Consider the following 57,671-nt stretch of genomic DNA (forward strand, 5'->3'; position numbering starts at 1 on the left):
ACCAGCATTTATGCAAACTTTGTGATCATTACTTGGCTGCCGCAATTCTTGATTGCCGAGCGTGGTTTTGAAGGGGCGAGTGTCGGCTTTATTGCTTCCTTAGTCCCATGGGCATCAATTCCAGGTGCGTTGATTTTTGCTCGATTGAATGATAAAACAGGCGCAACGAAAAAATTAGTCTATTTATTGGTCCCATTGGCGACCCTTTCCGTATTTGCCATTGCCTTTGTAACGGATCGTACCTTATTGATCACTGTTTTGATTTTGTATGGATTGACTGGCAAGCTGGCGCTTGATCCAATCGTCGTGACCTTTGTGACGAAAAACGCACCAAAAGGCGCCTTAGGAACGACTTTGAGTGCCTATAACTTTATCGGGATGTCGGGGTCGATCTTAGCACCTTATGTTACTGGCTTTTTAGCCGATTCTTTAGGATCGATGCAGGTCGGGTTTTACCTGTCTTGTCTATTACTGCTGATCGGATTAGGTGTTTTTGCCGTATTAGCAAAGGAAAATCAGAAGGAGAGCATAAAATGAGTTTGAATGTGATCGCGTTAGGCGGCAATGCTATTTTAGATAAAGACCCTAGTGATGAAGGACAAAAAGCAGTTGTTGCGCAAGCAGCACGTTATATTGCCGATTTTGTCGAAAAAGGGGAAAAAGTCATTGTTTGTCACGGCAATGGACCACAAGTCGGCAACTTACTGTTGCAGCAAAAAGCAGGGGAAAGTGAAAAAAATCCTCAATTGAAATTAGACAGCTGCGTGGCGATGACCCAAGGAAGTATCGGATATTGGCTGCAAAATGCCTTGATCAATGAGTTTGCCACACGACAAGCGCATCCATCGGTGATCTCATTAGTCACCCAAGTTCGTGTCGATCCAGCAGATCCATCCTTTGAGAAACCTTCCAAACCAGTCGGACCTTTTTATAGTGAAGAGGAAGCCAATGCTGCGATGGCAGCCAATGGCGGGGTATATCAAGAAGATGCTGGGCGTGGTTACCGGAAAGTGGTTCCATCCCCGAAACCGCAAGAAATCGTTGAAAAAGAAGCCATCAAAACATTGGTCGATGCTGGTGTGATCACGATTTGCGCCGGTGGTGGTGGCGTACCTGTCGTTCGCAACGACAATGGGTTTACTGGCGTGGAAGCCGTCAACGACAAAGACTTTACCGCTAGTGTCTTAGCAAAAGACGTGCAGGCCGATCGCCTGATCATTTTGACTGGTGTCGACAATATCTATATCAATTACAACCAGCCGAATCAGCAAGCCCTAGGGGAAATCAGTGTGGCACAAGCCAAGGGCTACATCGAGGAAGGCCATTTTGCAGCGGGTAGTATGTTGCCAAAAATAGAAGCTGCGATTGATTTTGTCGAAGAAGATGCAGCCAGAACCGCGATTATTACCTCAATCGAAAAGTTAGCTGAACTGGATCAGCATACAGGAACCATACTTCGAAAATAAAGAGGGGATCAAAGTGAAAGCAAAAAAACTACCGATGGTGACGCAGATCGTTATTGCCGTTCTTCTAGGGATTCTTTGCGGTTTGTTCTTTGGGCAAGCCGCTTCGTTCCTAAAAATTTTGGGCGATCTTTTCTTGCGTCTGATGCAAATGGCGATCCCATTATTGATCGTTGGACAAATCATTCAAGCAGTTGGGGGGATTGCCCCGAAAGAACTCACTCGTTTGGGTGGAAAAACGATCGCTGTCTTTGGGATTTCCTCCTTATTCGCTGCTGCATGGGGCGTGCTGATGGCGCTCTTCTTTGCTCCAGGCAAAGGGATCGACTTTTCACAAGCTGCCGGCGAACCTCTGCAAGCACAAGAAATTTCTATATCAGAGACAGTGATCAACTTTATTCCCACGAATATTTTCGATGCGTTGAGTAAAGGGTCAATTATTCAAATCATCGTTTTTGGGTTATTTTTTGGTGTTGCCCTCAATCGCTTTATGCAAAAGAAACCTGAGTCAGCTCTTTATGGGCTGATCGTGGATCTGAATGAGGTCGTCATTGCCATCATTCGTTACGTGATGATCGTGGGACCAATCGGTATTTTTGCTTTGATCGCTTCAACGATCAGCTCCCTGGGCTTGCAGATCATTTTGCCATTAGGCAGCTATTTGCTTGTCTACGGTCTAGCCACCGTCACGTTCCTTGGGCTGTGGCTAGTCTTGTTGACCGTGTATTGTCGGATCAATCCGTTACGATTGATCAAAAATATGAAAAATATGTCGGTCATGGCATTGGCGACAACCTCCTCTGCCATCACGCTGCCGATCGCTATGGAAGAATCCCAGAATAAATTAGGACTCAGTAGCCGCATCACCAATTTGGTATTGCCGTTAGGGATGTCTTTGAACAGCAATGGGTCAGCGATGCATATGGCGATTACAGTCATGACGATCGCCCAAATGTATCAAATCAACTTTGACGGGATCCAAATGGTGACGGTGGCTGTAACTGCGACTTTCGTTTCTTTAGCCAATGCAGTTGTTCCCGGAGCGGGGTTAGTTTCCTTGGCAATCATTGTTCCCCAGCTCGGTTTACCAATCGAAAGCATTGCGCTATTTGCTGGTGTCGAATGGTTTGTTGGCATGTTGCGGACGATCTTGAACGTGAACTCAGACGTCTATTCAGCGCTTTTGATCGCTAAATCAGCTGATGAACTCGATCATCGCGTGTTTAATCAATAAGAGAAGCCGTTGCCAAGCGTGCTTCTCTTTTTCTAAGGAGGAAAAAAGATGGAAGAAATGAGCAGACGTTCTCTGCTGGAATTAGAAGCATTGATGAAAAAGAAACTCTTGGCTGCTGGTTTGCCAGAAGCCGCGGCCAGTGAAACAGCGGCGCATTTGACCTTTGCGGATGCGTGCGGGATCCATTCTCATGGTGCCGTGCGGATGGACTACTATGCCGAGCGCTTAGTAAAAGGCGGCATCACGCTAGAACCAAACATGTCTTTTGAAAAAACAGGCGCCGCTACCGGAATTTTTCACGGAGATAACGGCATGGGGCATTATGTGTGCAACGAAGCGATTGCGATCGCCATTCATCTGGCGAAAGAAGCAGGGATCGCTGCAGTAGGAATCGAGCAGACCAGCCATAGCGGGACGATGGCGTATTACGTCAAACAGGCTGCTGAAGCCGACTTAGTGGCGATCGCCATGTGTCAATCGGATCCGATGGCGGTGCCTTTTGGTGGGACCGAAAACTATTTTGGTACCAATCCAATTGCGTTTGCAGCACCACGAGCCAACCATCCACCGGTGGTTTTTGATATGGCGACAACGGTTCAAGCGTGGGGCAAAATTTTGGACGCTCGCTCGAAGAAACAGCAGATCCCCGATACTTGGGCAGTAGACGAGCATGGCTTGCCTACCACCGATCCCTATGCAGTCCAAGGATTATTGCCCATCGCTGGTGCTAAAGGATATGGCTTGATGATGATGGTGGATATTTTAGCTGGCTCAATGCTAGGCTTGGCTTTTGGTAAACAGGTCACCTCCATGTATGCGGACTTGACGGAAAAACGCCGCTTAGGACAATTCCTTCTTGTGATCGATCCATCTCGTTTTACGGACACCAAAACCTTCAAGCAAAGCATCGATCAGATGGTGACTGAGCTGCATGCAATCCCGCCAGTAGAAGGGCAATCACAAGTCTACTATCCTGGAGAGATCAGCCAAATACACTTTGAAAAAGCCCAGCAAGAAGGGGTCATGATCCCCAAAGCGATCATCGATTATCTCGAAAGCGAAACCCTCCATTTTGATCGCTATGGGAGTCAAGATTCCTTTGCTAAATAAAGATCTGCAGAAGACGGTTGGTTCATAGGGGATTGAACCAACTTTTTTTTGCTGTGTGGAGCAAAGAGAATTTTTCCGTCAAAAAATCGCAGCTTTTTGACAGGAGCAGACGAATTCTTTGAGTTGGTTCATTTTTTTCAAAGCATTTCTTAAGCCATTCGCCCTTTGATTGCTTGTTTTTTGGAATATGGTAGAATAGGTCGCATAAGTTTAGATCACTCAAGAAATGAGAGAAAAGCGAGGATGCAACGTGGCAATGAATAAAGTGGTTCTTACTGGGAAAATCGCAGCGATGCCTAGTAAAGAAGCGTTTGATGCGGCGGACGATCAGGGCGTACGTTTTGATCTTGTCATTGTGTCTCAATGGCAAAACAGTGAAGAAGTGCACCATGAATGGTTTGCTTGCGTCATTCATGGAAAGCAGGCAGAGACCTTTTTACGGTATACTCAAAAAGGGGCAAGTATTAAAATCAATGGACACTTGCAAGGCTGTCCTTATGAAACACCAGAAGGTCAGAGACTTTGTGCGGCAGAAGTGGTGGTGGATAGCTTCCAAATCTTAGAGTTGGCAGAAGAACCAGCGGCGCCTTTTCCTAAAAAGCGGCCATCGACACTTGATGAAACAACGCAAACAAAGTCGATTCGTAATGAAAAAGATCCCCTAAAAACACAGATGCTGGAGTTTTTAAAAGACAATCGATTATTTTAATGACGAAACATGCGGAAGGCAACGCCTTCTCGCATGTTTTTTTACGTAGAGAAAGCATTGGCAAAATTCAACTATATCTGACTAGCGGTGTTCTTTATTGCGAATCAAAGAGGCGGTTAAATAGAATGGTGATTGTAATAAATGATCGCGAAAGTGAAAATAGTGTTTCACAAAAAGTGCTGATTGGTTTAGAATAGTTGAAACATATCTTGAGGGAAAAAGCGGCGCTTGCCTTGTTCAACTGCTAGATGTCGCTTTTTTCTGAAAAAATCGTTAATCAAGGAGGGATGTCGATGGGCAAACCAATTATAGGGATCGCTGCGAATGAAGTGCAAGATGCTGGCGATGTGCTGCATCATTTGCCGATCGCCTACACACCATTAGGGTATGTGCGAGCGATCCAGCAAGCGGGCGGACTGCCATTGCTCTTGCCAATCAGTGAGCCAGCTGCAGCCAAGGACTATGTTTCACAGATCGATAAACTGGTATTAGCTGGTGGACAAGATGTTTCACCCAAGTTTTATGGGCAGGAGGACCATCAGGCAACTGGAAGCGGCTTTTTGGCACGGGATGAGTTTGAACTAGCGCTGATCGATGAAGCGCTGCTGCAAAAGAAACCAATTTTTGCGGTTTGTCGGGGGATGCAGCTGGTCAACGTGGCCTTTGGGGGCACGCTGCAGCAAGACATCAGTACCTTCAGTGAGATCATTCATATGCAGGCACCGATTCCGAAAGAAGTGCCGACCCATGCCATCGCGACGGCTGAAAAAAGCATGTTGGCTCGTGTATACGGTCAAAAAACAAAGGTCAATTCCTTTCATCATCAAGCGGTGGATCGATTGGCTCGTCCATTGCAAAAGACAGCTTGGAGTCCTGATGGCATCATTGAAGGCATTGAACATGTGGATCAGCGCTTGTTGGCGGTTCAATGGCATCCAGACTTTGCCTATGATGCGCTTTTACAAGAACAAGCGGTTTTCAAGTATGTCGTTGATGTGTTGTAAGAAAGAGGGTCACGCAAGGAGGAGAAAAATGAAAAAGAAAATGATTGGTATCACTGCTTTCACAGTATTGGTTTTAAGTGCCTGCAGTACCACGAGTCCCACGACGGATTCTGGATCGCAAGAGGAGCAAGGCGCTGTTGCGCAAGAGATTCAAGTGTCAACCGCGGGCGCCTTATCAACCCTTGATAGCGGGCAATACACGGATGTCAACAGTTCCGATATGATCGGACAAGTGGCAGAAGGGTTATACCGTCTGGATCAAGAGGGGGATCCTGAGCTTGCGATGGCTGCTGAAGAGCCTACGGTATCAGAAGATGGACTGGTTTATACCTTCACCATTCGTGATGCAACATGGAGCAATGGCGATCCTGTTACAGCGGATGATTTTGTCTACGCCTTTCAATATGTTGCCAATCCAGAGAACGGTTCTAGCAGCAGCAATCAAATGGATGTGTTGAAAAATGGCAGTCAAGTACGTCAAGGAGATGCTGAGGTCAGTGAGTTAGGTGCCAAAGCATTGGACCAGCAGACGTTAGAGCTGACATTGGCAAGTCCGATCTCGTATTTGGATCAGATTCTGGTCGGGACACCTTTTATGCCAAAAAATCAAGCGTTTGCTGAAGAAAAAGGTGCCGATTATGGGTTATCAGCGGAAAATTTTGTTGGCAACGGCCCATTCTTGATCGAAGGGTGGAACGGAACCAATGAATCATGGACGTTAACGAAAAATCCTGATTATTGGGATGCTGAGAATGTCCAATTGACCAAGATCGACGTGCAAGTAGTGAAGGAAACGGCAACTGGTGTCAGCCTTTTTGAAACAGGAGAACTGGACTACACCACCTTAACGGATACGTACGCGCAGCAATACCAAAACTCAGCTCAAGCCAACTATGTGCCGAAGGCGCTGGTGGGGTATTTAAGTGCCAACCAAAAACGAGAAGTCACAGGCAATGTCAAGGTACGTCAGGCGATTTTACAAGCCATCGACAAAGAGGCATTTGCTGAAAATATCTTAGGCGATGGATCTACTGCATTGAACGGCTTTGTGCCAAGCAACTTTGCCAAAGATCCTGAAACAGACCAAGATTTTCGTGAAGAAAATGGCGATTTACTGCCGTATGATCTAACAGCCGCACAAGCGCTTTGGGCACAAGCCAAAGAAGAGTTGGGACAAGACGAGATCACTTTGGAACTGTTGTCAGCAGATACAGCAGCAGCCAAGAAAACCATCGAATTTGTCCAAGGACAGTTAGAAACCAATTTGCCTGGATTAACCATCGATGCCAAGTCGATTCCTTTACAAAACCGCTTGGACTTGCAATCCCAAGGTGAATTTGATCTCGTCTTCGGGACTTGGACACCAGATTACGCGGACCCGATCAACTTCTTAGAATTTTATGATTCGACAGGTGGCTTGAATACCTCTGGGTATGCTAGTGAAAGGTACGACCAAGGGTTACAAGAAGCACGGACGACTTTAGCAAACGACCCAGCTGCCCGTTGGGACTTATTGAAAGAACTCGAGAAACAATTGATCGTTGAAGATACAGCCGTCTTGCCGTTATATCAAGGAGCGGTAGCGTATTTGAAAACAGATCGTTTGCAAGGGGTGCAAGTGTTTCCTTTTGGACGAACAGTATCCTATCGTCTAGCATCTGTCTCAGAATAAACAAGAAGTAAGAAAACAGAGGAACTTTTTTTCAACCAAGTGTGCTGACCAAACAACGCTTGTTGAAGAGAGGGGCATCTGTTTTTTTATTTTGCCAAATTCCTTGCAGCGCTTAGGATAAATCGAGAATTCGTTTTCAAAAAATAGTTGTTAAAAAGCGAGAAATTGAGAAACGCCTTTTTAGAAAAGTCAATCTTTTTGAAAAAAAATTAATAAAAGTTGTTGCATTCTCAGAAACTTATCTGTAAAGTGTTAGGTGTAGTCAGCAAAAATAAAAAGAGAAGGAGGGATTACGATGCAAAAAGTATTTGATAAAAAAACAACCAAATTGAATAAAGTGAATCCCTCATTCGGTAACCATTAGTGTACAGATAATGTCTATAATAACGACGTTTATGCTCTGTCCTTTTTCCGAAGGGACAGAGCTTTTTTGTGTACTTTTTTAGAATGTGAGGGATAAAACATGAAGTATGTATTAAAACAATTAACAACGTATTTTAAAGAACATAAGGTGCGCTATACCTTTGTATTCGTCTTTATGGTGATCGCTAGTGCGATGTATGTCGCACCGATCTATATTCTGCGCTTGTTCATCGATGCGTTGATTCAAGATAATTTTGATTACTCCGTATTGATCCAATATGTGAGCCTCTTCGCGGGAGCTATCTTGTTAGGATATTTGGCGGAATTTGTTTGGACGTTTAATTTATTTATTGGTTCCTACGATTTGCAAAAACAATTACGGGAACAATTGATGAGCCACTTTCTCAAAATGGGGGCGCCGTTTTACCATCGTTTCCGAACAGGTGATTTAATGACTCGTTCCAGTGACGATGTCCAAGTGATGGGGATGACCGTTGGGTATGGTCTGATGGTTTTCTTAAATACTAGTTTGTATCTAAGTTTTATCGTAGCGATGATGGCTGGGACGGTTTCTTGGCTACTGACCTTGATTGCCTTGATTCCAATGCCGCTTTTAGCCTATTACATTTTCAAATGGGGCTCGCAAGTCGATAAGGCGTTTACGGAAGCGCAGAATTCTGTTTCTGAGATGAACAGTGAAGTGCTGGAGATCATTGATGGCATTCGGGTCGTCCGAGCTTATGGACTAGAAGGAGCCACCACGGAACAGTTTCGAAAGAAAACACTGGAAACACGAGCGAAAAACAATATCGTTTCTGAGATCGATTCCCGTTTTGGGCCGCTGATTACCATCATCTTAGCGATCAGTTTCGTGATGAGCTTTGGTGTGGGGGCGTTTCTTGTTGCCAACCAAACGATCACTATCGGTGCGATGGTCTCTTTCCAAGTGTACTTGACTATGGTCGTTTGGCCGATGATCTCAGCAGGAGATCTTGTGAATGTGATGCAGCAAGGTGCCGCATCCTGGCGTCGGATCAATGAAGTGCTGCAGACGGGGGATGAATTAGAAACGCCAGGTGAAGCCGACCTGCAAGCCATCAATACGATCCGTTTTGAAGCATACCATTTCCAATACCCGCAAGCAGCTCGTTATGTGTTAGAAGGACTGGATTTGACGATCACTCGTGGAGAAGTCTTAGGGATCGTTGGGAAGACCGGCAGCGGAAAAACGACGCTGCTAAGACAATTCGGTCACCGCTATCCATACTCTGATCAAGTCCCCTTGATCAACGAGCAGCCGTTGACGGCCTATCAAACAACAGCAGTGCGCAACCACTTTGCAGAAGTACCGCAAGAACATACCTTGTTTTCACGAACGATTCGCGAGAACTTGTTATTCGGACAACCAGACGCTTCCGAAGAAGTATTGTGGGAAGCACTGGAAGCTGCTTGCTTTAGCGAAGACATCAAGCGGATGCCAGAAGGGCTCGAAACGGTCGTCGGTGAGAAAGGCGTTTCCCTTTCTGGTGGACAAAAACAACGCTTGTCCTTAGCACGGGCGTTTTTACGAAACAGTGAAGTCCTCTTACTGGATGATGCCCTTTCGGCAGTTGATGCCAAAACGGAACAAGCCATCATCACGAATTTGAAAACGATGAAGCAGGCACCGACCTCCATCATCGTGACCCATCGATTGTCCGCCATCACCGAAGCGGATCAAATCATCGTCTTAGAAGACGGACGGATCACACAGCGTGGTACCCATCAGGAGTTGATCGAAACGCCAGGCTGGTACCAAGAGCAGTATTATCATCAACAGTTAAAGGAGGACGATACGAGTGTTCTCAACGATTAAACGTTTGCTCACGTATTTGAGCTATTATAAAAAACAATTTACCGTGGGTGCGATCTTGCTGTTGCTGGCTGCAGCGCTCGAACTGACTTCACCACTGATTGCCAAGCAGCTGATCGACCGAGTGATGACACCAGCGGTTAACAGTAGCAATTTAGACACGATGCTTTTGATCCAATTGCTCGCTGGGTATTTGCTGGTCAATTTGATTGGTTCCCTCTTTCGTTATATCAGCTTGTTGCAATTGCGAAAAATGTCCAACAGTATCGTCAAAAAAATGCGGGATCAGCTTTTTGACCATATGCATAAATTACCCGTTTCTTACTTTGACCAGATCCCAGCAGGTAAAGTCGTTGCACGAATCACGAATGACACCGAAGTCTTGCGGTCGAATTTCTACGTGATCGTGATCAGTAATTTGTTAAGCAACATCATCCAAATCATTGGTGCGTTTATTGCATTGTTTCTTTTGAACCGCACCTTAGGAGCAGCGATGCTGATTTTGATCCCGATTTTAGGAATCTGGCAGCATTTTTATACCAAATATGCTTCTCGTTACAATTTAGCAATGCGGGAGTACATCTCACAAATCAGTGGGCAGTTGAATGAATTTGTCCAAGGAATGGCGATCATCCAAGCCTTCCAACGAGAAAATCAGTTGCAGAAAGAATTTAATGAAACAGTAGAGAAATGGTTCAAAACTGGACGTAAATACCTCTTGCTCGATTCAAGTATCGCTTGGGGATTAGGCAACTTGTTGCGAAATTCAACGATCTTGATTTTGATCACGACCTTGGCCGCCTTTTTCCTTGATGGCCGCTTGGCGATCTCAGCAGGCTTGCTGTATGCCTTTATTGATTACATCAACCGCCTGTATGATCCCATCGAAGGGCTTGTCCAAACCATCACCAATGTGCAGCAATCATTAGCTGCTGGACAGCGGGTCTTTGAGTTTGCTGATCAGCCGGTTGAAAAACAACAAAGTGAGCAGCTGACTGTCACGAATGGCGATGTTTCTTTCCAACAAGTGACCTTTGGCTACGACCCTGAGCAAGCGATCTTGCACGATATCAACTTTGACGTTGCAGCAGGAGAGACCATTGCTTTAGTTGGTCATACTGGTTCTGGAAAATCGAGTATTTTGAACCTGTTGTTCCGTTTTTATGATCCGCAGCACGGAAAAATCGTTGTGGATGGACAAGTGATCGCTGATTATGATCGTCATAGTTTAAGAGATTCAATGGCGATCGTCATGCAAGATCCCTATCTATTTACCGGAACGATCGCCAGCAACATCGGGATGAACGATCCAACGATCACCGAAGCGATGATTATCGATGCCTTGAAGCAAGTCGGCGCTGACTACCTTTTGAGCCGCTACGAAAAAGGCATCCATCATCCAGTCGTTGAAAAAGGCAATGAGTTTTCTAGTGGAGAACGCCAGCTGATCAGTTTCGCCCGTGCGCTGGTGTTTGATCCAAAAATCTTGATTCTGGATGAAGCGACGAGCCATGTGGACACTGAAACAGAGTCCATCATTCAAAAGGCGATGACCGTCTTGCAAAAAGGACGGACGACCTTCATGATCGCTCACCGTTTGTCAACGATCAAACAAGCCGATCAAATCTTGGTCCTAGACCAAGGGAAGATCGTGGAACGGGGAACCCATGCGAGTCTTGTCCAAGGGCAAGGAATCTATCAGCAAATGTATCAAATGCAGGCAGAGCAGCTGTAATCAGCGGTGATTGCCGACAACGTTAACCGTAAAAGAAAATCCTTGAGCCTCCTGCATGGGAAGTGGCTCAAGGATTTTTTATATAATGCGAAGGTGCAGCCAATCATCTATGGGGAGTAGGAAGAGGAGGCCTTCGCTTATATATCAGTAGGAAAAGCGTCAAGGTGTTGTCGTAATTTTGTTAAGAAACGCTCGCCGATCACTGATAATGGGCGATCGTTCTTTTTAATGAGGATGATCTCACCCTCGGACGCGTCGATCAAAGGAAGAAAAGCCAAGCCTTGGCGTTCTGGTTGGGCAACGATCCCCGAGCCGGTTCCATAAAGATCCGTCTGCTGTAATAGCTGGACCATTGTGCCTCGATCGCTGACATGCACCACTTGAGGGCTTTGAGCAAAGTCGATCAAATCCTCGGAAAAGAACGAATAGCGTTCATCTTCTTGCAAAAAGCGTACTTGCGGATAAGGCGCAAGATCCTTTAAGGAAAGTCGCTTTTTTTCTGTCAAGGGATGAGTCGCTCGTAAAAAGACATGGGGGCGAAACCGTCCCAACGCCTCGAAGGACAATTGGGCGCCTTGTAACAGTCGTTCCAATCCTGCTTGGTTTTGCTCATTCAAATAAAGAACCCCAAATTCACTTCGATATTGCTGCACGTCCGTGATCACCTTTAAGGTCGTGGTTTCTAATAGGCGAAACTGGCGACAGTCGGGAAATTCCTGCAGCAGCTCACTGAAAATTCCAGCCGTGAAATTATAGTGCTGGCTTGCGATGGCGAAGGTTTGACTCGCTGCTTGCTTGCTGGAAAAACGCGTTTGCAGCTGCGCCACTTGACTCAAGATCGGCTGGGCATGGTCTAGAAATTCCGAGCCTTCGGCAGTCAAGCGGGCACCTTGATTCGTACGCTCGAAAAGCTGGACCTCCAATTCTGTTTCCAACTCTTTCACGGCTTGGGAAAGACTTGGCTGTGAGAGATACAGCCGTTTGGCTGCTTCACGAAAACTTCCATGGTCAGCGATCGCTTGCACGATCCGCATTTGTTGAATATTCAATTTTTGACCTCCTTTACAAAGATTCAGACGGAAAAAGGGTCCACCAATCAATAGTAGTCAGTTCTTTTCCTTCTATAATAGAAGCTTCTTAAAAAATAAGACGACAGTTGCTGCTTATTGCTACTTGTGAAGCGGTTATTGCGATTCTTCAGGAATAAACCAATAGCCCGTTTGATTCTCTTCTGCCAGCAGTTCTTTGAAGGCTTCAGAACGATATGCTGCCACCACTGCCTGTGCCCAATCACTGTCTTGGTTGGCTTCTTTGACCGTTGCCACCAGTTCATACTCTTGCAAAATGTCTTCACTTAATAAGCTTTCCTCTGCAGCAATTCCAGCACTATAAACGATGCTGCCGGGAATCACCGCATAGTCTAAGTCTGCTAAGCTGCGGGGGATTTGCGCAGAATCCATCTCGACGATATCCAGGTTATAAGGATTGTCAGTAATGGTTCTTAACGTCGCGTCAATGGGCGCCACTTCGGGGTCAAGTTCGATCCAGCCAGCTTTTTGCAGCAGCAACAGGGCACGGGCGCTATTTGACGGATCATTGGGAATCCCGATGGTATCGTTTGCTTCAATCGCTGCTAAATTGTCCTTTCTGCCAGGATACAAGCCAGCTGGAACGGTAGGGATCGGTGTGATACCCACCAAATCGGCACCCGTGTTTTCATTAAAGTTCTCTAAATAGGCGGTATGCTGATCGACGTTTAAGTCGATTTCGCCATCGTTCAGTGCAATGTCTGCTTCCAATACCCCAGTAAAGCCAATATCAGTCACGGTATAGCCTGCTTCTTCTAAAATCGGTTTGATTCCCTGAAGAAACAGTTCGCTGTAAGGTCCTGGTGTCGTACCAACTCTGATTTCTGTCTGCTGCTCTTCGGCATTTCCGGTCACTTCTTCTTGGTTGCCGCAGCCAGAAAATAAGACCAAGGACAACAGACCAATGCCCATACCTAATCGAATCCTTCGTTTCATACCTCTTCCTCCTTTTTTTATAAAAAAAACCTTCCCAAAGACAATTCTTTGGGAAGGACGATCATTTCGCGGTACCACCTTCATTTGTTTTTTGTTGAAACAAAAAACCTCAGTCAGTTCATCAAATAAACTGCATTGCGCTATCGGGCTTTCTCCGTCGGGGATTGTTCGTCCACGAATGCTCAAAGGTCATCTTCGGATCGTCTTCCTTACTCGTTTCCACCAGTTCCGAGCTCTCTTGAAAGAAAGGGGGGATCGTACTCTTCTTCTCACTGCATGTGTATGAAATTAGTAGTATCTTAGAACAAGATGAGAAAGTTGTCAATTGCTTTCGTGATAGGTGATTCCAATCACTACGCAGGTAGTAGGGGAACAAATGGGGAAGGGTAAGAATAGATCAATAAGGCAGGAAAAGCAGATGAATGGTCGAAATCGCTTGGTTGGGTTAGAATCGAAGCACAAAACAAAAAAAGAGGCGAGGAAATGAAATTACTTTTGATTGGACATACCGGCACACTTGGGCAGCTTTTAGTTGAAGGCTTTCAGCAGCTACCAGAGGTGGAGCTGATCACGGCTAGCCGTAGCAGCGGCGATCATCAAGTCGAAATTGCGGATGCAGACAGTGTCAGCCAGCTATTTGCAGCTACTGGGAAAGTGGATGCCATTGTTTCCGCTGCGGGAAGCACAGTGTTTAAACCCTTTGAGGAATTGACGCCAGCAGATATTCAACAATCAGTGGCTTCGAAGCTGCAAGGACAAGTCAACCTTGCGTTGATTGGCCAGCATTTTCTCAATGAAGGCGGCAGTATCACACTGACTTCTGGAATTATCAAAGACGAATTTATCCCAATGGGCACGCCTTCAGCACTGGTCAACGGCGGTTTAGAAGCCTTCGTGGCATCGGCAGCTTTTGAGATCGGTCATGGGGTACGAATCAATGCAGTCAGTCCCAATGCACTTGTGGGCTCTTGGGAAACCTTCGCCGATTCTTTCAAAGGCTTTATTCCCGTTGGTGACGCACCCGTTTTTGCAGCGTATCAAAAAGCAGTCTTTGGGATCATGACTGGCAAAACCTTCACCGTTTATTAAGAAAAAGCAGACGTAGGAAAAACCGCCAAATCAAAGCTGACTTGGCGGTTTTTGTTCTGTTGAAAAAGAAGTAGCAAGCAGTTAAGAAGAGAGCAATTGAGTTTTCAGCTTGGGCATTTCTGCTTTGAGTTGTTGGCGAGCAAAAGCCAAGTCATTGATCCAAGAAGCAATCGCTTCTTTTTCTAAGAACAGAGGCATTCGATCATGGACTGGTTCAACAGAATCGTTCGCGGCAGTCGTTAGAATGATTGATTCGGTTTCGATCTGATCCTCTTTTTGAAGGATGCGATAAAAACCAGCGGCATAAATCACGTGATCTTGCGAAAAGAGAAACTTTTCCTTTTCATGATTCCATTCATAGAAACCAGACATCGGAAAGACACAGCGATGCTCTTGGAAAGGTTTGCGAAAAGTCGGTTTTTCTTCAACGGTCTCAGAACGGGCATTGATCATCAAATGCCCTTTTTTAAAGCCGGTAAAGCCCCATCTTGTCACACCAGCTACAACTTGTTGTTGTTGATTTGCACCGATGGTTACGACATGATTGGAAGGGAAAACATCATTGACAGCGACAGTCTGTTGCCGCTTGCGGGCTTTCGCCGCGGCTTCTTGATAATATTCTGACAATTCGCCAGTTTTTGGGTCAAATAAGTATCGGCCGCACATGGACGGGTCACTCCTTTTTTTGGATTGGCTGGTGCCTTTGTTTCAGTATAAAGACTCAAGGCGTCAAAACCAACTAACTTGCTTCACTTCTCGATTCAACAAGAAAAGGAGCTTAAACATATGTAAAAAGTCAGGAGTATCGCTTGATTTGCTGGAAATCAGATAACAAAAAAAGGCAGTCACCTACTGAGGTTGACAGCCTTTTTTATTCTAGTTGGTTAGCCAATTTTTTTAACTCTCCCGCCGATTTTATTTGCGAAACGTTCAGCATCTTCTCTGCAAGTATAGGTCAATGCAATTGTTTTGTCCCGTGTTCTTTTTCCTTCGGCGGTTAGATAACCATGAAAGATTTTAATCGCATACAATAGATAAACACCTCCTTATCCTTGGTAATAATAACAAATTTACCGCTTACATTCAAGGGATATAGTAAAAGTTTATTTTTTGTTAGTTATTTTATTAAGAATTTATTCAAAGGTTTAAAAAACGATTGAAGGAGAAAGTAAGGGGTGATGGAATAGACCAATGATTGCTGTTAAAAGGAAAAAACTCCAAGGAAAAAGAGGCATGTTTCTGAATTTCCATCAAATAAAGAAACTGGTAACCGCTTAAATTATTCTTTTGCTGCGCCAATCGAATAGACCAATCCACGCGAATCAAAATGGCCGAAAGAAAACCTATGATAAAGCATAGCTGCCAAGGAGGGAATCCATCGTAAGGGATAGGGGAAAGTACGAAAAGGGAGAGTGGTCCAAACTAAGCACCTGTTTCTGTATTTTTTGATCAAAGAAAAACACCAGACCTTGTACTTTCACAAGATCTAGTGTTTCATCAGTTACCCCAATAAACAAATCGCCCATCAAATACGGTCGCTTCAACGGTCGTTTGAAGCAATTCTTCGGCAGTCAAAGGCAAGATGTTTTGGGACAAAATACAAAGATCGGCTAAACAGCCAACTTCTAATCGCCCGATATCTTGCCGACTCAAGGCTTTGGCGGCGCCAGCGGTGTGGGCATAGAGGGCATCGGCGATGGAGATTTTTTCTTGTGGCATCAATCCGCCTGCTGGCTGGCCGTTTTTTTCCTGCCGAGCAACCGCATAATACAGCGAGTCTAAAGGAGTCACGTCGATCACGACTGGCGTATCAGTCCCAAAAGCCAAGGTTGCGCCTTGCTCTAGAAAGGACTGAAAAGGAAACATTTGACTGGCACGCTGAGGGCCTACTTCTTCATCGAGGGTCTCATAACCGACTAATAAATGGCTAGGCTGTACGGAGAGTACTAGTTGTTCTTGGCGAACTAGTGGCAGATCAGCGGCATCCATCACTTCCAAGTGTTCCAAAGTATTGGCTTTGCCTTTAGAAAGCGGGTGAGCAGCAGCACTTTCTTGATAAAAGAGGAGTGCTTGTCGAATCGCTTCATCACCGATGGTATGGATGCGCATCGGCCAGTCTTGCTGGTTGGCTTGTAAAATAAAGCGGCGCATCCGTTGAACATCGATCAAGGGCATCCCGACATCACCAGCAAAATACGGTGTTTCATATTCCCTTTTTAAAAAAGCCGTGTGCGTACTCGTCACGCCATCAAAAAATTGTTTGACACCGCCCATTTGTACTTTTTCGGAGCGATAAGTACGGTAAGTTTCTTTCAGTTGCGTGATGTCTTCTCGCATGGCTGGATAAAAGACAGTGCGCAAGGTCGCTTCTGCTTCTGTTTGCCGATAAAGAGTGGGGTAAACCAAATCGTCCCAGCTTTCTCCTGTCAAGGCAACATCACCGATCGTCGTAATGCCGTATTGATTGAGCTGCTTCATATAGGTCAGAAAGGCAGCAGGGCTTTGTGCCTGAAATGACTGTAAGACCTTTGCTAAATAATGAATGGCGATCGCTTCTAAAAAGCAGCCGCTTAATTGTCCGCTGTTTTCGTCAAGCAGTGCCTCCCCGCTGATCCCTGCTGGTAAGTTCTCAGGTGTGATCCCTAAAGCAGCGATCCCTTGGCTATTCAACCAAATACTGTGGGCATCACCTGAAATCAGCATGACAGGCGTGTCGGCACAATAGTTGTCGATTGAATCTTTCGTCGGGTAGACTTGCTGACCGAAATCACTGCTGAACCAGCCGATGCCGATTTTCCATCCATGGGTGATGGGCAAGGCGGGCACTTGCTGGGCAACGGCTTCTTCTGTCACTCCCGTAAGATGGGTCAGTGCACCTTGATGGAGTAATGCGGAAAGATAAAAATGAACATGAGCATCAATAAAGCCTGGAATGATCATTTGTTCTTTGAGATCAATGACCTGGGTGTCTTCAGCAAGTGTTGGCAGCGCTGAAAGAGGACCTACAGCCGTGATTTTCTGGTCTTCTATCAGGAGAAAGCCCGCAAAAGTCGTTTTCGTTTTGGTATCAAAGATGTGTTCAGATTTTAGTAATAGTGACAATTATAATCCCAACTTCCATTCAAGGAAAAGGTCGTTATAAAGCTCAACCGCTTCTTTTCCTAAGTATTCATAATGTTCCATTTGTTCCATCGCACTTGGCTCAGGGTAGAAAGCCTTGTCAGCAGTCAGTTCTACTGGCAGCATAGCTTTGGCCGATTCACTCGGCGTGGCGTAGCCCACGTATTCGGCATTTTGTGCGGCATTTTCTGGTCGCAGCATAAAATTGATGAAGGCGTAGGCTCCCTCAAGATTGCCAACGGTTTTCGGGATCGCAAAATTGTCTGTCCAAATCGCACCGCCGTCATTGGGAACGATATAGGTGACGGCAGGATTTTCCGCCATCACATAAGCGGCATCGCCCGAATATCCGATTCCTAAAGGGGCATCGTTGTTGATCATCAAGGTTTTGATCTCGTCGGTCAAAACTGCTTTGACATTGGGACGGATACTTTCCAGCTTCTTCAAGGCTTTGGCGACCTTGGTCGGGTCTTTTTCATTTTGGGAAAGACCGAGTGTCTGTAACGCGATTCCTAAGGTTTCGCGAGCACCATCCACCATCAATACATCATTTTTAAATGCAGGGTCCCATAAATCACTCCAGCCATGGATCGAAGAAACATCAACTTCTTCAGTATTTGCCATGATTCCGATCGTGCCCCAAAAATAGGGGATCGAGTAGGTATTGTCAGGATCAAAGGCTTGATCCATCAAAAAAGGCGACAGATCTTCCGTTCCCGTCAATTTCTGATGGTCTAAAGGCACTAACAATCCTTCTTCGATCATTTTCGGAATGATCGATTCGCTAGGGAAAACCAAATCATAGCGCGAGCCGCCTTGTTTGATTTTCGTTTCCATCGCTTCGTTGGAGTCAAATGTATTATAAATCACTGAGTAACCAGTCTCAGTTTCGAATGTTTTGATCAGTTCGGGGTCAATATATTCGCCCCAATTGTAAATAATCACTGTATTTTTGTCGGACGACGTTGCTGCCCCCGATTCTTTCGTTAACACCGAAGCACCTAAAAACAGCAACGCGGTGATGCCGATCACACCGCCAAAAAATACCCACAACCTTTTCAATTCATCAATTCCTTCTTTCTCTACAATTTCGTATTTCTTGAGTAGCGTAATTGATTTTTAAAGAAAAGGCAATAAAAAAATGAAGAAAAAATAAACCCGTTTCTTTCAAGGCTTTGAAGGAGGAACGGCCAGGTGGCTGGGGCAGTTTCCAAACATATCATTTGTCAAATTCCCGCCTTTTGCCTAAGCTAGGGAAGTGAGAAATCAAGGGATGGAAAAACAGGAACCTCTCTTTGATGAAGAATGAATGTAAGGAGTGAAGCATCAATGGAAACACGTGCTGTCGTTATTGAAGCCTATGGTGGAAAAGACCAATTAAAAGAAGCAACGGTCCAATTACCAGAATTAAAAGCAAATCAATTATTAGTCAAAGTTGCCGCAACGTCCATCAACCCGATCGATTGGAAATTAAGAGAAGGCTATTTAAAACAAATGTTTCCGTGGGACTTCCCAATTATTTTAGGTTGGGATGTCGCAGGGGATATCGTAGAAATAGGTGATGACGTGACAGAGTTCAAAGTTGGTGATGCAATCTATGCCCGCCCTGAAACGACTCGTTTTGGGACGTATGCTGATTACGCCATCGTGGATGCTGAGTTAGCAGCGATCAAACCAGAAAACCAAAACTACGCAGAAGCAGCTGCAGTGCCATTAGCTGGTTTGACTGCTTACCAAGCGTTGTTTGAACACGGTCGTTTAAAAGAAGGAGAAAAAGTCTTGATCCATGCCGGAGCAGGCGGAGTTGGTACCTATGCGATCCAACTAGCAAAAGCAGCTGGCGCATACGTCATCACGACGGCTAGTCCTCGTAACCATGAGTTATTGCAAAAACTTGGTGCCGATGAGATCATCGATTACCATACGACAGATTTTGAAGAAGTCTTGCAAGACATCGATTTGGTCTTTGATACGATGGGGGGCGACACCCAGAAGAAAAGTTTCACTGTCTTAAAACCTAAGGGCCGTCTGATCTCGATTTTGAGTATTGAAGACGAAGACTTGGCAAAAGAAAAAGACATCTTTGCCAAAGCAATTTGGTTACGAACCAACGGCAAACAATTGGCAGAATTGACAGAGCTGATCGAAGCAGAAAAAGTCAACAGTATCATCGGTGCAACCTTCCCATTGACAGCACAAGGAATTTACGATGCCCACGCATTGAGTGAGACACACCATGCAGTCGGCAAGATCGTTATTGAAAACCAAGACAATTTCATCAGCCAAGACGCAGAATAAAGGAGGCTGAACCGATGCGCTTATGGCATGAAGCGCTGATACCTGCTTTGCCTCGGCAGCAGCTGTTAGGCCAGCATCGTGAAGCAGCAGCCTTGCGGGGGCTAGGCTGGGGCAAGAAGCACGCAACCGTCGATTACGTTTTTACCCATCCGCCCTATAAATTGTTTCAATACCATCAGTTAGTGCTGGATGAAATGACCTATCGAGGCTATCGGCCAGCACCTGAATGGTACGATCCAGCGTATCGTGGCAAAAATCTGCCGCTGGAACCCTCCGTTCAAGCTGTTCCTTTGACTACGCCGATCTATCCAGAACATGATGAAGCATACTTGGAAGAATGCTTAGTGAATCTCCATAGTAAAGGGATCTATCTTTAAAGACCAAACACTTTCCTGAATTTTTGTTCGGGAAAGTGTTTTTTTGCTTTAAAATCGATAACTTACAAAAAGTAAGCATATTGTTCGCAACTTTTTTTGTTCCTTGTTATAGTGAGAACAGAGAATCAGTAATGAGAAATGAGGAAAAGAAAATGACCATCAATCACAGAAATCTTGAATTTGGGTTAGATACGTTTGGCGATCTAGCCTTTGATGATACAACGAAAGAACGGATCAGTTATAGCGAATCGTTGCGCAATATCGTGGCAGAAGGAAAATTAGCCGATGAAGTCGGCATCGATGTCATTGCCTTAGGGGAGCACCATCGGGAAGAATATTCGATCTCAAGTCCTGATACGGTACTAGCGGCTTTAGCGATGGTTACCAAAACCATCAAATTAGGTACCGGTGTAACTGTCTTGAGTTCGGATGATCCCGTGCGGGTCTACGAACGGTTTGCGACCGTTGACGCGTTGTCGAACGGTCGTGCACAAATCATGCTGGGACGAGGATCTTTTACTGAATCATTCCCTCTATTCGGCTATGACTTGCAAGATTATGAAGAACTATTTGAAGAAAAAACAGCGATGTTCAGTGAATTGAGAAAAGGCAAACCATTAACTTGGGAAGGCAAGTTCACGCAATCCTTAAAAAATGCCGACGTTTTTCCAAAAATCGAGGGACACCAATTAGATACCTATGTGGGTGTCGGTGGAACCCCTGAATCGATCATTCGTGCCGTCCGTTATGGGTTTCCCGTTATGTTAGCGATCATCGGTGGCGAACCTGCTCGTTTTGCGCCGTATGTTGATCTGTATAAAAAGGCAGCGCAGCAATTGGGGCAACCGATTTTGCCAATCGGCATGCACTCCCATGGTGTGATCGCCGACACCGACGAAGAAGCCTATGAAATCGGCTGGAACTACATCAAAAAGAGCATGGACAAAATCGGTCTTGATCGCGGCTGGCCAGCCATGAGCAAAGAGCGCTTTGACTTTGAAGTCGAACATGGTTCTTACTATGTAGGCAGTCCAGAAACCGTGGCGCAAAAAATCGCCCGTATGATGCCGCAAGTCGGTGTAGAACGCTTTGATCTGGTTTACGGTACTGGCGGACAGCTGCAAAAAGACCGTTTCAAAACGATTGAATTGTATGGAACCAAAGTGATTCCACGGGTGAAAGAATTGTTGGCAGCAGGTGATAGCAATGCCTAAAACCATCGGTATTTTAGGCGCAGGCAAGTTAGGCTTAGCACTCGCAAATCTTGGTGCCAAGGCGGGCTATCGGGTCTTGATCGCTAGTACGAAGCCAGCAGAAAAAATCGCCTTGTCCGTTTCTGTGTTGGCTCCGGGAGCGATCGCAAAAAATGCCGTTGAGGTGATGACAGAAGCCCAAACGATCCTTTTGGCAATCCCATTGAGTAAGTACCAACAGCTGCCAGCAGAAGCTTTGGCTGGCAAGCTAGTGATCGATGCCATGAATTATTGGTGGGAAGTCGATGGCAAAGAAACAGAATACTCATCCATCGAGCAGACTTCTTCGGAACGTGTGCAACGCTATTTTTCCCAAAGTAAAGTAGTCAAAGGATTCAATCATATGGGGTACCACGATATCCAAGAGGTATCCTTGCTGACGAGAACGGCTGCTCAAGGAACTGCCAAAAAAGCCATCGCCATTGCTGGTGATGACCAAACCGCCCTCGATCAGATAGCAGAAATCGTTGCTGCCTTCGGCTTTGATCCCTTTCCTATCGGTGCTTTAGCTAATGGCATCATGTTAGAACCCGGCAGTCCTTTCTTTGGTGCCAATCAAACCAAAGAGGGATTGACGGCATTGATGAAGGCGTTTTGGAGCAGTGAGAAAGGGCAAGCGTTTCTGGCGCGTCCTTCCGCTGTGAGTAACAAGCAGCAGGCTCCCCAGTAAAAGAGCCGCCTCCACGTACGGCTGGATACGATAAAAACAACCCTCTTCTCAAAAAAAGAAGAGGGTTTTTCCCATCCAGTCAAATCAGCACGTGGTCGCTAAAAAATGCAATGTGATTGTTACGATTGTGATTCGTAAGCAGTGGTTGTTACGTTTACGTCTCTGCCAGACGATCCATAGTGTACATATCAGCCTGTACCTGCTTTGTGCTCGCCTTTGACACCCACCCATGTTTGTTAAAGATCGACTAGCCAGTTGGTTTGTTGGATCTTTCCATCTAATTCTCGCAGCTGTTTGGCGGTCGCATTCAATTGCTTCGTTAGCGTTTTTGTATCGATCGTGCGCACCAGTCGAATTTCGTTGCGACCCATTCGGGGAGCTGCTTTGGTTTCATCCAGTGCTTGCGTAAGCAGTGCATGCTTGCGGCGCAGCTGTTCTCGCTGTTCTAGTGCTTCCATCAACAATAACGCACTATCTGCTAAAGAGGCAGTCGCATTTTTCCGATTGATGGCTACGACTAATTCTGAATACTGTTGATTGATCTCATCGTATTCCTTGAACAATTCTGTGATACTGCGATCCAAGGTATCGCCTTCTTGGACTAACACACTGCTAGAGATTTCGTTGCGCAATTGAAACAGACGATTGTTCAAATCTCGTCTTAAAAGTAACGCTTCTGCTAATTTCATTTTGGCACACTCCTTTTTTACAAATCAGAAGGCTTATCTAGTTCTTATCCTAGAGAAGAACGTGATGAAAGGCAAGCAAGATGCAAAAAAAGGTCTGCCAGAAAAATCATAAAAAACTGAATATTCGCAATTCTTGTTGACTTCCAAAAACACCAATAGTATACTTTATAACAATCATGAAATAGACAAAAAAACGTCATTTACCTGTTTTTTAGATAAAAAGAAAGACGATGAAGAGAAGAGTAGCTTTGGAATCTGTTAGAAGAGAACCCGGATGGTGAGAAAGGGCAGCAGAAAAAAAGTGAAGATGAGCTCTGAGTGATCTGATTTGTTCACGCAAATCAGACGGAAAGCAGCCGTTACCGTGCCAAGTATCTTAGCGTACTGTTGAGGTGCCATTTGTGAGAATGGTGCGAAAAAGGGTGGTAACACGAAAATCTCGTCCCTTTGTTTGTCAAAGTTGATAAGCAAAGGGATGAGGTTTTTTCTTTTTATCGTTGAATGCGTTTTTTGCTGTCATGAAAAACACTTGCGTTGGTTGCGCAATCACATAGGAGGAAGAATGAAAATGATCTGGAAGAAGCGTTTATTGGTTGCAGCAGGAGTGATTGGGTTGACCCTTTCTGGCTGCACGACAACAGGAAATACCGAGGGATCAGAGGCTGAAACTGACGGAGCGCCGAATCAAGCGATCGCGGTGAGTCTACCAGCTGAGCTGACGACTCTCGATACGACCCAAACGACGGATAAAGCAACGTTTACCATCGTACAACATTTATTCGAAGGGCTCTACCGTTTCGATGAAAACAGCGAACCAGTTCCAGGCTTGGCAGAAGGAGTCGAAATCAGTGAAGATGGCAAAACCTATACCTTTACTTTGCGAGACGATGCGAAATGGAGCAATGGCGAAGCGATCACTTCGGCTGACTTTGCTTATGCGTGGAAAAAGTTAGTTGATCCAGCAACGATGGGACCAAATGCCTATTTGTTGGATAATGTAGTCAATAGTAAAGACATTCGTGAAGGCAATGCAGAGGTAGAAACGATTGGTCTGGAAACCCCAGATGACGCGACCTTTATCGTGCAGTTGGAGCAGCCGCAGCCTTCGTTTTTATCCTTGATTTCCATCGGTTGGTTGGCACCGCAAAATCAAGCCTTTGTTGAAGAAAAAGGCGAGACCTATGCCCGGACAAGTGAAGATTTGTTGTATTCTGGTCCCTTTACTTTAACCGATTGGCAACAGACAGGAGACGAGTGGACGCTAGTGAAAAACGACCAATACTACGATGCTGATGTCGTTCAATTGGAGGAGATCAAAGGCTCCACCATCAAAGAAGAAAATACGGGGATCCAATTGTTTGAAAGCGGCGACCTTGATTTGCAAAAAATCAGCGGGATCTACGTCCAACAATACGGGGACAATGAAGAGCTAGTTACGCAAAACGATGTGGCGAACTTTTTCTTAGACTTCAATAAAACCGCCAACGATGCCTTAGCAAATGTTCATGTGCGTAAAGCGATCGCGTTGGCGATCGACAAAGAAAGTCTCGTGGATAATGTGTTGAACGATGGAGCGAAAGTTTTAAATGGATTGATCCCTACCGGCTTAGCTGCGAATCCAAATACTGGCGAAGATTTTCGAGCATATAGCGGTGATTACAACCTGTATGATTTAGAGGCGGCCAAGGAAGAGTGGGAAAAAGCCCAAGCAGAAATTGGCGAAAGTACGACGTTGCGTTTATTAGTGACAGATGATGACAATGGTCAAAAAATCGGGGAGTACTTGCAAAGCCAACTGCAAGAAAACTTGCCAGGCTTGTCGATCTCCATCAACAAACAGCCACGTGCCAGCTTAAATCAATCAAGAGCAAATAGTGATTACGAGCTTTCCGTTTCTGGCTGGATCGCTGGAAGTAGTGACATGGATATGTTCTTTATCTTATACAAAAATGGCGCTTCCTTTAACTACGGCGGCTATGTCAACGAAGAATATACGGCATTGACGGAAGATGCTCGCACCGTTCATGCCAATGACCCCGATCAATATTTTGAAGATTACAAAGCGGCAGAAGAAATTTTGTTGGAACAAGATGCTGCGCAAGTCCCTCTATACCAAAGTGCTTCAAATTATCTGATCAAATCAAATGTAAAAGACATCCAATTCCCAGCCTATGGCGCGCATTTCTTTTTCCGCACCGCCTATGTCAGTGAATAAGGAGAAAAATAGCTGAATGAAGAGCGCATGTTTATTCGATGAACATGCGCTTTTTGCAACAAAAAAAGCAGTTCAGAAAGCTGAACTGCTAAATGCGGAAGATGGGAGTTGAACCCACACGAGATAAACTCACACGCGCCTGAAGCGTGCGCGTCTGCCATTCCGCCACTTCCGCATAAGATAAAGATAATCCTTTCTAGGAAGAAATGCAAGTCCAATCTCACAAAAAGGAGCCCGCCAGTGGGGACTGGCGGGATAGGAGTAAAAATGAAAAAGTGTTAGGGTTGTTTGTTGGTATGCATTTATAATAGCGTGTAAATGTGAAAAAAAATTGACGAATCAAACAGAATTCTGAGAAGAAATCGCCAAGAAAAAGTGAAACCATGTAAAACAGTCAGAAGACAAAAAGGAGCCCGCCAGCGGGGACTGGCGGGAAGGAGTAAAAATGAAAAAGTGTTAGGGTGTTTGTTGGTATATAAGTATCATACCGAGAAAATATGAAGAATTTTCGAGCGAAATTCAGGAATTGCGTGAATCTTTTGACAAATTATGCCTTCTGTTTGAATTTTTTCTTAAAAGAGAATTGACAAAAGGCACAAGCTTTGATAATTTAAATGAAACAAAATGCAAACGCGATGAAAAAGAAAGTAGAATCAAGGAAGTTGTCTAGCAGAGAGTTCCGGTAGGTGGGAAGGAACGACAACGAATGATTTGAAAATGACTTTGGAGCGGATTTTCTGACTAATTAGGAAAATACGGTTGCCCCGTTAACAAGCGACAGTCTCCGAGTGTTTTCGGGTACTGAATGAGGTGAGGCCTGTGAAGGTTTTACAGATTAAGGTGGTACCGCAGGTGATGCCCTTAGCTTTGGCTAAGGGCTTTTTTTGTGTCTGTATGGTCAGCTGTTTCATGCGAAGGTTTTGTTGAAAAGGAGAAAGGTTGTTGGGAGGAGAGAAAATGCACAAATTAGTGGTTCAAACCGATTTTGGTTTGCAAGATGGAGCGGTCAATGCGATGTACGGGGTAGCCTATCAAGTGGCACCAGAGCTGGTCATTGCGGATTTGACTCATGAGATCGAGCCATACAACATTCATGACGCCAGCTATCGCCTGCTGCAAAGCGTCACCTATTGGCCAGCAGGAACAGTCTTTGTTTCAGTGGTCGATCCTGGCGTAGGGTCTGATCGACGAAGTGTGGTTGCCAAGCTGGCGACCGGGCAGTTGGTTTTGACACCAGATAACGGCACCCTGACCTATTTAGCGACTTATATCGGAATCACTGAACTACGGGTGATCAATGAGGCAACTGAGCGGTTGGCAGGATCAGCCGAAAGCCATACATTTCATGGTCGGGATGTTTATATGTATAACGCCGCGCGTCTCGCCAGTGGCGCCATCAGCTTTGATGAGCTAGGAACACCCGAACCTAAAGAAGCGATCCAAGTCTTTGCCATTGAAAAGCCAAGCCAAACAGCAGAAACGATCACTGGCACGATCGATATTCTTGATATTCGTTTTGGTTCGTTGTGGACGAATATTCCCCATACGTTCTTTAAGCAATGGCAGGTACAGTACAATGAGCCGCTGCTCGTCAGTATCTATTTACCAAGATACGCTGCGTCATCAAGAAGAAGTGCGTTTCGGACGCTCCTTTGCGCAAGTGGCAGAACAAGAACCCGTCTTATATGTCAATTCCTTGCTGAATATCGGTTTAGGGCTCAACTTGGCTTCATTTGCTGAAACCTATAAAATCGGCACTGGCACAAATTGGAAAATTACCCTCAAAAAAAGGAGAAATGAAAAATGAATCAATCAAAATTTACAGTAAAACACATTGTTGCAATCGGTATCGGTGCTGCGGTCTTTTTCGTCTTAAAACGTTTCGTCACGATTCCGACGGGTTTCCCAAATACAGATATCGCCACAGCCTATCCTTTCTTGGCGCTATTAGGCGTTGTCTACGGTCCGATCGTGGCTGGTTTAGCAGGCTTTATCGGTCATGCTCTAGGAGATTTAACGACTTATGGTCCATGGTGGTCTTGGATCGCCGCCTCTGGGATCTTAGGGGTGTTCTTTGGACTTTTGACTCGTTGGATTCCAATCCAGCAAGGAACCTTTGGCGCTAAAGAAATTCGGACCTTCTTGATCGGTGAAACGATCGCAAATTTGGTCGTCTGGGTGATCATTGCCCCGATCGGGGATATTTTGATCTATGGCGAACCAGCGAACAAAGTCTTTACGCAAGGAGTCATTGCGGGATTGACCAATGCAGTCGTAACTGGGATAATCGGAGTGATCCTGCTAAAAGCCTATGCCCAAACCAAAACCAAAAAAGGCAGCTTGAGCAAGGAATCCTAACCAAAGAAATGTGTGAAGGCTAAAAATGAAACAAAAAATCATTCAATTTACGAATTTTTCTTTCCAATATGATGCACAAGCGGAACCGACCTTGAAAAACATCGATCTAACAATCTATGAAGGAGAAAAAGTCCTGATCGTCGGTGCCAGCGGTTCTGGCAAAAGTACATTAGGAAAATGTTTGAACGGTTTGATCCCGCAAAACGACAAAGGCAGTAGTACTGGAGAATTGACGATCGGTACCAATGCCTTTGGGCAAGCTTCCATCTACGAGCTGTCTTTGACCGTCGGCACGGTGCTGCAAGACACCGATAGCCAATTTGTAGGCTTGACCGTAGCAGAAGATATCGTGTTTTCATTGGAAAACGATCAGCGCAGTCAAGCAGTGATGCAAGAGGCGCTGCGTTTTTGGGCAGAAAAGACTGACTTAATGGATCATTTGGCGAAAAAACCGCAGGAATTATCGGGTGGCCAAAAGCAACGTGTTTCAATGGCAGGTGTTTTGATCGATGAAACACCGATTCTACTGTTTGATGAGCCGCTAGCCAACTTGGATCCGCAAACAGGTGTGGAAGCCATCAAAATGATCGACCAGCTGTATCAAGAGAAGCGTTTTACCACCATCATCATTGAACATCGCTTAGAAGAAGTGTTAGCCGCAGCTGTCGATCGCATCATCGTGATGGAAGAAGGCCGCATCCTTGCCGACAGTACACCGAATGAACTATTAAAAACGGACATGCTACAGCAAGTCGGCATTCGTGAACCACTGTATTTAGCTGCTTTAAAAAAAGCGGGGGTTCCCGTGACCGACGCTGCTGATTTGGTCGCGGTAGAAGCATTTGCATCACCTGAGATTGCCGAAAAACTGACTCAGTTTCAGGAAAAATTTCCGAAACCGGCACTTCCTAGCCACCAGCCGCCGTTGTTGCAAGCCAAAAATCTATCGTTTTCCTACCAAGTGGGCAAACCCATTTTGCAAGCACTGGATTTTACCATCCATCAAGGAGAAATGATTAGTTTGGTCGGTCATAATGGCGCTGGAAAATCGACCTTGTCCCATTTGATTACCGGCTTTTTAACTCCGACTTCTGGCAAATTACTTTGGCAAGGAGCGGACATGGGCAATGATTCCATCAAAGAACGAGCGCAAAAAATCGGGTATGTGTTGCAAAACAGCAATCAAATGCTGTCAAAAAATTTCCTGTTTGATGAAGTTGCCTTAGGCTTGCGCAACCGAAACGTTCCAGAGGCTGAAATCACAGAAAAAGTTCATCAGACCTTGAAAATTTGTGGTCTTTATCCGTTTCGTTCATGGCCATTGTCGGCACTAAGTCATGGGCAAAAACGCCGAGCCGCCATTGCAGCGATCCTCGTCTTAGATCCTGAACTCATTTTATTGGATGAGCCGACAGCGGGACAAGACTATCGCCATTACACCGAAATGATGCAATTTTTACAGGAGTTGAACCAGCGGGGATTAACGATCGTTATGATCACCCACGATATGCATTTGATGTTGGAGTATACACAGCGGACGATCGTTTTGACAAAAGGAACGATTTTGCTGGACGCGCCGCCAGAAGTTGTCTTAGCAGACAAACAAGTGGTGAGTGCCGCAAACCTCAAAGAAACCAGCTTGTATACACTGGCGACCCTTAACCAGCTGACAGATCCCGCCGCTTTTACTGCCACCTTCATTGCCAGCGAGAAGGGGGGACACGATGGAGAGTAATCTAATCGGCTATCTTGACCGCAAAACGTGGATTCACCAATTAAGCGGTGCCGCAAAACTGATTTGTTTTTTGCTGCTATCCGTCATCGGGATGATCTCTTATGATACGCGCTTTCTCATTGGACTGGCATTATTTTCGGTCTTTCTATTTGCCAGTGCTGGAATTCGCTACCGAGATATCGCTTTTGTATTGAAATTTATCATCTTCTTTTCGCTTTTGAATTTGGTGGCGGTCTATCTTTTCGCGCCAGAATACGGAGTGGAGATCTACGGTACGCGCCACGTGATTTTCGAAGGGATCGGTCGGTATACATTGACCCAAGAGCAAGTGTTTTATGAGCTGAATCTGTTGATCAAATATTTTGTCACAATTCCCCCAGGGTTGATTTTCCTGTTTACCACCAATCCAAGCGAGTTGGCGTCCAGTATCAACCGCATCGGGATTTCCTACAAGATCGCCTATGCAGTCGCACTGGCTTTGCGTTACATTCCCGATATTCAAGATGATTTTCGGACCATTGCCAAAGCGCAGCAAGCACGGGGCGTGGAGCTTTCTAAAAAAGCACCTTTGCGCAAGCGAGTGGCAGGCAATGTCGCGATCGCGATTCCTTTGATTTTTTCCAGCTTGGAACGGATCGACCATATTTCTGCTGCCATGGAGCTAAGAAGGTTTGGCAAGCACAAGCAGCGTACCTGGCTGAAAGCTAAGCCGATCCAAGGCAAAGATCTCTTGGCAATTGCTGTCGTTTGCTTGATCGTGGCGCTTGGATTGTCCTTGATGGTCCTTAATGGCGGACGTTTCTACAATCCATTTCGTTAACAAATCAACCCATGAAAACTTAAAAAACGGACGCATTGTCAATAATGAAAGTGGGACGGATAAATCAGAGTTGATTCATCCGTCCCAGAAATGATCGAGCCAAAAAACGCAGACCTAGCAGCAACTGACTTTAGCAAATGTAGCACGCGCTAAAGTTAATTGACTGACTATCCTGCGTTTTTTTTGCCGCTAAAAAAGGAGCCCGCCAGCGGGGACTGGCGGGATAGGAGTAAAAATGAAAAAGTGTTAGGGTTGTTTGTTGGTATATATTGATAATAGCGGAAAAATGTGAAAAAAATAGGAAGAGAAAGCAATAGAAGTGTGTCAATCTGTTGATAATTTTCGTAAAACATTTCAGCGTAAGCCTTTTAGATCTTTGATTGACGGAAACACGAAATAAGGCTACACTGATGGCATCAAAGCAGTACAAGGAGGGGACAGGATGGATGCCATTACGATCAACGGACTAAGCAAACAATACAACAAGAAGTACGCCATCGAGAACGTATCATTGCAAGTGGCAGAAGGAGAGATTTTTGGCTTTATCGGACCAAATGGTGCGGGAAAATCAACGACCATCAAAGTATTGTTGAATTTTATCAAACCAGATGCAGGACAGGCGGCGATTTTTGGACGAGATTGCCAACAAGCAGCCAAAGAGATCAAAACGTTTACTGGGTATGTTTCCAGTGATGTACGGTTTTATTCAAAAATGACGACAGCAGAACTACTGGCATTTACGGCGGATTTTCATCAAGTCAAGCAGCCAAAAAAAGAGATTCAGGAGTTGATGGAGCTTTTTCAAATTGATCCAAACAAATCGATCGCAGAACTTTCTTTAGGGAACAAGAAAAAAGTCGGGCTTGCGAGCGCCTTGATTGCACAACCGAGAATGTTGATTTTAGATGAGCCGACCAATGGATTAGATCCCTTGATCCAAAAACGGCTGTTTGAAGAGCTTCTCAGAAGAAACAAACAGGGGATGACGATTTTTCTATCCAGTCATGATCTGCATGAAATTCAGACCTATGCCCATCGGACCGCCTTCATTCGTGAAGGACAGATCATCACCGTGAAAGAACTGAGTGAGGAAGAAAATTTTGGCAAAGTTGTAACACTCACGAATGAGGATAGCCTCTCATTAGCTGGTTTGGAAAACGTACAGGTTCTTGCTCAGGACTCACACACCTTACGTTTTTTCTATCAAGGGGACATGAATCAGCTGGCACATTTTCTAACCAATCCCGCCATTAAAGAGTTCACGATCGAACACCCAACCCTTGAACAGCAATTTATGCTCCTGTATGAAGGAGGTTCTCAAAAATGACTTTAATGAAAATCGATCTTAAAAATACCTTCAAAGGCTGGCTAGTCTGGGCGATCCTTTTTGCAGGAATCATTTTTGCATTTACGGCTATCTATCCTCAAATGATTACGCCAGAAATGAAAACGTCGTTAGACCAAATGTTGGGCTCTTTCAGCCCAGAATTACTAGGCATCTTTAACATTCAGCTGACAGGACCCTCAAGCTTGGTTTCCCCGACAGGCTTTTTCGGGTACTACTTTCAATACTTATTTATCGCTGCGTGTATTTATGGGATGCTTTTGGGCTTGAACAGTCTGATCACTGAAGAATCAGAAGGAACGATCGAGTATTTATATGCTCAGCCTATTAGCCGCAGAGAAATCGTTGGGTGGAAGTTCCTCGCTCGATTGTTGTTGCTGACTGGCTTTTGGCTGATTGCTTATGGCAGTAGTCTGGCCTCATTTGCTTTGTTCAAACTACCTGAAGATGACCTGTCCGCTTTTATAGAAGAAATCAGCAAAATCTTCGTTGCCGAGTACGGTGTCTTAGTCTTCTTCCTCTGTCTAGGTTTCTTTTTATCCACGATCTTGCGTTCCAGCAAACAAACCGCCAGCGTCGGCTTAGGCTGCGTGTTCGGTCTGTATTTGCTCGGCATCGTGGGGGAACTCTACGATAAATTGGAATGGCTGGCAGGACTTTCACCCGTCCGTATAGCATTACCCGTCCAACTCATGGATAACGGCGCCACATCAGTCCTATGGGTACTGCTGATCGGTATCATCTGTTTCTTTGGCACCTTTTCCCGTTATGAGCGCAAAGACTTGCAGGTCTGAGTATATCAATCAAAAGACAAAAAAAGAGCCTGTCAGCGGGGACTGACAGGCAAAGGAGTAAAAATGAAAAAGTGTTAGGGTTGTTTGTTGGTATGCTTATATAATAGTCTCGAAATGTGAAAAAAGTATGACGAAGCAGGCACGTTTTTGCGAAAAAATCATTGCGAAAGTTAAGAAAGCGTAAAGCGTCCCTTCACCAAAAGGCTTGAAGGGGCAACAAGAACCTAAAATCACTCCGAAGCAGCAGGCGGTTCATGCTGTTTCGGAGTGATTTTTTAGTTGAACCTACTTGCTCAAGTCAAGGCTATCGACATTAAAGGTGTCGCCATGTGCTAAGTCACCATAACGATAGCCACGGTTAAACCAGTCCATGCGTTGCTGCGATGTGCCGTGCGTAAAACTATCTGGAACAACATAGCCTTGGTATTCTTTTTGCAGCGTATCATCCCCGATGGCATTGGCAGCTGTGATTGCTTCTTGAATGTCGCCAGCTTCTAAGATCGGTTGTCCTTGATAGGTTTCGCCTTGCAAGTATTTCGCAAAAGTACCAGCTAAGTAGTCAGCTTGCAGTTCCAAACGAACGCTGTACTGATTGTATTCCTTTTCTGAAACTTGCTGGCGGATTTTGTCCAATTGTTGGGTGATTCCCAGCTCATTTTGCACATGATGACCGACTTCATGGGCGATGACATAGACCATTGCGAAGTCGCCGCTTGCGCCATATTTATCGGAAAGCTCATTGGCAAAGCTAAGATCAAGGTACACATTCTCATCTGCTGGGCAATAAAACGGACCAACCTGTGACGTGGCATAGCCGCATGCCGACTGCACGCTTCCCGTAAATAATACGAGTGTCGGGTCTTGATAGGTTTCTTGCCGCTCTTGAAAAACGTCTTGCCAATAATCTTCTAAATAGCCGAACACGACTGCGGAAAACTCTTTTTCCTCCGTGTACTCACTGGTGCCCACATTTTCTGTCTGGTAATTGGCTGCTTGACCGCTGCCACCCAAGACATCCGGCAGCGAATTTAAATCACCACCGCTAAACAGGAAAAATAAAACAGCGATGATCACCGTACCGATCCCGCCACCAGCAGCCAGCATCCCGCCTGAGCCAGATGATCGCCCCGTTCGATCATCGACATTTCTGCTTTGTCTACCCCCACGCCATTTCATGTTATCTCCTCCTATATAAATCCTAGCTTAATTATAAGAGAAAGGCGGCAGATTGTGAAAAAAAGCGCCTTGAAATTGTTATAAAATGCCTGCAGGAGCCTTGAAAATCAAAGTGTACACTCCTTTTAATCATTCTTTAATCTAACAATTAGCCTTCTAATTTGGTACAGTAGCAATAAAATAGAGGTAGAGGGTGAGCGTATGAAAATGAATTATTCGGGGACATCGGAACGAAGGATTTTGATTTTTAAACGGTTGATTGCTGGCGAGCACCTCAGCTATCAGCAGTTAGCAGAGGATTATTTCGTTTCCCGTAGCAGTATTGCAAAAGATATTTCTTATTTAAAAGAACTGTTTCAAAAAGAAAGCTTACGTCTGAGATTTGATAATTCAGGTACATTTTTTGAAGGAAGTGAATCCCAGATCCATCGGGTGCTCAAACGCTTTTGCTTAATGATGCTGGATCAACCAGCGGCGTTTTCCTTGTTGGTGGAACCTGCGAAATACCAGGAAGTAAATCAGGCGTTTCGTCGAGCGTTAATGGAAAAACAAGTGGAAATGCCCGACAGCTACATCCAAAGTATCGTCCTTTCCATCGTGCTGCTGATCGAACGGGCGAGTCATGCGGAAAACTTAGTGATTGAAGAAAATCGCCAAGTGGGGAAACTGTTTTTGGAGTTCGACAAATATCCGTTAGTCTATGAGCTACTGAAAGAAATCGAAGAACAGCACATTTATCAATTTTCACCAAAAGAAGTGCAATATCTAACCTACCTGATTGTCGGTAGCGGCTTGAAATTTTTTATGAAAAGTGAAAAAGTTCCTTTCGTCTTTCGGGGAAAAGTGCGCAACTTGATTCAAAAAATCAGCGAAGGCTTAGGCACCGACTTGACCCAAGACAATCGATTGGAAGAAGATGTGACGATCCATCTGTATCAACTGCTGTTGCGGATCGAAGCGCAAACAACAGTCATCAACCCTTTGTTAGAGGAAATCAAACAAAACTATCCTGCCTTGTATGGCGTGGTCTGGTTCTCGCTCCATGATTTTTTGAAAGCGTATCAAGTGGGGATCTCTGATGATGAGATCGGATTTGTCACGATCCATTTTCAAGCAGCGATCGAGCGAATGCGCCGCATGAACAAAATCATTTTTGTCTGTCCCAATGGCGTCGGCACTAGCTCGTTTGTCTCTGCGAAAATTCGTCGCATTCTGCCAGAGATCGACAGTATCGAAACCGTTTCAGTAGAAAAATTAAAGCAGATGGACATCTCGGCGATCGATTTTATTATTTCAACCATCGATCTCGTCGGGATTCAAAAACCTGTGGTACGGATCTCGCCTATGGTGACCAATCGCGACATGAAGCGGATCATGAATCACTACATCGATTTAGTCATCGATAATGAGGCGGCGGTCGATCAAAATGGTTTACTTCTTCAAGCCCAATCGATGATCCAGCCAACCGTCTTTTTCGAGCGATTTGCCAGCAAAACAGAAGCCATCAATTTTCTGATCGAACAAACCCCTTTTAGTGATGAAAAACGAAAAGCGCAGTTTCAGCAATCCGTCATTGAAAGAGAGCAGCTACAATCAACCTATTTAGATAATGGCTTTGCCATCCCTCATGGCAATCCGAATTATGTCGAAAAAACAGCCATCTCGATTTTGCTTTTGGATCAGCCAGTAGAATGGGGCAACCAAAAAGCCGACATCATTATTTTATTGATGATCCGAGAGGATGAGACGCAAAAGGTGGAACCAATGATGAAATTGATCATGCAAGGAATCGAAAACAAAGAATGGTTCCTATCAAAAATGTTGGAGGTTAAATCAGAATGAAAGTGAAGGATTCTTTGCCTGAAAAGCATATACAAACGGATGAGACAGTGGCAGATTGGCGCTCAGCCGTAAAATTAGCCAGCCAGCCCTTGCTGGATGAAGCGCTGATCACGTCAGCTTACATCGAAGCGATGATTCAAAGCGTGGAAGAAAATGGTCCTTACATGGTGTTGGCGGATTACTTTGCGCTGATGCATGCCCGTCCTGGAGAAGGGGTTTTGGAACAAAGTATGAGCCTTTTAGTAACGAAACAGCCCATCGATCTTGAGGGCAAACCGGTGCGGATATTTCTTGTCTTAGCCGCCGCAGATAGTCAAAGCCATCTAGAAAGCTTGAAAGAGATCATGGCGATCTTTATGGATGAAGAAAAATACAACGTGATATTAAATGGCGATCGGGAACAAATTTGTCAATTATTCCAATAGGAGGAAAAGGATATGAAAATTTTAGCAGTATGTGGATTTGGTGTAGGAAGCTCAATGGTATTGAAAATGACGATCGACAAGGTGATCAAAGAGTTAGGGTTGACGGCAACTGCCGAGAATACTGATTTATCGACGGCAAAAGCGACACCAGCAGATGTTTATTTTACGAGTAATGAATTATTGAATGAGTTAAAAGCATCCGTGAAAGCACCCGTTTATCCAATCAAAAAGTATATGGATAAAGAAGAAGTCAAACAGCAAATGGAAAAATTTTTAGCTGAAAGAGAGGGATAATCATGAATTTTGTCACGGATTATATTTTAAAAAATCCGCCAGTCCTACTGGGGATCATTGCCATGATTGGGTTATTGGTACAAAGAAAACCTTTTGCAGAAGTCGTCAAAGGAACCTTAACAGCTTCCTTCGGGATGGTGGCATTGACGGCTGGGGTAAATATGTTGGTGGGAACGATCGCACCGATCAATGCAGCGGTTCAAACCCAATTAGGCGTTGCTGTGTCAGATGGACTCTCTGACATCACCTTTACGGCAGAATACGGCGGAACAGTTGGTTTAGCGATGTTTTTCGGACTTGTCATTCATTTATTGATTGCTCGCTTTACACCTGTGAAGACGATTTTCCTCACCGGTCACATGTTGTGGTGGTTCCCGTTCGTCATCGTCGCTGGGGGCGTTGAAGGCGGACTTACCGGAATCCCACTGTTGATCTTAGGGGCGGTTCTATCTGCTTGTTACTGGTCCTTCATGCCATGGATCATGCGTAAATATGTATGGGATGCCACAGGCGATGATTCATTCTTGATCGGTCATCCAACGGGGATCTTGTCATTGGTTTCAGGCTTTGTTGCAAAATGGGTCGGAAACAAAGAAAAATCGACGGAAGATTTGAAAGTGCCTGAAAATCTCTCGTTTTTCCGTGAAATATCGATTACTGGCGCGTTAGTGATGTTTTTGATGAATATCGTTATCGGTTTGATTGCGCCCGTATTAGTTCCTGAAGGGGGCAACTTGGTGATGTTTGCGGTTGATGCTGGCTTGAACTTCGGTGCAGGATTATTGATCATGTTGTATGGGGTACGTCTATTGATCAACCAAATCATTCCCGCCTTTCAAGGGATCGCAGAAAAAGTCGTTCCTGGAGCGAAACCAGCTTTTGATGTGCCCATCTTATTCAACTATCGTCCAAATGCTGTAATCATCGGCTTTATCGTGGCGATGATCACCTCAACGATTTTAGTGATCATTGCCAATACGACCAACGTTTTTGGCATTTTGATCGTTCCTTTAGTCATCACCAGCTTCTTTGAATGTGGCGGTGCTGCGGTGATCGGCGAAGGACAAGGGGGCTTGCGAGGTGCCATTATTGGTACGATCACAGCTTCTGTCGTTATGGTAGCACTCGTTGGGATCTCTGCAGCGTTGTTCTCAACGACGATTCAAAACTGGATCTTGATTTTCGGTGGGAACGATTTATCTCTATGGGGCATCCTTGGTGAATTGATCGGCAAGCTGTTTGGAGGGTTTTAAATGTTTCAATACTTTGAAAAAGCAAAAGAACTATTGTCTATTGTAGAAGAAAAAGAAGCACCAGCGATTGAGCAAGCCATTGAATTACTGACGCAAGCCAACTTGACCAAAAAAGCCATCTACATTTTTGGCGCAAGTCACGCTGGGATCTTAGCCGAAGAGATGTATTATCGAGCAGGCGGCATGATGACTATCAACGCGATCTTTGGAAGAGAACTGATGCTTGATCGCAGCCCAATCACCTTCACTAGTAAAATGGAGCGCTTAGAAGGCTACGGTAGTGCCTTGGCGGCGACCCAACCCTTTACAGCAGGTGATGTGCTGATCTTGCATTCGGTGTCTGGGCGAAACCCAGTTATCATCGATATGGCGCTTCATGCCAAAGAAAAAGGAGTCAAGATCATTGCATTAACGAATCTTACCTATTCAAAAACAGTCACCAGCCGCCATACTTCAGGCTTGCGTTTGTTTGAAACGGCGGATATCGTCATCGACAATCATGGGGAGATTGGCGATGCAGCGTGTACGATTCCTGACGTCGAACAAAAAGTCGGCCCCACATCCACCGTAATCGGCGCAACGATCTTAAATGCGATCATCGTTGAAGTTTGCCAAAAACTAAAAGAAGCCGGTGTCGACTATCCGCCGATTTTTTATTCAGCGAACCTAGATGGCGGGGATGAATTGAACCAGTCCCTGTTTGAAAAGTACCAAGAAGCGATCCATTATCAGCTGTAAGTCAAGAGTTAGTCGTTCCTTAGCGAACTAAGACGGTCAAAGAAACCATTCAAGACATTTTCTCCTTGCGAGAGAATGTCTTTTTTTGCTTACTTGTTAGAAAAGGGCCCGAGCATAGGGATGAAAAAGCGATTCAAGCAAAGAAGCTTAAACTGGAATTGTGTATTTTTACTTAATAATGGTCTTTAAAAATAAAAATATATAAAATAATAGCTAAAATATGAATAAAATACTACAAAAACGATTGTTGTTTAACTTCCCGCTCGGTATAATTAGCTTGGGAGCTACAGCAAGACAACAAATAATGAATAAAAAATCTACAAACCGTTGATTAGAAAGGAGCAGCTTATGGAGTAGGTAGTGGGTATCGATTTTTCGATAAGAAGGAGAGGAAGAATGTGAAAAAAGAAAAGAGAATGTTAGGTGATAAAAGTTATTGTGAAGAAACAGACAAGCGAAGGAGTCGGAAACTACATAAGTATCTGCTTGTCGGACTGATCGTTGTCCTTGTACTTAATCTATTTCCATTTGGTCGTTATGTTGACAATGTGGTAGAAGCCGTTACTGCTACAGAACAAAAGCAAAATAGTGAAGATGGTATCGAATACACAGAGATTCGTTCAGCAGAAGAATTAGATACCTTAATACGTAAGGAACTAAACGGTAATTTTAAGCTAGTTAAGGACATTGATCTATCCGACTATCGTTCTAATACAAATACTGCGAATCAAGGATGGCTACCGATCCCAAACTTTACGGGTGTGTTCAATGGTAATGGCCATACGATCAGTGGGTTGCGGATAAATCGAACAGGTAGTAGTTTTTTAGGTTTATTTGGTTCAGTCAATGGAGCGACAATCAAAAATGTGACCGTTGCACTTGGTGGAGATATCCTAGGATCTTCCGCTGTTGGTGTCATTGCAGGGCGAACGACGCATGTAACAAACAATGGTGCCGTTTTAGAAAACAATCAGGTGATTGGCAACGGGCATACAGTTAGAGCCACGGCGCTGCTTGGGTATGCCGGCGGGCTGATTGGTTATTCTGGAGATAATACACGACTGGAAAATAATCAGGTAGAACATATCAATGTCCTGACAAATGGCGTTAGCAATTACGCCGGAGGACTTGTCGGTGCTGCTCGTAACTCTTCATTATTCGATAATGCAATCAATCGTGCCAAGGTAGAGGCGTATTCCTATGCTGGAGGGATAGCTGGGGTTACTTATGGATACTCTGCTCAGGCGCACAGCAATGGCACATTAGTAACGAAAAACATTGTCGATACTGAAAGCAGTGTACAGGGAAGAGGCTCCTATGCCGGAGGGGCATTTGGGGCAATTTATGAAGGAAGTGAAGTGCGGCAAACACTGACACATGCGAAAGTAATCGGCAAAGGGTCCTACAATGGCGGCTTTGCTGGAGTCATTTACGATCGTTCAACGGTTGACCAATCTGCGGCTTATGGTTCTGTCGAGGCTGTGCGCTATACAGGGGGCTTTGTCGGAGCGTTGTATAACTCGGCCTCTGTAAGTAATTCTTACGCACGAGGAGCAGTGACTGGAACAACCGAACTAGGTGGCTTTGTTGGTACATTCTATGATTCAGCGATCATTGAAAACAGCTATGCAGCGAATACGATCCATACGGATGAAAGAAATCAAGAGCGTGCAGGTGCTTTTGCCGGTCAACATCTTGGCACACGGCAACAATATGCAGGGACGAATTATTTTGATCAGCAAATAGCTGGTATCACACAAAATTTAAGTAATGCCGGCGGCGAGCAAACGAGTGGTGCTAGACCTCAAGGAAAAGATACGCAAGAATTTTCACAGTCAGGGACATTCGATGGGTGGGACTTTGAAGATACTTGGATCATTGATAAGGGCTATCCAGTATTTCAATTTTCTTATAAAGAACCTGACATTCCAAAGGAGATCGAAGAACCCATGATCATTGTTCATACAGCGTTTCCAGAAGGAGAAGTCACTGTCCCATTCATTGACATTGAGTATACAGCAACCCCAACAATAGGCAATGAGATTATAGAAGTCTATGTGAAGATCAACGGTAATTTTGATAGTTATTTGTATCTGAAAGGCGGGAATGGTATTACGCCCAAGGGTGAGTTGGGCACAGGGAGAGTCTTTTTCCGACCGATACAAGGAGAAAATCATATTGAGGTCGTGGCTTTTGATAGTAGTGGTGTGACAGGAAGTTATAAAGTTGATCAACCTGTGAAAGTGGTGGAACATCCTGTTCCAGATTCACCAAAACCAGAAGAAATTAGTACGGAGTTCTTTTGGGAAGATGAACGCACCTTTGTGAATAATCGCTTCCAGTTATGGCTTACAGGAGCTACCGTTGAGGAAAGAAAAAATGTGACGCCAGAGATGATTGAAGAAGCACTTGCTTCCATTGATGCCACTTTATTGATCGAACCTGATTGGCTCGGTCAGCTTACTGTTCAAGTGAAAGAAAGTACAGCAGAAGAGCTGATTGAAATGATTGAAGATGTGATAGAAAATTTCCCAGAAGTCTTTGAAGATGGCAATCTTGATACATTAGATGATGCATCAACCAACGAAGTCACCCCTGTGGAAACAATGAGCAATAAGGAATATTTTCCTGACGATCCTTGGTGGAATAACGGTGAATGGGGGCTACGTGCGATTAATTTACCCGAAGCATGGGCGTCATTTGGCACGTTTGAGCGAGAAATTATAAAAATCGGAATTATTGACGATGGAGTAAAGGGGAATCACGAAGATTTGCAGTTAAGGAATAGAAATATTAAGAATGATAAAGCTGCTAAATTGGGGGTAGTTGATTCTGAAGCTAATCACGGTACTCATGTAATGGGGACGATTGGAGCTATTCATGACAACCAAAAGGGAATAAGCGGGGTAGTTAACACTGATAGGAAAAATCTTCTAAGTTATAATTCATTTGATGGTGTAACCAAAGAAGGAAATCTAACATCAAGTATGGCAGCTCATAACAGAGGATTGGAATGGAATGTTACAAATGGAGCACGCATTATTAATGCAAGTCTTGGTTCTAAAAATAAGCAGAGGCCTTTTTTGATTGGTATTTTTAATAGCGTTTTAAGAACGACTCAACGATTAGTTGATGAGAATTATGATTTTGTTGTTGTACATGCTGCTGGAAATAGCGCAATGGATTCAAAATATGTCGGTTCGTTTTCTCATATTGGGGAAAATCACGAATTACGCAAGAGAATTATTACGGTTGGTGCAACGACAAAAGAGAGAGGAAAAATAGAAATGGCTGATTACTCAAATTTCGGTACTATCGTTGATGTCGTTGCGCCAGGTTCTGAAATAAAGAGTACATGGGGTTCTTCCACTAACTCCTATAGTATGGGTAGTGGGACTTCAATGGCATCTCCGCACGTTGCTGGTGTAGCGGCTTTGGTGTGGGAGGAGAATCCAGGGTTAACAAGTAAACAAGTTAAAGAAGTTATTACTCAGTCTGCAAGAAGGTGTGGTAAGACGATAGAGGAGCATAGGGATAAAGCTCCGAAGCTGACCTATTATCAATTAGATGCAAACGCTGCTTTGAAACGAGCTCGTGGCGTAGACACAGAGGAAGAAACTGTTCTTATGTATGGCAAAGTCAAGTTGAATCGAGATGAATCCATGGCATATAACGCCCGTGTCCGTCTATATCATGACAATCAGTTGATAGCACAAACATGGACGAATCGATTGGGAGAATTTCGATTCTATAATCAAGGAATTGGTGATAATTATCGAGTGACAGTTCATTATCCATGGCATACGGCAGCCAGAATTAACAACATTTCCAATGTAGTGGGTAGTGATAGAACAGAAGTTGGAACAGTTACATTACATGAGTCTTCTTATACGGGGATTGATACTGTATTTTTACTGGACGATTCAGGAAGCATCAATGCAATAGATTTTTCTCGCATGATTGGCGAAACGAGAGCTCTCTTTTTGAATGAAGAGGCTTTTACAAATGATGATCGTGTAAGCTTGTTTACCTTTAATTCAAGCGTTCGACGACATTTCTCATTTTTAAATCCGTTACTTGCAGCTGAGCGGCTTCCTAGGCAAGTTGGCGGTAGTACTGCTTTAAACCAAGCAATCGCACAAGGTAACCAAGAATTTGAACAGTATGGACGAAAAAACGCCAAAAAAATAATGGTTGTTCTTACAGATGGGCACAATAATGTTTCAGGACCACCAGAGGTAGAATTGATTCAACAGGCTAAAGAAAACAATGTGACAATCTATTCTATAGGAGTAGGAAATAATTTAAATCAACGCTTTCTCGAGAGTATAGCCACAGAAACAGATGGGGAATTCTTCCACATCTCTAACTTCCAGCAATTAGCAGAAATCTTTGAAAAAATTCGTTACGAGCTATTTGACGAAGATATCCAAAAGCTGCAAATCGAACTTTCAGATACTATTGCTCAAAATCTTCAGACGACCAATGTGGAGTCTGAACGTTTAGCAGCATAGAGTTCTTTTTAAGGAATATGAATTTGTTGTTCATCAAATGGTTATCAATTAGTTTTTTTACTAGTGAAAAGTAATCATTTGATGGACATTTTTAATATATTTCCAAATCCTTAAATGAAAGGAGCGAATTGAATGCAAACAGATAAACGAATAACCTCGAAAAGTAAGAATGACGTAGTTAGAGAAAATCACTTATGTCTAGTTTTTTGTGTTTTACTTTTTTGTTTCACTATCAGTCACTTTTTTATTTTATCTGTAGAATCAGCCGAAGTTTCAGACACTGATTCAAATCAGATGGAAGGCACCTTAGCCGCGATCCTCAACAGCGAAAGAATTAATCCAGAACCCACAAAGCCACTTACTGAACCATTGCTAGAAATCGTCACAGAGCTACCCGATTCAGAACTAATGGTTCCCTTTTTGGAATTGATCTATGCAGTGACACCAAGCGAGGGGGAAACGCTGGAAGAAGTCTATGTTAAGGTAAATGGCGTATTCGATCGACATTTGTATCAAAGAAAAGCGGGAGAACCTGAAGTCAAAGAGCGAACATTCGGTGAAGCTCGTCTCTTTCTTTCTACCGATGAACAGAAAAGTAAATTTGAACTGGTCGCCGTCGACAGTAGCAATCTAAGTGCCATCTACCCCATTGAGCAATCATTTTTTATGGCAGAAAATCCTGTGCCGCCGTTACCGTCTACGGCTGATGTATCAACGATAGATTCTCACGGAGAAGAAGTGACTTTCATTAATAACAGACTTCAACTTCAATTAAGTAGTAGTCATTACAATCAAGAGGACAGGATGAAGAATGAATCAGCGGTTCTTCAATTGCTAGATGAACTCTCTTACTATGATATTGAAATGATTGCTGGACCAAATAAAAACGGCTCTGTGACAGTTGGCTTGAAGCAAAACTCTTACTCATCTCTTTATCATCTTATTAACGATTTACCCTCTTTTTCTGATTTTTTAATAACTGATGCAAAAATTGAAGAAATCGATTTGGCAACAGCTGAACTGATTCCAAGGGAAGATTCTTCAATCAATCGCTCTGGTGAATTAGAGCCGAAAATGGTAAAAATTGGCTGGGTACCGGGTTTGTTTTTCCGAAGATATCAGCACGATATGATAGGGTTTAAATTACAAGAGGAAACCTCGTTTTTAAACCAAGAATCGTTTCCTGAAACTTATCTTAGTAGAGAAATGATCAATAAAAAAATCGATGAAGTCGTTTCAGAGATTGACGGCGTTCGTATAGATGGAAACCAAGCAAATGATCTTAGTGGAACCAAGCTATTTTCGAATATGAATATTCGGAATGTTCATTTAGAAGGAAATTATCCTTTTGTTCGTGTGAGCCTACCTAGTCATTCACCCAGAGAATTAATAAAAAACGCCAAAACACTACTAAAGGATCATTCGGAAGTTTTTGAGAAATCCTATCTAATGATTGTTACAGATATAGAATCATCATCTAGTGTGGGGATACCAGAAGTTAACACTCAGGGAAGACAATTGCCTGAGTTTGAGCATGAAGTCTATCGTTATTGGGCGACTATCAATAAATATGGTACTGTATCCTCTTTGATTGAAATAGGCTTAAAAGGGTTATCCATAACTATGAAAGTGATGTTAGGTATTATGATGCTTTGTGTCACTTTGACGTCTGGAATAATTGTTTACCGAAGGAAAAAAAGAGTATTGTGAAAATTTAGAAACATATGCATCAACCTTATTAACGATAACAGTTCGATTTTGTACGTAAGGAATGAATGGAATGAACAAAAACAAGCAATCATTAAAATCAAAAAAACTCTTTCGCAGTTACAAAATTTTCTTCCTGATTTTCCTTGCTCTTGCCAGCAATCTTATTACGAGCATACAAGTATCAGCAGCCGAAGTACCAACCGGCCAGTCTCAAGGCGTCTTAGCCGACATCTTCAACAGCGAAAGGAATACCCCAGAACCCACAGAGCCACTCACTGAACCATTGCTAGAAATCGTCACAGAGCTACCCGATTCAGAACTAATGATTCCCTTTTTAGAATTGATTTATGCAGTGACACCAAGTGCGGGGCAAATGCTGGAAGAAGTCTATGTTAGTGTGAACGGCGAATACGATCGGCATTTGTATCAAAGAGCGATGGGGGAGCCAAAGTTCACGGAGCGAACATTTGGTGAGGCGAGGCTTTTTCTTTCTGCTGATCAACAGGAAAGTAAATTTGAATTGGTCGCCGTCGATAGCAGTAACAAAATGACTTATTATCCCATAGAGCAGTCATTTTGGCTATCCGAAAATCCCGAACCACCGTCGCCGACTATCGCTGATGTAACGACGGAAGATTATTATGGGGAAGAAGTGACCTTTATTAATAATCGGCTCCATCTCCAATTGAACCATGAGACTTATACGCAAAAAAATGATGAAGGGTTCGAAACGATGCTTGACCTTGTTCTTGATGAATTTTCTTACTACGATATGGAGCTGATCGCTGGACCAGACAGAAATGATCGAGTAGTGATCCAGTTGAAGCAAACCTCGTATGAGGAACTGGACAGACTTATTTCTGATTTGAATCTTTTCACGCGTGGTGTGATTGCCAATGGGAGGAGAGAGGAAATCGATTTAGCAGCGGCTGAACGTCTCCCAAAAACAGAGGAACCTGTCAATCGTTCTGTAGAATTCAAACCAGAGATGCTAAAAATCGGCTGGGTACCGGGCTTGTTTTTCCGAAGGTATCAGGACAACGTGGTAGGTTTTAAGTTGCATGAAGAAACCACTTTTTTAAATCCTGAGTCGTTTCCTGAAACTTATCTCAGTAAGAAACTGATAAATGAAAAAATCGACGAAGCTGTTGCAACGATTGGCGGCGTTCGTTTAGAAGAAAATCGACCTTCCTATCCTTATGTGGAAGTAGGCGTTGCAGGAAATACCCCAAGGAATTTAGTGAAAAAAGGGCAACAACTACTAACTGATTATCCCGAAGTCTTTTCAAAAGGGTATGTAATAATCAGAGAAAGTCAAAAACTTCATAGTGTGCCAGATGTCTATCTACGACGATGGCGTGTTATGAGCACCTTTGAAGAACGGAACTATCCTATCTGGGCGACCATCAATAGGAATGGCACAGTATCATCCATATACAAAATGGGCTTAAGAGGGTTGCCGACTATCGTGAAACTACTAGGAGGCGCCGGTCTATTTTGTGGCATTCTGAGTTTCGTCATCTTCATTTACCGAAAAAGACCTCCTCGCAAGAAACATGAATTTTGGGGTTGAAATTCGTTGAAGGACAAATGAATCTCCTTTCATTACGAAGGCAGGCTTCAAAGGCAATGATTTATTTCTATAAGGTAGAGAATGTTTTTGTGTAAACCTTTTGGTTCCAAATGTGTAACAAATTAGAATCTGATACAGCATACGATGTGGTGCGTATCTCAAATCAATAAAAGAAGGGAGTTAAATAGATGCAATTCATTGATTATGCGGCATCAATCGTCGAGAGAGTCTTTAGGGAACTCTTTCGCCACTTGAAAATCTGCTACCTGCTCTTCTTTACTCTTGCCACTTATCACTTTACAAGCATACAAGTATCAGCAGTCGAAGTACCAACCGACCAGTCCCAAGGCATCTTAGCCGACATCCTCAACAGCGAAAGGAATAGCCCAGAGCCCACAGAGCCGCTCACTGAACCATTGCTGGAAATCGTCACAGAGCTACCCGATTCAGAACTAATGATTCCCTTTTTTGAATTGATTTATGCAGTGACACCAAGTGAAGGGGAAATGCTGAAAGAAGTCTATGTCAATGTGAACGGTGAATATGATCGGCATTTGTATCAAAGAGCGATAGGGGAGCCGAAGGTCATGGAGCGAACATTCGGTGAAGCTCGTCTCTTTCTTTCTGCCGATGAACAGGCGAGCCGATTTGAATTAGTCGCTGTCGATAGCAGTAACAAAAGGACTTATTATCCCATAGAGCAGTCATTTTGGTTATCGGAAAATCCCGAACCGCCGTTGCCGACTATTGCCGACATATCAATACTTGACCGTTATGAAGGAAAGATAGCTTTTGTACATAATCGTCTCCATCTCCAATATAATGACGAGATACTTACAGGAATAAACGAGCAAAACGGCGAAACGAGTTTAGATCAGCTGTTGGATGAACTTTCTTATTATGACATGGCGTTGATTGCTGGACCAGACAAGAATGAGAGAGTAACGATTCAGTTAAAGCAAACTCCTTATAAAGAGCTTAATAGATTCTTTCGTGATTTAGAAACATTTACTTCTGGTATTGTTACCGATGGAGAAATTGAAGAGATGACTTTAGCTGAGGCGGACCAGTTACCCAAAACAGCAGCACCCATCGATCGCTCGGTTGAGTTTAAACGTCATATGTTAAAAATCGGCTGGGTACCGGGCTTGTTTTTCCGAAGGTATCAGGACAACGTGGTAGGTTTCAAGCTGCATGAAGAAACCATTTTTTTAAATCCCGAGTCGTTTCCTGAAACTTATCTCAGTAAGAAACTGATAAATGAAAAAATCGACGAAGCTGTTGCAGCGATTGACGGCATTCGTTTAGAAGAAAATCGACTTTCTTATCCTTATGTGCAAATAGCTGTAGGAGGAAATACACCAAGGAATTTAGTGAAGAAAGGGCAGCAACTACTGACGAATTATCCCGAAGTCTTTTCAAAAGGGTATGTAATAATCAGAGGAAGGCAAAATATTTATGGTTATGGTACCACAGACGAATACAAACGACGATGGCGTGTTATGAGCACCTTTGAAGAACGGAACTATCCTATCTGGGCAATCATCAACCCGAATGGCACAGTTTCGTCGTTAACGAGTATGGGTTGGCACGGCGTGACTGTCAGCATGGCGTTGGTGATAGGATTTGGTTCTATCGGCTTTATTGTGTTTATATTTGAACTTTTTGCTTGTCAAAGGGCAGAAAGACGGAAAAGGAATAGACAATCAGGTAAAAACTGATTCTCGTTGGCCATTCTTAAATTCTAATAGAATTCTGTTACCTCCAAAGAAGAAAGGAGCAAAGTGAATGCAAGTCGCTGCGCAAATAAATTCAACCGAAGAGAAATTTTTTGAAAATATCTTTCCCATCTATAAAATCTTTAGTCTGTGTTTCTTTGCTCTTGCCATCTATCATATGACCAGTTGGCAAGTATCAGCAGCCGAAGGACCAACCGGCCAGTCTCAAGGCGTCTTAGCCGACATCTTCAACAGCGAAAGGAATACCCCAGAACCCACAGAGCCACTCACTGAACCATTGCTGGAAATCGTCACGGAACTTCCCGATTCAGAATTAATGATTTCCTTTTTAGAACTGATTTATGCAGTGACACCAAGTGCGGGGCAAATGCTGGAAGAAGTCTATGTTAGTGTGAACGGTGAATATGATCGGCATTTGTATCAAAGAGCGATAGGAGAGCCAAAGTTCACGGAGCGAACATTTGGTGAGGCGAGGCTTTTTCTTTCTAGTGACCAACAGGAAAGTAAATTTGAATTGGTCGCCGTCGATAGCAGTAACAAAAGGACTTATTATCCCATAGAGCAGTCATTTTGGTTATCGGAAAATCCCGAGCCGCCGTTGCCGACTATCGCTGATGTAACGACGGAAGAGTATTCCGGTGAAGAAGTGACCTTCATTAACAATCGGCTTCATCTCCAATTGAATAATGAGAAATTCGTGCAAGAAAATGAAGTGAATGCCAAAAAATTTTTAGATGATTTGCTTGATGAACTTGCATATTACGACATGGTATTGATTGCTGGTCCAGACAAGAATGCCCGAGTAACGATTCAGTTAAAACAAACACCTTATAGAGAGCTTAATAGATTTATTCGTGATTTAAAAACATTTACTGAGGATATTGTTACCGACGGAGAAATTGAAGAAATGACTTTAGCAGCGGCAGAACGATTACCGAGGACAGAGGAACCTGTCAATCGTTCTGTAGAATTCAAACCAGAGATGCTAAAAATCGGCTGGGTACCTGGTTTGTTTTTCCGAAGGTATCAGGACAACGTGGTAGGTTTCAAGCTGCATGAAGAAACCACTTTTTTAAATCCCGAGCCGTTTCCTGAAACTTATCTCAGTAAGAAACTGATAAATGAAAAAATCGACGAAGCTGTTGCAGCGATTGGCGGCGTTCGTTTAGAAGAAAATCGACTTTCTTATCCTTATGTGCAAATAGCTTTAGGAGGAAATATACCAAGGAATTTAGTGAAGAAAGGGCAACAACTACTGACGAATTATCCCGAAGTCTTTTCAAAAGGGTATGTAATAATCAGAGGAAGGCAAAATAATTATGGCTATACTACCACAGCCGAATACAAACGACGATGGCGTGTTATGAGCACCTTTGAAGAACGGAACTATCCTATCTGGTCGACCATCAATAGGAATGGCACAGTATCATCCATATACAAGATGGGCTTAAGAGGGTTGCCGACTATCGTGAAACTACTAGGAGCCGCCGGTCTATTTTGTGGCATTCTGAGTTTCGCCATCTTCATTTACCGAAAAAGACCTCCTCGCAAGAAACACGAGTTTTGGGGGTAACGTTCATTGATGGGCATGTGGAAATTCCTTTCAAGCTGAAGGAAAACGGGGGAAACGCTGTTGTCTTTAAGTGTCGAAACAGTGAAGGACAACCTTCTTTCGAGAAACCGACATTCGATTAAAAGCTGTGATGAACGCCTAGCTGACGCTTGTCACCTTTAAGAAAATCGAACTGCTAGCAAGGGAATTTCTGCCAAAAAGAATATTTTGATCGTACGACTTTGATCCACGCAAAGCTAACCACTGGAGCCTTGGTTACATAAAAAACCTCTCAAAAGCAGCTGGTCGCTGATTTTTGAGAGGTTTTGTCTGCCAAGAGATAGCTATGGTGTTTTTTTCAGTTGAAATTGTTTATTCAAATTCTTCATACTCATTTGGGTCTTGACCATCGATGCGGCCGTCTGCTTTGTTTAACTGATTGATTTGATTGATTTCATCATCAGTCAGTTCAAAGTCGAAGATCGCAAGATTTTCTCGTTGATGGGCGAGGTTTCTTGATTTTGGAAGGGGCAAAATGCCACGATCCACATGCCAACGCAAGATGATTTGACCCGCTGATTTTTGGTATTTCTCAGCTAATTCAGTGATCAGTGGTTCTTTCAGGGCATCGCTGCCACGACCTAATGGGCTCCAAGCTTCCGTTACGATGCCGCGTTTTTTGTTCTCTGCAACCATTCGTTCTTGGACCCAGTAAGGATGGATCTCAATTTGATTTAGTGCAGGAGTCACACCAGTTGCTTCAATGATGGCATCCAAATGTTCTGGTTCAAAATTGGAAACGCCGATGGAACGGATCAAGCCTAATTTTTGGGCGGTCACTAAGGCTTGCCAAGCTTCGACATATTTACCGCGTTTTGGTAATGGCCAGTGGATCAAAAAGGCATCGAAGTAGTCGAGCCCCATGCGAGCAAGGGATTCTTGAATGCTGGTTAAGGCATCATCATAGCCATGGTATTTTCCTGGTAATTTTGAGGTGATATAAAATTCTGAACGTGGGATACCAGAGCGACGGATCGCTTTGCCGACAATGCCTTCATTGTCATAATTGGTTGAAGAATCGATCAAGCGATACCCGTCGGCGATCGCTGCTTGCAGCTGGCTCAATCCTTCGCCACCACGGATCTGATAGGTACCGATGCCCACTGCGGGGCGTAAATTGCCGTCGTTTAATGTCAGTAAAGGTGCTTTCATAAAATGATTCCTCCTTTTCTTCTCTACATTCTACTCTAACGCTTTTTTGACAGGAACGTAACCAACTTGCTCAAACAGACAAAGAAAAAAGAGCAACGGTTTCTGTTTCAGAAACAATTGCTCTTTTTGATCAAATTATTTTTCAGGCGGTGTGCCATACATTTTTGGTGTGACTTGATCGAGTTTTGGCGCTTTTCCTTCGATCTTTGGTTCGTCTAGCCATTGGTATTCGCCTTCACCATCAAGGGCTTTGCCTTTCGCCCAAGAGCCTTCTTTACTTTGGTCGCCTTCTGAGAAGTTATAGAAATCATAAGCGATATCTAAGCGTTCGTTTTTGCGGTCAAAGGTAGTCGGCACTAAAATCGAGCCTTCGTTTTCTTCCAATTCTTTCACGGCAGCTGCCCAAAGATTTTGGTGGTAGCTATCACGCGCTAATAAGACCGAAAGTAAGTCTTTGACCCCACGGTCATCGATCATTTCATAGATGCGTGCTACTTGCAGACGACCTTGTGATTCCGCATTTAAGTTGGCACGGAAATCAGCAAGTAAGTTGCCACTAGCAATGATATACGCACCTGACCATGGATTGCCGACGCTATCAGCAGGACGTGGTCCTAAGCCGGCAACGATGGCATGTTGCGGATTCATTCCAGAAATGATCGCACCGATCGTTGGGTCTTTTTTCATAGCCGCTTCTTGATCTTCCACAGGTGCACCTTCCAGTAGACGTGCAACCATCGTTGCTAACATTTCAACGTGTCCAAGCTCTTCAGTAGCGATATCCATTAACATGTCTTTGTATTTTTCTTCCCCACGGCAGCTCCATCCTTGGAATAAGTATTGCATGGCAACACTCATTTCTCCATATTGTCCACCGATTAATTCTTGAAGGTATTTCGCAACTAACGGATTTGGTTTTTCTGGCTTAGCTTCAAACTGTAATTCTTTCTGATGACGAAACATACGATTCCTCCTAAAATTTTTTATTGGGCCCATAAAAAGTTTCTCATGAATCGAAAGGTTCGTCTAATAAAACGCACTTTGCCAAAATGAAAAAAGCATCGAAAAGAAAAGCCATTTATTTTGACAAAAAGCCTGAAGCGTTAGATAGTTAAATTAAGAGAGAATTAGAAAAGGAGCGAGTCACCATGTTTCAGTATTATAAAATGGAAGACCGAAAAATAAGGAAATCTTCGGAGGAGGATTACAATTGGCTAGTGGTTTCTGGCACAGATCCAGAGGAACAACGACACTTGTTAGATAAGTATCAACTGCCTGAAGATATTTTTATTGGCGCCAATGAACCGGAAGAAGTGTCACGTTTGGAATACTTGCGCAACACCAAGTTAAATCATCCGATTCTCTATACTTTGATCGATTTGTCGGAAGTGACACAAGATCGGATCGAAGACCGTCTTGAGCCTGTGACTTTTATCTACACCAAGGATCTGTTGATTACGTACGTATCTGAACAATCCAATCTGATCAAACGATTGATCGAAAAGCATGAGCAAGATATCCAGCGGTATGAAGATATTGTTGCTTATGCCACGTTGATGATCTACACCCATTACATCAAAGGTCTGCAGGAGATGAAGAAGCAAATCGATGATTTGGATCAAGCAGCCCGTAAAACGACGGAAAACAAGGAATTGTTTAACTTAGCCGATACCGAGCGAGACATGGTCTATCTTGATCACACCTTGCGGGACCAAAACCATACTGTCGATCGATTGATGGATCGCAAAGAATTTTTGGATCGTTTGGATAATGAAGCACTCGTTTATGACATCAAGCTGCGGCAGAAATTTGCCATGAAAATGGTCACTATCTATCGCGACTTGTTAGAAACCATCGGTGGCTTGTTCTCCGATATGATGGATAACAATCTAAACCATCTGATGAAATACTTAGACTCTGCGGCATTAGTGGTGGCTGTGCCGTCCTTGATCGCGGGGCTATGGGGGATCAACACCGGAGGACTGCCAGGAAAAGACAATGCGATCGGTACGATTGTCGTCTTTGGCTTGGCTATTTTAGTCGGCATTTTAACTGCCGTCTACTTGTCACGAAAAGACTTTTCAAAATAAAAAGTGCCGCTGCTCTGTGGCACCATTCATCCATAAAAGGAGAAAGGTGCGACGAAGCAGTCGGCACTTTTTTATTTTAGTCCGCTGTCTAAATTGCTGTCGAGAATCCAGCGCTGAAAGGCGAGGAAGACCAGCAGCAAAGGCAAAATGGAAATTACCGAGGCAGCGATCAAAATCGTCCAATTGATATTTTCCGCACCCACCAAGCTGCGGATCGCCACTTGCAAGGTGTATTTTTTCGGATCATTCAAGACGATCAAGGGCCAGATATAATCATTCCACCGCCACTGGAAGGAAAAGATCCCCAGTGTCATAATGATTGGTCGGGCAATCGGCAGCATGATTTTCAAAAAGATCATCCCATCCGAAGCGCCATCGATGCGGGCTGATTCAATCAGATCGTCAGGAACGGAGACGAAAAAGGTCCGAAACATAAAGATACCTGTTGCTGTATTGATGGAAGGGATGATGATCCCCAATAAGTTATCATATAAGCCTAGTGAACGAATGACAGAAAACGTTGGGTTCATGATAACTTCCGTCGGCAGCATGGTGGTGGCGATGATACAGATGAAGAAAAAACGCAGCCATTTCGCATCATATTTTGCAAAGGCATAGCCACAGGCGGCGCTGACTAGGATCGTCAATAAAGTGGTGACCACCGCTGAAATCAACGTATTATTGAAGTAACGAAAGAAATCCAATGTTGTCCAAGCATCAATAAAGTTTTGAATGGTTGGATTTTCAGGAATGATTTTCAAGGGATAAGCAAATAGTTCAGTCCCTGGTTTAAAGGCACTTAATAAGAACCAAAGTAGTGGAAAAAGGTACAGCAGGGAAGTGATGATCAGTGCCAGCGTTAAAAAAAACATCGCTGACTTTCTTGTGACAGGTCGTTTGGTTTTGATGGTCTTAGATGTCATTCTTGCCGCCTCCAATCTTCATTTGTGCTAAGCCTAACAGTAAAAGAATCACGAAAAGTACCATGGAGGCAGCACTGGCATAGCCGACCCGCATTTTGTCAAACCCAGTCGTATAGATATATTGCACGATCAACATGTTGTCGGTTCCTGGACCACCATTGGTCAGCGATTGCACGAGGGCGAACTCTTTCATGGCGCCGATCGAAGCCAATAAGATGACCATAAAGGAAGTCGGTCGCAGCATAGGCAAGGTGATGTAGCGTAATTTATGCCCAAAGCTGGCGCCGTCGATCTCGGCAGCTTCATACAACGAGCGGGGGATATTTTTCAAAGCTGCAGTAAATTGCAGCATGTTAAAGGCAGTCCCGCCCCAGATGGCAGCCAAAATAATAACAGAAAAGGCAGCATTCGAGTCGGTAAACCACGGGACAGTTGGTTGTCCTGCTTGCTCTAGAATAAAGTTGATAAAGCCAAAGTTTTCACCAAACAGCCATTTCCAGATAACCCCAGCGATGATCCCAGAGATGGTCCATGGTAAGAAAAAAATGATCTTTGCGAAAAATTTGCCTTTCGCCAGCTGACTGTTCAACATCAAAGCGACGGCGAGAGAAACGACATAGATACTTGGAACCAGAATGATCACATAACGAAATGTACGAAATAGTGCTTTATAGAAGCTGGCGTCTTGAAACAATTCTTGATAATTCGCCAAGCCGATAAAATTGGCTGTCGCAAAGCCTTTATAGTCGGTTAACGAGTAATAAAGTCCTAAGAGTGCTGGAATCAAAAAGAAGATAATGAACAAAATGATGCTTGCGCCAGTGAATAGCAACGGCCATTTGTTTTTTTGTAAAGTACTCACAGAAAATTCCTCCTCCGACGATCGTATCAGCAACAAAGAACCCGCAGTCTGCAAAAAGTCAGACTATGGGTTCTTTGTGGTTGAACGTCTGTTTATTTCTTCAAAAACCCATCATTGTAATCCTTGATCGTCTTGTCGATTGCCTCATCTAATGTAATTTCATCATTTAATACTTGCACGATGGCATCACGGTAAGCCCCTGTCAATCCAGTGTAGCCTTTCATACTCATCGTCACTTGATCGGTAGTTTGCTTGCTGCTGATTGGTTGAGCAGCGGCTGCGATCTCTTGGTTGTAGATTTCATAAGCATCCTGGCCTTGTTCATAGTCGACCGTCAAATCTTCCACCGCAGGTAAGTAACCAGCATAGGTACAAAGCTGTTTGTAATTTTCTTCTTCGTACAACCATTTGATGAATTTTTCGCCTTCTTCACTGTTTTTACTATTGTTGAAGCCAGTGATGAAGTTGCCGCCCATATTGACCGCGCGGGTCTCTTCATAAGGAGAATAGGTGGATTGCCAGTTAAAGTTGCTGATGTTGGTAGAAAAATCAACGATCTGCCAGCTGCCAGAAAAGTAAGCTGGAACACGGCCGCTCTTGAACATAGCAGAAGCATCTTCTCCAGAGGTCCAAACCGATTTTGGCATTACTTCGTCATTGTTCAAATCAACAAATTTTTGCAAAGCCGCTTTCGTAGCATCATCGGTCGTGTAAGAATCACCGCTGTCATCTAAAAAGAAATCTTGTCCCCCGTATTGATAGGTGAAAGCCCGTAAACGGTGATCCGACGCGTCCATGACCATGCCGTATTTGGCATCGGTTTTTTCAACGACTTCATTGATCGCAGTTAAAAATTCATCCCAAGTCCAAATGTCCTCTTCCGAAGTGGGGTAGGTCACACCAGCTTCGTCAAACAAATCCGTATTGATAAACAACCCAGTGGCAGTGACATCAGAAGGAAGTGCTTTGACGACATCTGCTTCATCTTTGATCGTCATCGATTCCAATGTTTTTGCCTCACTGGCGATGTCTGATAGATCCATCAGATAGTCATTCCAGTCAGGTTGAACAGTAGAAACCCGCACGACTTCTGGCGCATCATCCGCTTGAACAGCTTTGGTGATCTTTGTCAGCAAGTCCGCATAAGGCACGTCGGTGACTTCGACAGTCACACCAGTTTCTTCCTTGTATTTTTCCGCCATTTTCGAATAAGCGCCGCCTTCACTGGTATCTCCAGAAACGAACATACGAATCTGCTTGTTCTCGCTGGCACTGTCACCACTGCCGCAGCCAGCGACCCCTAACATCACTGCCGCCAAAGACAAAATTGAATACCCTATTTTTTTGTTCATTTTGTTCCTCTCCTTAATTGAATTATTTTTGTTCAAAAAAACGCTTCCAATCGAAAACGATCGAAACGTCCCCCAATGAAAAATAGCTGAAGTACTGAAAAGATAGCAGTCCTAGGACTGATTGAGGAGTGAAAAGTGCCAATTATCTGACAAAATAAGAGTGGTTCTCCCTCAGTTTAGCGGATAAGATGCAAAATACAAAATAAAACGATTTCAAAAAATGCACCAATACTAAAAAAAACGAATTAAAGCTCTTACAACGATAATTAGGAAGTGCTGATAAACGTTAATATAACAAGGTTTGAAAATTTTTTTTGCAAATTGAGTGCAAATCTTTTGTCTAAAACGGGGATTAAGCGTAACATAATATGTGTAATAACTACTTAAAAGAAAGAAGGAGAAAAATATGCATTGGTTATGGGTATTAATCGTAGGAGCTATTATCGGTTTGATCGCCGGAGCTATCACAAATAAAGGTGGATCAATGGGTTGGATCGCCAACATCGTTGCAGGTTTAGTAGGTTCAGCTATTGGACAAGCGATCTTAGGTTCTTGGGGTCCATCACTTGCTGGAATGGCAATCGTCCCATCAATTATTGGTGCGGTTATTGTAGTTGCTGTTGTTTCATTCTTCTTAGGACGTTCAAACGGCTAGTCCATTCAGCAATTGTTTACATTCATTTATTTCGGGTAGCAATTACCTCGAATAGACAGGCAAATCCAGAGTTTCTGGGTTTGCCTTTTTTGTATTTTTTAAGGAAGCATAAGCAATCCTTTTGTCAGATTAGAAAATTGTCGTTACACTTGAAGTAGGTCAAAAAAAGAAAGGAAGAGGTTCAATGAAAAAGCAATATGAAACAGCGATGATCAATCGAGGCGGACGTGTCGGAGAGGTTGAAGCACCAAACGGTAGTTTTCACCTGAAAATCGACAAGCCGGGTCTTCATAGTGAAGGGACCAATCCAGAGCAATTATTTGCCGCAGGCTATGCTTCATGCTTCAACGGTGCCGTACAGCATATGCTGAAAGAGCATAACATCGAATCCGAATCCGAAGTTAAAGCAAGAGTGTCTTTGTATCAGCATGAGGACGGTAGTTACCAAATCGGCGTGATTTTAGAAGTATCGTTACCAGGCGTTGAAAAAGCCGAGGCAGAGAAAATCGCAGAAGAAGCCCACGATTTTTGTCCGTATTCTCGGGCCACTCGCGGCAACATTGATGTCGAAGTTCAAGTAGTCTAAGCAGTATTACGAATAGACAAACAATAAGCGGCTGAAAAATCAGCCGACAAGAGGGAATTCATCAAGGAGGCCAATCAATGAGACAAACAGAGAGCTTGCTGCTTTTGGGCGTGTTTGTGGTTGGCCTTTTTGTGGTGTACTGGCTAAAAAAGCACCGACAGGCGCGCCACAACCAAGCACTGGCAGCTCAACTGAAGCGTTATCCCAACGTGCGGCAAGCGTGGCTGGCAGCCGGGGCAAAGAGGGAAGCAGTCCTTTTGGCTCCCGGTTTAAAAGAAGCCACTGCCGCAGTGGCAACGACAGCAACGGCGAAAGCAGAAACGAGGCTGCACAAGCATGCAGATCAATGTCAGGCAATGACCCCACAAGGGTTGGCCGTTTCAGAGGACTATTTGATCATCTCAGCGTATTGTTCGCAGCAGGAACATCACTCACAGCTTTATATAATAGAAAGAACGAGCGGGCGGCATCTGAAAACGGTGGTTCTGCCAAAGCGACCCCATGTCGGTGGCCTAGTCTTTGATCGAGCAACGCAAATGCTGTGGCTAACCATTACAGGGAAAGGAATGGGGCGCGTGGCGTGTGTTTCTCTACAAGCACTGCTGGAAGATGATTCCTTGGCAACCAATCAGCCTATCGCTTATCAGCAAGTCATCGAATTGGCAGGCATCACTCACAGCTCCTATTTGGCAGCCGATAGCGGTGAACTTGTCTCAGGGACCTTTGCCTTGAAACAAGGGGGCGTGGTGGCGAATTATCCGCTGCCTGTTCTTTCAGACAGCGGTCGCAAAGCGTCTCCTCGCATCAAGCCGCGTAAGAGAAGGGTCACCACCACGAAAGTCCAAAGTATCGCCTTTACCACTGAATATATGTTGCTGGCACGTTCCTTTGGACCAGGGTCGGCGGAGTTATGGGTCTTTTTAAAGGATGCAACGGTGCTGACCCGCAAACATGCGTTGCGGCGCATCAAGTTTCCCCATTACCTTGAACAGATCGTGGTAGAAAAAGGGCAGCTGTACTGCTTGTTTGAAAGTGGGGCATGGGCGTATCGGCAAAAAGGCGGCAGCATTGATGAAGTCGTGGTATTGGACCTTGCGACCTTGCTCCAGTAAAAGCACTGCTTAAAAAGAAAAAAGACCAGCCTCTTAAGAAGCTGGTCGTAAGTGCAGTGATTATTCCACGATTGCTCGTTGGATATCTAAGACGGTACCTGTATGAGCATCTGCCAAAAATTCATAGGTGACAA

48 protein-coding genes, 1 tRNA gene, 1 pseudogene and 2 other annotated features (2 of these 52 only partly in view) are annotated in these 57,671 nt (G+C 44.1%); of the genes and pseudogenes, 35 read left to right on the forward strand and 15 right to left on the reverse strand.

The genetic code is table 11. The features are described 5' to 3' along the window. The 9 genes from A5867_RS05715 to A5867_RS05760 form a co-directional block, all read left to right on the forward strand. Positions 1 to 537, forward strand: partial view of an MFS transporter gene (locus A5867_RS05715; protein WP_005225376.1) — the end only. Its footprint begins 714 nt before the window's first position; only the last 537 of its 1,251 coding nucleotides appear in the window; its start codon lies beyond the left edge, outside the window; it ends in the stop codon at positions 535 to 537. Next, on the forward strand, positions 534 to 1,466 hold the full coding sequence (arcC, locus tag A5867_RS05720; RefSeq protein ID WP_008379201.1) for a carbamate kinase: 933 nt from the start codon (positions 534 to 536) through the stop codon (positions 1,464 to 1,466). Before A5867_RS05715 ends, arcC begins: the two co-directional genes overlap by 4 nt. A 13-nt stretch (positions 1,467 to 1,479) precedes the next feature. Then, the gene (locus A5867_RS05725) at positions 1,480 to 2,697 is read left to right on the forward strand and encodes a dicarboxylate/amino acid:cation symporter (protein ID WP_087627075.1); all 1,218 of its coding nucleotides are present in this window, start codon (positions 1,480 to 1,482) and stop codon (positions 2,695 to 2,697) included. 48 nt (positions 2,698 to 2,745) lie between these two features. Next, the gene (gene allD, locus A5867_RS05730) at positions 2,746 to 3,807 is read left to right on the forward strand and encodes an ureidoglycolate dehydrogenase (RefSeq protein ID WP_087627076.1); all 1,062 of its coding nucleotides are present in this window, start codon (positions 2,746 to 2,748) and stop codon (positions 3,805 to 3,807) included. Positions 3,808 to 4,033: 226 nt separating this feature from the next. After that, positions 4,034 to 4,516, forward strand: a complete 483-nt coding sequence (gene ssb, locus A5867_RS05735) for a single-stranded DNA-binding protein (protein WP_087627077.1) — start codon at positions 4,034 to 4,036, stop codon at positions 4,514 to 4,516. Between the two features lie 293 nt (positions 4,517 to 4,809). Continuing rightward, positions 4,810 to 5,520: a gamma-glutamyl-gamma-aminobutyrate hydrolase family protein gene (locus A5867_RS05745; protein ID WP_087627079.1), complete on the forward strand. Its 711-nt coding sequence runs from the start codon at positions 4,810 to 4,812 to the stop codon at positions 5,518 to 5,520. Between the two features lie 28 nt (positions 5,521 to 5,548). Beyond that, complete coding sequence (locus tag A5867_RS05750) at positions 5,549 to 7,192, forward strand: peptide ABC transporter substrate-binding protein (protein ID WP_087627080.1); 1,644 nt, start codon at positions 5,549 to 5,551, stop codon at positions 7,190 to 7,192. A 463-nt stretch (positions 7,193 to 7,655) separates the two neighbouring features. Further along, a complete protein-coding gene (locus A5867_RS05755) occupies positions 7,656 to 9,410 on the forward strand; it encodes an ABC transporter ATP-binding protein (protein ID WP_087627081.1) in 1,755 nt (584 codons plus the stop codon). Next, positions 9,394 to 11,142 carry an ABC transporter ATP-binding protein gene (locus A5867_RS05760; protein WP_087627082.1) on the forward strand — a complete coding sequence of 583 codons (1,749 nt, stop codon included), beginning with the start codon at positions 9,394 to 9,396 and terminating at the stop codon, positions 11,140 to 11,142. Before A5867_RS05755 ends, A5867_RS05760 begins: the two co-directional genes overlap by 17 nt. A gap of 137 nt (positions 11,143 to 11,279) precedes the next feature. Here the strand turns inward: A5867_RS05760 and A5867_RS05765 are convergent, their stop codons facing one another. Together A5867_RS05765 and A5867_RS05770 are read right to left on the reverse strand one after the other, a co-directional pair. Further along, positions 11,280 to 12,191, reverse strand: coding sequence for a LysR family transcriptional regulator (locus A5867_RS05765; RefSeq protein ID WP_087627083.1), 912 nt, complete (start codon positions 12,189 to 12,191; stop codon positions 11,280 to 11,282). A gap of 135 nt (positions 12,192 to 12,326) precedes the next feature. Continuing rightward, a complete protein-coding gene (locus A5867_RS05770) occupies positions 12,327 to 13,166 on the reverse strand; it encodes a MetQ/NlpA family ABC transporter substrate-binding protein (protein ID WP_087627084.1) in 840 nt (279 codons plus the stop codon). Between the two features lie 50 nt (positions 13,167 to 13,216). Further along, positions 13,217 to 13,448, reverse strand: a binding site (T-box leader). A gap of 201 nt (positions 13,449 to 13,649) precedes the next feature. Here A5867_RS05770 and A5867_RS05775 point away from each other — a divergent pair. After that, positions 13,650 to 14,255 carry a short chain dehydrogenase gene (locus A5867_RS05775; protein WP_010747693.1) on the forward strand — a complete coding sequence of 202 codons (606 nt, stop codon included), beginning with the start codon at positions 13,650 to 13,652 and terminating at the stop codon, positions 14,253 to 14,255. An 81-nt stretch (positions 14,256 to 14,336) separates the two neighbouring features. Here the strand turns inward: A5867_RS05775 and A5867_RS05780 are convergent, their stop codons facing one another. The 4 genes from A5867_RS05780 to A5867_RS05800 form a co-directional block, all read right to left on the reverse strand. After that, positions 14,337 to 14,921: an SOS response-associated peptidase gene (locus tag A5867_RS05780; RefSeq protein ID WP_015509208.1), complete on the reverse strand. Its 585-nt coding sequence runs from the start codon at positions 14,919 to 14,921 to the stop codon at positions 14,337 to 14,339. 218 nt (positions 14,922 to 15,139) lie between these two features. Then, positions 15,140 to 15,286, reverse strand: coding sequence for a hypothetical protein (locus tag A5867_RS18075; RefSeq protein ID WP_005234527.1), 147 nt, complete (start codon positions 15,284 to 15,286; stop codon positions 15,140 to 15,142). 466 nt (positions 15,287 to 15,752) lie between these two features. Then, positions 15,753 to 17,357, reverse strand: coding sequence for an amidohydrolase (locus A5867_RS05795; RefSeq protein ID WP_087627086.1), 1,605 nt, complete (start codon positions 17,355 to 17,357; stop codon positions 15,753 to 15,755). After that, positions 17,358 to 18,437: an ABC transporter substrate-binding protein gene (locus A5867_RS05800; protein ID WP_087627087.1), complete on the reverse strand. Its 1,080-nt coding sequence runs from the start codon at positions 18,435 to 18,437 to the stop codon at positions 17,358 to 17,360. It lies immediately after the preceding gene. Positions 18,438 to 18,704: 267 nt separating this feature from the next. Between A5867_RS05800 and A5867_RS05805 the strand changes: the two genes are divergently transcribed. The 4 genes from A5867_RS05805 to A5867_RS05820 all read left to right on the forward strand — a co-directional run bounded on the left by A5867_RS05805 (position 18,705) and on the right by A5867_RS05820 (position 21,973). Continuing rightward, positions 18,705 to 19,673, forward strand: a complete 969-nt coding sequence (locus A5867_RS05805) for an NADP-dependent oxidoreductase (protein ID WP_087627088.1) — start codon at positions 18,705 to 18,707, stop codon at positions 19,671 to 19,673. A gap of 14 nt (positions 19,674 to 19,687) precedes the next feature. Further along, on the forward strand, positions 19,688 to 20,050 hold the full coding sequence (locus A5867_RS05810; protein WP_010747697.1) for a TIGR02328 family protein: 363 nt from the start codon (positions 19,688 to 19,690) through the stop codon (positions 20,048 to 20,050). Positions 20,051 to 20,202: 152 nt separating this feature from the next. Beyond that, entirely contained in the window at positions 20,203 to 21,264 is a 1,062-nt protein-coding gene (locus A5867_RS05815; RefSeq protein ID WP_087627089.1) for an LLM class flavin-dependent oxidoreductase, read from the forward strand. Beyond that, positions 21,257 to 21,973, forward strand: a complete 717-nt coding sequence (locus A5867_RS05820) for an NAD(P)-binding domain-containing protein (RefSeq protein ID WP_087627090.1) — start codon at positions 21,257 to 21,259, stop codon at positions 21,971 to 21,973. The genes A5867_RS05815 and A5867_RS05820 overlap by 8 nt, the downstream gene beginning before the upstream one ends. Before the next feature lie 236 nt (positions 21,974 to 22,209). Here A5867_RS05820 and A5867_RS05825 read toward each other — a convergent pair whose 3' ends face one another. Then, positions 22,210 to 22,662 carry a DIP1984 family protein gene (locus tag A5867_RS05825; protein WP_087627091.1) on the reverse strand — a complete coding sequence of 151 codons (453 nt, stop codon included), beginning with the start codon at positions 22,660 to 22,662 and terminating at the stop codon, positions 22,210 to 22,212. 562 nt (positions 22,663 to 23,224) lie between these two features. Here A5867_RS05825 and A5867_RS05830 point away from each other — a divergent pair. Then, on the forward strand, positions 23,225 to 24,877 hold the full coding sequence (locus A5867_RS05830; protein ID WP_087627092.1) for a peptide ABC transporter substrate-binding protein: 1,653 nt from the start codon (positions 23,225 to 23,227) through the stop codon (positions 24,875 to 24,877). Positions 24,878 to 24,970: 93 nt separating this feature from the next. On the opposite strand, the gene A5867_RS05835 is transcribed toward A5867_RS05830, so the two are convergent. Next, positions 24,971 to 25,052: transfer RNA gene (locus tag A5867_RS05835), tRNA-Leu, on the reverse strand. Between the two features lie 451 nt (positions 25,053 to 25,503). Next, positions 25,504 to 25,743, forward strand: a binding site (T-box leader). Between the two features lie 91 nt (positions 25,744 to 25,834). Between A5867_RS05835 and A5867_RS05840 the strand changes: the two are divergent. The 6 genes and pseudogenes from A5867_RS05840 to A5867_RS05865 all read left to right on the forward strand — a co-directional run bounded on the left by A5867_RS05840 (position 25,835) and on the right by A5867_RS05865 (position 31,929). Beyond that, positions 25,835 to 26,684: pseudogene (locus tag A5867_RS05840) on the forward strand (SAM-dependent chlorinase/fluorinase). Next, complete coding sequence (locus A5867_RS05845; RefSeq protein WP_005225401.1) at positions 26,681 to 27,235, forward strand: ECF-type riboflavin transporter substrate-binding protein; 555 nt, start codon at positions 26,681 to 26,683, stop codon at positions 27,233 to 27,235. The pseudogene A5867_RS05840 and the gene A5867_RS05845 overlap by 4 nt, the downstream one beginning before the upstream one ends. 25 nt (positions 27,236 to 27,260) lie before the next feature. Then, the gene (locus A5867_RS05850; protein WP_087627093.1) at positions 27,261 to 28,970 is read left to right on the forward strand and encodes an ABC transporter ATP-binding protein; all 1,710 of its coding nucleotides are present in this window, start codon (positions 27,261 to 27,263) and stop codon (positions 28,968 to 28,970) included. Beyond that, complete coding sequence (locus A5867_RS05855) at positions 28,960 to 29,790, forward strand: energy-coupling factor transporter transmembrane component T (protein WP_005225404.1); 831 nt, start codon at positions 28,960 to 28,962, stop codon at positions 29,788 to 29,790. Before A5867_RS05850 ends, A5867_RS05855 begins: the two co-directional genes overlap by 11 nt. A gap of 442 nt (positions 29,791 to 30,232) precedes the next feature. After that, positions 30,233 to 31,117 carry an ABC transporter ATP-binding protein gene (locus tag A5867_RS05860; RefSeq protein WP_087627094.1) on the forward strand — a complete coding sequence of 295 codons (885 nt, stop codon included), beginning with the start codon at positions 30,233 to 30,235 and terminating at the stop codon, positions 31,115 to 31,117. Beyond that, on the forward strand, positions 31,114 to 31,929 hold the full coding sequence (locus A5867_RS05865; RefSeq protein WP_087627095.1) for an ABC transporter permease subunit: 816 nt from the start codon (positions 31,114 to 31,116) through the stop codon (positions 31,927 to 31,929). Before A5867_RS05860 ends, A5867_RS05865 begins: the two co-directional genes overlap by 4 nt. Before the next feature lie 285 nt (positions 31,930 to 32,214). Here A5867_RS05865 and A5867_RS05870 read toward each other — a convergent pair whose 3' ends face one another. After that, on the reverse strand, positions 32,215 to 33,105 hold the full coding sequence (locus A5867_RS05870) for a neutral zinc metallopeptidase (protein ID WP_087627096.1): 891 nt from the start codon (positions 33,103 to 33,105) through the stop codon (positions 32,215 to 32,217). A gap of 201 nt (positions 33,106 to 33,306) precedes the next feature. Between A5867_RS05870 and A5867_RS05875 the strand changes: the two genes are divergently transcribed. The 10 genes from A5867_RS05875 (at position 33,307) to A5867_RS05920 (ending at position 48,766) form a co-directional block, all read left to right on the forward strand. After that, positions 33,307 to 34,947 (forward strand): PRD domain-containing protein, encoded by a 1,641-nt coding sequence (locus A5867_RS05875; protein WP_087627097.1) that lies wholly within the window; start codon positions 33,307 to 33,309, stop codon positions 34,945 to 34,947. After that, positions 34,944 to 35,372: a PTS sugar transporter subunit IIA gene (locus A5867_RS05880; RefSeq protein WP_016610653.1), complete on the forward strand. Its 429-nt coding sequence runs from the start codon at positions 34,944 to 34,946 to the stop codon at positions 35,370 to 35,372. Before A5867_RS05875 ends, A5867_RS05880 begins: the two co-directional genes overlap by 4 nt. Positions 35,373 to 35,384: 12 nt before the next feature. Then, the gene (locus A5867_RS05885) at positions 35,385 to 35,666 is read left to right on the forward strand and encodes a PTS sugar transporter subunit IIB (RefSeq protein ID WP_005225413.1); all 282 of its coding nucleotides are present in this window, start codon (positions 35,385 to 35,387) and stop codon (positions 35,664 to 35,666) included. A 2-nt stretch (positions 35,667 to 35,668) separates the two neighbouring features. Further along, positions 35,669 to 36,919: a PTS ascorbate transporter subunit IIC gene (locus A5867_RS05890; RefSeq protein ID WP_087627098.1), complete on the forward strand. Its 1,251-nt coding sequence runs from the start codon at positions 35,669 to 35,671 to the stop codon at positions 36,917 to 36,919. Further along, positions 36,920 to 37,657 (forward strand): SIS domain-containing protein, encoded by a 738-nt coding sequence (locus A5867_RS05895; RefSeq protein ID WP_087627099.1) that lies wholly within the window; start codon positions 36,920 to 36,922, stop codon positions 37,655 to 37,657. A gap of 398 nt (positions 37,658 to 38,055) precedes the next feature. Beyond that, a complete protein-coding gene (locus A5867_RS05900) occupies positions 38,056 to 42,171 on the forward strand; it encodes a S8 family serine peptidase (protein WP_087627100.1) in 4,116 nt (1,371 codons plus the stop codon). Between the two features lie 132 nt (positions 42,172 to 42,303). Then, the gene (locus tag A5867_RS05905; RefSeq protein WP_087627101.1) at positions 42,304 to 43,881 is read left to right on the forward strand and encodes a hypothetical protein; all 1,578 of its coding nucleotides are present in this window, start codon (positions 42,304 to 42,306) and stop codon (positions 43,879 to 43,881) included. A gap of 70 nt (positions 43,882 to 43,951) precedes the next feature. Then, complete coding sequence (locus tag A5867_RS05910; protein WP_087627102.1) at positions 43,952 to 45,454, forward strand: hypothetical protein; 1,503 nt, start codon at positions 43,952 to 43,954, stop codon at positions 45,452 to 45,454. 188 nt (positions 45,455 to 45,642) lie between these two features. Further along, complete coding sequence (locus tag A5867_RS05915; RefSeq protein ID WP_087627103.1) at positions 45,643 to 47,175, forward strand: hypothetical protein; 1,533 nt, start codon at positions 45,643 to 45,645, stop codon at positions 47,173 to 47,175. Between the two features lie 67 nt (positions 47,176 to 47,242). After that, the gene (locus A5867_RS05920) at positions 47,243 to 48,766 is read left to right on the forward strand and encodes a hypothetical protein (protein ID WP_087627104.1); all 1,524 of its coding nucleotides are present in this window, start codon (positions 47,243 to 47,245) and stop codon (positions 48,764 to 48,766) included. A gap of 351 nt (positions 48,767 to 49,117) precedes the next feature. On the opposite strand, the gene A5867_RS05925 is transcribed toward A5867_RS05920, so the two are convergent. Both A5867_RS05925 and A5867_RS05930 read right to left on the reverse strand, forming a co-directional pair. Next, complete coding sequence (locus A5867_RS05925) at positions 49,118 to 49,957, reverse strand: aldo/keto reductase (protein WP_087627105.1); 840 nt, start codon at positions 49,955 to 49,957, stop codon at positions 49,118 to 49,120. Positions 49,958 to 50,092: 135 nt separating this feature from the next. After that, on the reverse strand, positions 50,093 to 50,920 hold the full coding sequence (locus A5867_RS05930; RefSeq protein ID WP_034872349.1) for a manganese catalase family protein: 828 nt from the start codon (positions 50,918 to 50,920) through the stop codon (positions 50,093 to 50,095). Positions 50,921 to 51,105: 185 nt separating this feature from the next. On the opposite strand from A5867_RS05930, the gene A5867_RS05935 reads away from it, so the two are divergent. Further along, positions 51,106 to 52,047 carry a magnesium transporter CorA family protein gene (locus A5867_RS05935; protein WP_060791764.1) on the forward strand — a complete coding sequence of 314 codons (942 nt, stop codon included), beginning with the start codon at positions 51,106 to 51,108 and terminating at the stop codon, positions 52,045 to 52,047. 71 nt (positions 52,048 to 52,118) lie between these two features. Here the strand turns inward: A5867_RS05935 and A5867_RS05940 are convergent, their stop codons facing one another. From A5867_RS05940 to A5867_RS05950, 3 genes are all read right to left on the reverse strand, one after another. Next, a complete protein-coding gene (locus A5867_RS05940) occupies positions 52,119 to 52,970 on the reverse strand; it encodes a carbohydrate ABC transporter permease (RefSeq protein ID WP_010747711.1) in 852 nt (283 codons plus the stop codon). Next, positions 52,960 to 53,832 carry a sugar ABC transporter permease gene (locus tag A5867_RS05945; RefSeq protein ID WP_016610005.1) on the reverse strand — a complete coding sequence of 291 codons (873 nt, stop codon included), beginning with the start codon at positions 53,830 to 53,832 and terminating at the stop codon, positions 52,960 to 52,962. The genes A5867_RS05940 and A5867_RS05945 overlap by 11 nt, the downstream gene beginning before the upstream one ends. Before the next feature lie 92 nt (positions 53,833 to 53,924). After that, positions 53,925 to 55,184: a sugar ABC transporter substrate-binding protein gene (locus tag A5867_RS05950; RefSeq protein WP_087627106.1), complete on the reverse strand. Its 1,260-nt coding sequence runs from the start codon at positions 55,182 to 55,184 to the stop codon at positions 53,925 to 53,927. Between the two features lie 406 nt (positions 55,185 to 55,590). On the opposite strand from A5867_RS05950, the gene A5867_RS05955 reads away from it, so the two are divergent. From A5867_RS05955 to A5867_RS05965, 3 genes are all read left to right on the forward strand, one after another. After that, positions 55,591 to 55,839 (forward strand): GlsB/YeaQ/YmgE family stress response membrane protein, encoded by a 249-nt coding sequence (locus tag A5867_RS05955; protein WP_005225422.1) that lies wholly within the window; start codon positions 55,591 to 55,593, stop codon positions 55,837 to 55,839. Positions 55,840 to 56,023: 184 nt separating this feature from the next. Beyond that, the gene (locus A5867_RS05960) at positions 56,024 to 56,425 is read left to right on the forward strand and encodes an Ohr family peroxiredoxin (protein ID WP_005225423.1); all 402 of its coding nucleotides are present in this window, start codon (positions 56,024 to 56,026) and stop codon (positions 56,423 to 56,425) included. Between the two features lie 77 nt (positions 56,426 to 56,502). Then, positions 56,503 to 57,537, forward strand: coding sequence for a hypothetical protein (locus A5867_RS05965; protein WP_087627107.1), 1,035 nt, complete (start codon positions 56,503 to 56,505; stop codon positions 57,535 to 57,537). A gap of 60 nt (positions 57,538 to 57,597) precedes the next feature. Here the strand turns inward: A5867_RS05965 and A5867_RS05970 are convergent, their stop codons facing one another. After that, positions 57,598 to 57,671, reverse strand: the final stretch of a protein-coding gene (locus tag A5867_RS05970) for a peptidase (RefSeq protein ID WP_005234590.1). It continues 271 nt past the right edge of the window; the window shows 74 of its 345 coding nt (coding positions 272-345); its start codon lies off the right edge, out of view; the stop codon is at positions 57,598 to 57,600.

The organism is Enterococcus sp. 6D12_DIV0197 (assembly GCF_002174385.1).
GTDB classification, from domain to species: domain Bacteria; phylum Bacillota; class Bacilli; order Lactobacillales; family Enterococcaceae; genus Enterococcus_D; species Enterococcus_D casseliflavus.

What these genes read in the sequence shown, in the direction of transcription:
- arcC (WP_008379201.1), top strand. Translation starts at nt 534, where the DNA reads ATGAGTTTGAATGTGATCGCGTTAGGCGGCAATGCTATTTTAGATAAA.
- allD (WP_087627076.1), top strand. Translation starts at nt 2,746, where the DNA reads ATGGAAGAAATGAGCAGACGTTCTCTGCTGGAATTAGAAGCATTGATG.
- ssb (WP_087627077.1), top strand. Translation starts at nt 4,034, where the DNA reads ATGAGAGAAAAGCGAGGATGCAACGTGGCAATGAATAAAGTGGTTCTT.
- A5867_RS05745 (WP_087627079.1), top strand. Translation starts at nt 4,810, where the DNA reads ATGGGCAAACCAATTATAGGGATCGCTGCGAATGAAGTGCAAGATGCT.
- A5867_RS05750 (WP_087627080.1), top strand. Translation starts at nt 5,549, where the DNA reads ATGAAAAAGAAAATGATTGGTATCACTGCTTTCACAGTATTGGTTTTA.
- A5867_RS05755 (WP_087627081.1), top strand. Translation starts at nt 7,656, where the DNA reads ATGAAGTATGTATTAAAACAATTAACAACGTATTTTAAAGAACATAAG.
- A5867_RS05770 (WP_087627084.1), bottom strand. Translation starts at nt 13,166, where the DNA reads ATGAAACGAAGGATTCGATTAGGTATGGGCATTGGTCTGTTGTCCTTG.
- A5867_RS05775 (WP_010747693.1), top strand. Translation starts at nt 13,650, where the DNA reads ATGAAATTACTTTTGATTGGACATACCGGCACACTTGGGCAGCTTTTA.
- A5867_RS05780 (WP_015509208.1), bottom strand. Translation starts at nt 14,921, where the DNA reads ATGTGCGGCCGATACTTATTTGACCCAAAAACTGGCGAATTGTCAGAA.
- A5867_RS05805 (WP_087627088.1), top strand. Translation starts at nt 18,705, where the DNA reads ATGGAAACACGTGCTGTCGTTATTGAAGCCTATGGTGGAAAAGACCAA.
- A5867_RS05810 (WP_010747697.1), top strand. Translation starts at nt 19,688, where the DNA reads ATGCGCTTATGGCATGAAGCGCTGATACCTGCTTTGCCTCGGCAGCAG.
- A5867_RS05815 (WP_087627089.1), top strand. Translation starts at nt 20,203, where the DNA reads ATGACCATCAATCACAGAAATCTTGAATTTGGGTTAGATACGTTTGGC.
- A5867_RS05820 (WP_087627090.1), top strand. Translation starts at nt 21,257, where the DNA reads ATGCCTAAAACCATCGGTATTTTAGGCGCAGGCAAGTTAGGCTTAGCA.
- A5867_RS05825 (WP_087627091.1), bottom strand. Translation starts at nt 22,662, where the DNA reads ATGAAATTAGCAGAAGCGTTACTTTTAAGACGAGATTTGAACAATCGT.
- A5867_RS05830 (WP_087627092.1), top strand. Translation starts at nt 23,225, where the DNA reads ATGAAAATGATCTGGAAGAAGCGTTTATTGGTTGCAGCAGGAGTGATT.
- A5867_RS05845 (WP_005225401.1), top strand. Translation starts at nt 26,681, where the DNA reads ATGAATCAATCAAAATTTACAGTAAAACACATTGTTGCAATCGGTATC.
- A5867_RS05850 (WP_087627093.1), top strand. Translation starts at nt 27,261, where the DNA reads ATGAAACAAAAAATCATTCAATTTACGAATTTTTCTTTCCAATATGAT.
- A5867_RS05855 (WP_005225404.1), top strand. Translation starts at nt 28,960, where the DNA reads ATGGAGAGTAATCTAATCGGCTATCTTGACCGCAAAACGTGGATTCAC.
- A5867_RS05860 (WP_087627094.1), top strand. Translation starts at nt 30,233, where the DNA reads ATGGATGCCATTACGATCAACGGACTAAGCAAACAATACAACAAGAAG.
- A5867_RS05865 (WP_087627095.1), top strand. Translation starts at nt 31,114, where the DNA reads ATGACTTTAATGAAAATCGATCTTAAAAATACCTTCAAAGGCTGGCTA.
- A5867_RS05870 (WP_087627096.1), bottom strand. Translation starts at nt 33,105, where the DNA reads ATGAAATGGCGTGGGGGTAGACAAAGCAGAAATGTCGATGATCGAACG.
- A5867_RS05875 (WP_087627097.1), top strand. Translation starts at nt 33,307, where the DNA reads ATGAAAATGAATTATTCGGGGACATCGGAACGAAGGATTTTGATTTTT.
- A5867_RS05880 (WP_016610653.1), top strand. Translation starts at nt 34,944, where the DNA reads ATGAAAGTGAAGGATTCTTTGCCTGAAAAGCATATACAAACGGATGAG.
- A5867_RS05885 (WP_005225413.1), top strand. Translation starts at nt 35,385, where the DNA reads ATGAAAATTTTAGCAGTATGTGGATTTGGTGTAGGAAGCTCAATGGTA.
- A5867_RS05890 (WP_087627098.1), top strand. Translation starts at nt 35,669, where the DNA reads ATGAATTTTGTCACGGATTATATTTTAAAAAATCCGCCAGTCCTACTG.
- A5867_RS05895 (WP_087627099.1), top strand. Translation starts at nt 36,920, where the DNA reads ATGTTTCAATACTTTGAAAAAGCAAAAGAACTATTGTCTATTGTAGAA.
- A5867_RS05905 (WP_087627101.1), top strand. Translation starts at nt 42,304, where the DNA reads ATGCAAACAGATAAACGAATAACCTCGAAAAGTAAGAATGACGTAGTT.
- A5867_RS05910 (WP_087627102.1), top strand. Translation starts at nt 43,952, where the DNA reads ATGAACAAAAACAAGCAATCATTAAAATCAAAAAAACTCTTTCGCAGT.
- A5867_RS05915 (WP_087627103.1), top strand. Translation starts at nt 45,643, where the DNA reads ATGCAATTCATTGATTATGCGGCATCAATCGTCGAGAGAGTCTTTAGG.
- A5867_RS05920 (WP_087627104.1), top strand. Translation starts at nt 47,243, where the DNA reads ATGCAAGTCGCTGCGCAAATAAATTCAACCGAAGAGAAATTTTTTGAA.
- A5867_RS05925 (WP_087627105.1), bottom strand. Translation starts at nt 49,957, where the DNA reads ATGAAAGCACCTTTACTGACATTAAACGACGGCAATTTACGCCCCGCA.
- A5867_RS05930 (WP_034872349.1), bottom strand. Translation starts at nt 50,920, where the DNA reads ATGTTTCGTCATCAGAAAGAATTACAGTTTGAAGCTAAGCCAGAAAAA.
- A5867_RS05935 (WP_060791764.1), top strand. Translation starts at nt 51,106, where the DNA reads ATGTTTCAGTATTATAAAATGGAAGACCGAAAAATAAGGAAATCTTCG.
- A5867_RS05940 (WP_010747711.1), bottom strand. Translation starts at nt 52,970, where the DNA reads ATGACATCTAAGACCATCAAAACCAAACGACCTGTCACAAGAAAGTCA.
- A5867_RS05950 (WP_087627106.1), bottom strand. Translation starts at nt 55,184, where the DNA reads ATGAACAAAAAAATAGGGTATTCAATTTTGTCTTTGGCGGCAGTGATG.
- A5867_RS05955 (WP_005225422.1), top strand. Translation starts at nt 55,591, where the DNA reads ATGCATTGGTTATGGGTATTAATCGTAGGAGCTATTATCGGTTTGATC.
- A5867_RS05960 (WP_005225423.1), top strand. Translation starts at nt 56,024, where the DNA reads ATGAAAAAGCAATATGAAACAGCGATGATCAATCGAGGCGGACGTGTC.
- A5867_RS05965 (WP_087627107.1), top strand. Translation starts at nt 56,503, where the DNA reads ATGAGACAAACAGAGAGCTTGCTGCTTTTGGGCGTGTTTGTGGTTGGC.